General features: G+C 32.3%; 60 protein-coding genes, 1 pseudogene and 1 other annotated feature. Of the genes and pseudogenes, 52 read left to right on the top strand and 9 right to left on the bottom strand.

Annotated features, from left to right (window positions below; genetic code table 11):
* Positions 1 to 173: 173 nt before the first annotated feature.
* Entirely contained in the window at positions 174 to 1,544 is a 1,371-nt protein-coding gene (locus HMPREF3131_RS01435; protein WP_049382347.1) for a MocR-like pyridoxine biosynthesis transcription factor PdxR, read from the bottom strand.
* Positions 1,545 to 1,639: 95 nt separating this feature from the next.
* Between HMPREF3131_RS01435 and pdxS the strand changes: the two genes are divergently transcribed.
* Together pdxS and pdxT are read left to right on the top strand one after the other, a co-directional pair.
* On the top strand, positions 1,640 to 2,527 hold the full coding sequence (gene pdxS, locus HMPREF3131_RS01440) for a pyridoxal 5'-phosphate synthase lyase subunit PdxS (RefSeq protein WP_070436373.1): 888 nt from the start codon (positions 1,640 to 1,642) through the stop codon (positions 2,525 to 2,527).
* 3 nt (positions 2,528 to 2,530) lie between these two features.
* Positions 2,531 to 3,085, top strand: a complete 555-nt coding sequence (gene pdxT / locus HMPREF3131_RS01445) for a pyridoxal 5'-phosphate synthase glutaminase subunit PdxT (RefSeq protein WP_017175299.1) — start codon at positions 2,531 to 2,533, stop codon at positions 3,083 to 3,085.
* A 37-nt stretch (positions 3,086 to 3,122) separates the two neighbouring features.
* Here pdxT and HMPREF3131_RS01450 read toward each other — a convergent pair whose 3' ends face one another.
* Positions 3,123 to 4,337: a NupC/NupG family nucleoside CNT transporter gene (locus tag HMPREF3131_RS01450; RefSeq protein WP_049419862.1), complete on the bottom strand. Its 1,215-nt coding sequence runs from the start codon at positions 4,335 to 4,337 to the stop codon at positions 3,123 to 3,125.
* Positions 4,338 to 4,490: 153 nt separating this feature from the next.
* Between HMPREF3131_RS01450 and HMPREF3131_RS01455 the strand changes: the two genes are divergently transcribed.
* The 28 genes from HMPREF3131_RS01455 (at position 4,491) to tuf (ending at position 35,233) form a co-directional block, all read left to right on the top strand.
* The gene (locus tag HMPREF3131_RS01455; protein WP_002449017.1) at positions 4,491 to 4,952 is read left to right on the top strand and encodes a CtsR family transcriptional regulator; all 462 of its coding nucleotides are present in this window, start codon (positions 4,491 to 4,493) and stop codon (positions 4,950 to 4,952) included.
* A gap of 31 nt (positions 4,953 to 4,983) precedes the next feature.
* The gene (locus HMPREF3131_RS01460; RefSeq protein WP_017175301.1) at positions 4,984 to 5,547 is read left to right on the top strand and encodes a UvrB/UvrC motif-containing protein; all 564 of its coding nucleotides are present in this window, start codon (positions 4,984 to 4,986) and stop codon (positions 5,545 to 5,547) included.
* A complete protein-coding gene (locus HMPREF3131_RS01465) occupies positions 5,540 to 6,547 on the top strand; it encodes a protein arginine kinase (protein WP_049382357.1) in 1,008 nt (335 codons plus the stop codon). Before HMPREF3131_RS01460 ends, HMPREF3131_RS01465 begins: the two co-directional genes overlap by 8 nt.
* 15 nt (positions 6,548 to 6,562) lie before the next feature.
* A complete protein-coding gene (locus HMPREF3131_RS01470; protein WP_017175303.1) occupies positions 6,563 to 9,034 on the top strand; it encodes an ATP-dependent Clp protease ATP-binding subunit in 2,472 nt (823 codons plus the stop codon).
* A gap of 133 nt (positions 9,035 to 9,167) precedes the next feature.
* Positions 9,168 to 10,541 (top strand): DNA repair protein RadA, encoded by a 1,374-nt coding sequence (gene radA, locus HMPREF3131_RS01475; RefSeq protein WP_070436374.1) that lies wholly within the window; start codon positions 9,168 to 9,170, stop codon positions 10,539 to 10,541.
* Positions 10,542 to 10,563: 22 nt separating this feature from the next.
* Positions 10,564 to 11,637 (top strand): PIN/TRAM domain-containing protein, encoded by a 1,074-nt coding sequence (locus HMPREF3131_RS01480; protein WP_070436375.1) that lies wholly within the window; start codon positions 10,564 to 10,566, stop codon positions 11,635 to 11,637.
* A gap of 277 nt (positions 11,638 to 11,914) precedes the next feature.
* Positions 11,915 to 13,369 carry a glutamate--tRNA ligase gene (gene gltX / locus HMPREF3131_RS01485; RefSeq protein WP_049382349.1) on the top strand — a complete coding sequence of 485 codons (1,455 nt, stop codon included), beginning with the start codon at positions 11,915 to 11,917 and terminating at the stop codon, positions 13,367 to 13,369.
* A 386-nt stretch (positions 13,370 to 13,755) separates the two neighbouring features.
* Entirely contained in the window at positions 13,756 to 14,385 is a 630-nt protein-coding gene (gene cysE, locus HMPREF3131_RS01490; protein WP_170999993.1) for a serine O-acetyltransferase, read from the top strand.
* Entirely contained in the window at positions 14,369 to 15,769 is a 1,401-nt protein-coding gene (cysS, locus tag HMPREF3131_RS01495; RefSeq protein ID WP_070436376.1) for a cysteine--tRNA ligase, read from the top strand. Before cysE ends, cysS begins: the two co-directional genes overlap by 17 nt.
* Position 15,770: 1 nt before the next feature.
* On the top strand, positions 15,771 to 16,157 hold the full coding sequence (locus tag HMPREF3131_RS01500; RefSeq protein ID WP_061544332.1) for a Mini-ribonuclease 3: 387 nt from the start codon (positions 15,771 to 15,773) through the stop codon (positions 16,155 to 16,157).
* 8 nt (positions 16,158 to 16,165) lie between these two features.
* Complete coding sequence (gene rlmB / locus HMPREF3131_RS01505) at positions 16,166 to 16,915, top strand: 23S rRNA (guanosine(2251)-2'-O)-methyltransferase RlmB (RefSeq protein WP_037541103.1); 750 nt, start codon at positions 16,166 to 16,168, stop codon at positions 16,913 to 16,915.
* Positions 16,912 to 17,442 carry an NYN domain-containing protein gene (locus HMPREF3131_RS01510; RefSeq protein WP_049415688.1) on the top strand — a complete coding sequence of 177 codons (531 nt, stop codon included), beginning with the start codon at positions 16,912 to 16,914 and terminating at the stop codon, positions 17,440 to 17,442. The genes rlmB and HMPREF3131_RS01510 overlap by 4 nt, the downstream gene beginning before the upstream one ends.
* 67 nt (positions 17,443 to 17,509) lie before the next feature.
* Positions 17,510 to 18,100, top strand: coding sequence for a sigma-70 family RNA polymerase sigma factor (locus HMPREF3131_RS01515; RefSeq protein ID WP_017175312.1), 591 nt, complete (start codon positions 17,510 to 17,512; stop codon positions 18,098 to 18,100).
* Positions 18,101 to 18,180: 80 nt separating this feature from the next.
* On the top strand, positions 18,181 to 18,324 hold the full coding sequence (gene rpmG, locus HMPREF3131_RS10910; protein ID WP_049336738.1) for a 50S ribosomal protein L33: 144 nt from the start codon (positions 18,181 to 18,183) through the stop codon (positions 18,322 to 18,324).
* Positions 18,325 to 18,367: 43 nt separating this feature from the next.
* Complete coding sequence (gene secE / locus HMPREF3131_RS01520; RefSeq protein WP_017175313.1) at positions 18,368 to 18,568, top strand: preprotein translocase subunit SecE; 201 nt, start codon at positions 18,368 to 18,370, stop codon at positions 18,566 to 18,568.
* 17 nt (positions 18,569 to 18,585) lie between these two features.
* Entirely contained in the window at positions 18,586 to 19,134 is a 549-nt protein-coding gene (gene nusG / locus HMPREF3131_RS01525; RefSeq protein ID WP_017175314.1) for a transcription termination/antitermination protein NusG, read from the top strand.
* A 186-nt stretch (positions 19,135 to 19,320) separates the two neighbouring features.
* Positions 19,321 to 19,743 (top strand): 50S ribosomal protein L11, encoded by a 423-nt coding sequence (gene rplK / locus HMPREF3131_RS01530; RefSeq protein ID WP_001832298.1) that lies wholly within the window; start codon positions 19,321 to 19,323, stop codon positions 19,741 to 19,743.
* A 206-nt stretch (positions 19,744 to 19,949) separates the two neighbouring features.
* Positions 19,950 to 20,645 (top strand): 50S ribosomal protein L1, encoded by a 696-nt coding sequence (gene rplA, locus HMPREF3131_RS01535; protein ID WP_017175315.1) that lies wholly within the window; start codon positions 19,950 to 19,952, stop codon positions 20,643 to 20,645.
* Between the two features lie 128 nt (positions 20,646 to 20,773).
* Positions 20,774 to 20,927 (top strand) — a sequence feature (ribosomal protein L10 leader region).
* Positions 20,928 to 20,957: 30 nt separating this feature from the next.
* Positions 20,958 to 21,458: a 50S ribosomal protein L10 gene (gene rplJ / locus HMPREF3131_RS01540; RefSeq protein ID WP_002449049.1), complete on the top strand. Its 501-nt coding sequence runs from the start codon at positions 20,958 to 20,960 to the stop codon at positions 21,456 to 21,458.
* 39 nt (positions 21,459 to 21,497) lie between these two features.
* Positions 21,498 to 21,866 (top strand): 50S ribosomal protein L7/L12, encoded by a 369-nt coding sequence (gene rplL, locus HMPREF3131_RS01545; RefSeq protein WP_049415686.1) that lies wholly within the window; start codon positions 21,498 to 21,500, stop codon positions 21,864 to 21,866.
* Between the two features lie 171 nt (positions 21,867 to 22,037).
* A complete protein-coding gene (locus tag HMPREF3131_RS01550; protein ID WP_017175316.1) occupies positions 22,038 to 22,646 on the top strand; it encodes a class I SAM-dependent methyltransferase in 609 nt (202 codons plus the stop codon).
* A gap of 203 nt (positions 22,647 to 22,849) precedes the next feature.
* Positions 22,850 to 26,401, top strand: a complete 3,552-nt coding sequence (rpoB, locus tag HMPREF3131_RS01555; RefSeq protein WP_070436377.1) for a DNA-directed RNA polymerase subunit beta — start codon at positions 22,850 to 22,852, stop codon at positions 26,399 to 26,401.
* A 189-nt stretch (positions 26,402 to 26,590) separates the two neighbouring features.
* Positions 26,591 to 30,184, top strand: a complete 3,594-nt coding sequence (rpoC, locus tag HMPREF3131_RS01560) for a DNA-directed RNA polymerase subunit beta' (RefSeq protein ID WP_161795359.1) — start codon at positions 26,591 to 26,593, stop codon at positions 30,182 to 30,184.
* 147 nt (positions 30,185 to 30,331) lie between these two features.
* Positions 30,332 to 30,592 carry a ribosomal L7Ae/L30e/S12e/Gadd45 family protein gene (locus HMPREF3131_RS01565; protein ID WP_017175319.1) on the top strand — a complete coding sequence of 87 codons (261 nt, stop codon included), beginning with the start codon at positions 30,332 to 30,334 and terminating at the stop codon, positions 30,590 to 30,592.
* Positions 30,593 to 30,681: 89 nt separating this feature from the next.
* Positions 30,682 to 31,095 carry a 30S ribosomal protein S12 gene (gene rpsL, locus HMPREF3131_RS01570; protein ID WP_016931318.1) on the top strand — a complete coding sequence of 138 codons (414 nt, stop codon included), beginning with the start codon at positions 30,682 to 30,684 and terminating at the stop codon, positions 31,093 to 31,095.
* A 69-nt stretch (positions 31,096 to 31,164) separates the two neighbouring features.
* The gene (gene rpsG, locus HMPREF3131_RS01575; protein ID WP_001137495.1) at positions 31,165 to 31,635 is read left to right on the top strand and encodes a 30S ribosomal protein S7; all 471 of its coding nucleotides are present in this window, start codon (positions 31,165 to 31,167) and stop codon (positions 31,633 to 31,635) included.
* Positions 31,636 to 31,756: 121 nt separating this feature from the next.
* Complete coding sequence (gene fusA / locus HMPREF3131_RS01580; protein WP_048761988.1) at positions 31,757 to 33,838, top strand: elongation factor G; 2,082 nt, start codon at positions 31,757 to 31,759, stop codon at positions 33,836 to 33,838.
* A 210-nt stretch (positions 33,839 to 34,048) separates the two neighbouring features.
* Positions 34,049 to 35,233, top strand: coding sequence for an elongation factor Tu (gene tuf, locus HMPREF3131_RS01585; protein ID WP_017175321.1), 1,185 nt, complete (start codon positions 34,049 to 34,051; stop codon positions 35,231 to 35,233).
* Positions 35,234 to 35,415: 182 nt separating this feature from the next.
* Here tuf and HMPREF3131_RS01590 read toward each other — a convergent pair whose 3' ends face one another.
* Positions 35,416 to 36,582 (bottom strand): M20 family metallopeptidase, encoded by a 1,167-nt coding sequence (locus tag HMPREF3131_RS01590; protein ID WP_070436378.1) that lies wholly within the window; start codon positions 36,580 to 36,582, stop codon positions 35,416 to 35,418.
* A gap of 134 nt (positions 36,583 to 36,716) precedes the next feature.
* Between HMPREF3131_RS01590 and HMPREF3131_RS01595 the strand changes: the two are divergent.
* The 6 genes and pseudogenes from HMPREF3131_RS01595 to HMPREF3131_RS01620 all read left to right on the top strand — a co-directional run.
* Positions 36,717 to 36,860 (top strand): annotated as a pseudogene (locus HMPREF3131_RS01595) (8-amino-7-oxononanoate synthase); the annotation flags it as partial.
* A gap of 155 nt (positions 36,861 to 37,015) precedes the next feature.
* Positions 37,016 to 37,528, top strand: a complete 513-nt coding sequence (locus HMPREF3131_RS01600) for a GNAT family N-acetyltransferase (RefSeq protein WP_070436379.1) — start codon at positions 37,016 to 37,018, stop codon at positions 37,526 to 37,528.
* A gap of 4 nt (positions 37,529 to 37,532) precedes the next feature.
* On the top strand, positions 37,533 to 37,952 hold the full coding sequence (locus HMPREF3131_RS01605; RefSeq protein WP_048761979.1) for an NUDIX hydrolase: 420 nt from the start codon (positions 37,533 to 37,535) through the stop codon (positions 37,950 to 37,952).
* A gap of 312 nt (positions 37,953 to 38,264) precedes the next feature.
* Positions 38,265 to 39,218 carry an ornithine cyclodeaminase family protein gene (locus HMPREF3131_RS01610; protein ID WP_070436380.1) on the top strand — a complete coding sequence of 318 codons (954 nt, stop codon included), beginning with the start codon at positions 38,265 to 38,267 and terminating at the stop codon, positions 39,216 to 39,218.
* Positions 39,219 to 39,606: 388 nt separating this feature from the next.
* The gene (locus HMPREF3131_RS01615) at positions 39,607 to 40,563 is read left to right on the top strand and encodes an NAD-dependent epimerase/dehydratase family protein (protein WP_070436381.1); all 957 of its coding nucleotides are present in this window, start codon (positions 39,607 to 39,609) and stop codon (positions 40,561 to 40,563) included.
* Between the two features lie 174 nt (positions 40,564 to 40,737).
* Positions 40,738 to 41,817 carry a branched-chain amino acid aminotransferase gene (locus HMPREF3131_RS01620; protein ID WP_070436382.1) on the top strand — a complete coding sequence of 360 codons (1,080 nt, stop codon included), beginning with the start codon at positions 40,738 to 40,740 and terminating at the stop codon, positions 41,815 to 41,817.
* 96 nt (positions 41,818 to 41,913) lie between these two features.
* Here the strand turns inward: HMPREF3131_RS01620 and HMPREF3131_RS01625 are convergent, their stop codons facing one another.
* The 5 genes from HMPREF3131_RS01625 to HMPREF3131_RS01645 all read right to left on the bottom strand — a co-directional run bounded on the left by HMPREF3131_RS01625 (position 41,914) and on the right by HMPREF3131_RS01645 (position 45,421).
* Positions 41,914 to 43,050 carry a site-specific integrase gene (locus HMPREF3131_RS01625; RefSeq protein ID WP_048761970.1) on the bottom strand — a complete coding sequence of 379 codons (1,137 nt, stop codon included), beginning with the start codon at positions 43,048 to 43,050 and terminating at the stop codon, positions 41,914 to 41,916.
* A 140-nt stretch (positions 43,051 to 43,190) separates the two neighbouring features.
* Positions 43,191 to 43,982 (bottom strand): DUF1828 domain-containing protein, encoded by a 792-nt coding sequence (locus HMPREF3131_RS01630; protein WP_048761968.1) that lies wholly within the window; start codon positions 43,980 to 43,982, stop codon positions 43,191 to 43,193.
* A 4-nt stretch (positions 43,983 to 43,986) separates the two neighbouring features.
* Entirely contained in the window at positions 43,987 to 44,460 is a 474-nt protein-coding gene (locus tag HMPREF3131_RS01635; protein WP_048761965.1) for a DUF6978 family protein, read from the bottom strand.
* 21 nt (positions 44,461 to 44,481) lie between these two features.
* Complete coding sequence (locus HMPREF3131_RS01640; RefSeq protein ID WP_002468636.1) at positions 44,482 to 44,715, bottom strand: hypothetical protein; 234 nt, start codon at positions 44,713 to 44,715, stop codon at positions 44,482 to 44,484.
* Positions 44,716 to 44,815: 100 nt separating this feature from the next.
* A complete protein-coding gene (locus HMPREF3131_RS01645; RefSeq protein ID WP_070436383.1) occupies positions 44,816 to 45,421 on the bottom strand; it encodes a helix-turn-helix domain-containing protein in 606 nt (201 codons plus the stop codon).
* A gap of 124 nt (positions 45,422 to 45,545) precedes the next feature.
* Between HMPREF3131_RS01645 and HMPREF3131_RS01650 the strand changes: the two genes are divergently transcribed.
* From HMPREF3131_RS01650 to HMPREF3131_RS01705, 13 genes are all read left to right on the top strand, one after another.
* Complete coding sequence (locus HMPREF3131_RS01650; RefSeq protein ID WP_048761958.1) at positions 45,546 to 45,746, top strand: helix-turn-helix transcriptional regulator; 201 nt, start codon at positions 45,546 to 45,548, stop codon at positions 45,744 to 45,746.
* Between the two features lie 368 nt (positions 45,747 to 46,114).
* A complete protein-coding gene (locus tag HMPREF3131_RS01655) occupies positions 46,115 to 46,324 on the top strand; it encodes a hypothetical protein (RefSeq protein WP_227969240.1) in 210 nt (69 codons plus the stop codon).
* Between the two features lie 59 nt (positions 46,325 to 46,383).
* A complete protein-coding gene (locus HMPREF3131_RS01660; RefSeq protein WP_070436385.1) occupies positions 46,384 to 46,635 on the top strand; it encodes a hypothetical protein in 252 nt (83 codons plus the stop codon).
* Positions 46,636 to 46,688: 53 nt separating this feature from the next.
* Entirely contained in the window at positions 46,689 to 46,913 is a 225-nt protein-coding gene (locus tag HMPREF3131_RS01665; protein WP_048762058.1) for a hypothetical protein, read from the top strand.
* A gap of 35 nt (positions 46,914 to 46,948) precedes the next feature.
* Positions 46,949 to 47,800: a DnaD domain protein gene (locus HMPREF3131_RS01670; protein ID WP_070436386.1), complete on the top strand. Its 852-nt coding sequence runs from the start codon at positions 46,949 to 46,951 to the stop codon at positions 47,798 to 47,800.
* A 21-nt stretch (positions 47,801 to 47,821) separates the two neighbouring features.
* Positions 47,822 to 48,613 (top strand): ATP-binding protein, encoded by a 792-nt coding sequence (locus HMPREF3131_RS01675; RefSeq protein ID WP_083277825.1) that lies wholly within the window; start codon positions 47,822 to 47,824, stop codon positions 48,611 to 48,613.
* A gap of 59 nt (positions 48,614 to 48,672) precedes the next feature.
* Positions 48,673 to 49,518, top strand: a complete 846-nt coding sequence (locus HMPREF3131_RS01680) for a pathogenicity island protein (RefSeq protein WP_070436387.1) — start codon at positions 48,673 to 48,675, stop codon at positions 49,516 to 49,518.
* Positions 49,505 to 50,095, top strand: coding sequence for a coiled-coil domain-containing protein (locus HMPREF3131_RS01685; protein WP_070436388.1), 591 nt, complete (start codon positions 49,505 to 49,507; stop codon positions 50,093 to 50,095). Before HMPREF3131_RS01680 ends, HMPREF3131_RS01685 begins: the two co-directional genes overlap by 14 nt.
* Entirely contained in the window at positions 50,095 to 50,307 is a 213-nt protein-coding gene (locus HMPREF3131_RS01690; protein WP_070436389.1) for a hypothetical protein, read from the top strand. Before HMPREF3131_RS01685 ends, HMPREF3131_RS01690 begins: the two co-directional genes overlap by 1 nt.
* A gap of 57 nt (positions 50,308 to 50,364) precedes the next feature.
* Entirely contained in the window at positions 50,365 to 50,604 is a 240-nt protein-coding gene (locus tag HMPREF3131_RS01695) for a terminase small subunit (RefSeq protein WP_070436390.1), read from the top strand.
* Positions 50,605 to 50,629: 25 nt separating this feature from the next.
* The gene (locus HMPREF3131_RS01700) at positions 50,630 to 51,058 is read left to right on the top strand and encodes a terminase small subunit (RefSeq protein WP_070436391.1); all 429 of its coding nucleotides are present in this window, start codon (positions 50,630 to 50,632) and stop codon (positions 51,056 to 51,058) included.
* 511 nt (positions 51,059 to 51,569) lie between these two features.
* Complete coding sequence (locus HMPREF3131_RS11260) at positions 51,570 to 51,731, top strand: hypothetical protein (protein ID WP_170076407.1); 162 nt, start codon at positions 51,570 to 51,572, stop codon at positions 51,729 to 51,731.
* Between the two features lie 222 nt (positions 51,732 to 51,953).
* The gene (locus HMPREF3131_RS01705; protein ID WP_070436392.1) at positions 51,954 to 52,517 is read left to right on the top strand and encodes a hypothetical protein; all 564 of its coding nucleotides are present in this window, start codon (positions 51,954 to 51,956) and stop codon (positions 52,515 to 52,517) included.
* A gap of 793 nt (positions 52,518 to 53,310) precedes the next feature.
* Here the strand turns inward: HMPREF3131_RS01705 and HMPREF3131_RS11265 are convergent.
* The gene (locus tag HMPREF3131_RS11265) at positions 53,311 to 53,487 is read right to left on the bottom strand and encodes a hypothetical protein (RefSeq protein ID WP_160300589.1); all 177 of its coding nucleotides are present in this window, start codon (positions 53,485 to 53,487) and stop codon (positions 53,311 to 53,313) included.
* A gap of 176 nt (positions 53,488 to 53,663) precedes the next feature.
* Here HMPREF3131_RS11265 and HMPREF3131_RS01710 point away from each other — a divergent pair, with 176 nt between their 5' ends.
* The 3 genes from HMPREF3131_RS01710 to HMPREF3131_RS01720 all read left to right on the top strand — a co-directional run bounded on the left by HMPREF3131_RS01710 (position 53,664) and on the right by HMPREF3131_RS01720 (position 55,733).
* Positions 53,664 to 53,918, top strand: a complete 255-nt coding sequence (locus tag HMPREF3131_RS01710; RefSeq protein WP_070436393.1) for a hypothetical protein — start codon at positions 53,664 to 53,666, stop codon at positions 53,916 to 53,918.
* Between the two features lie 678 nt (positions 53,919 to 54,596).
* Positions 54,597 to 55,373, top strand: coding sequence for a hypothetical protein (locus HMPREF3131_RS01715; protein ID WP_070436394.1), 777 nt, complete (start codon positions 54,597 to 54,599; stop codon positions 55,371 to 55,373).
* Positions 55,374 to 55,409: 36 nt separating this feature from the next.
* Positions 55,410 to 55,733, top strand: a complete 324-nt coding sequence (locus HMPREF3131_RS01720; protein WP_070436395.1) for a hypothetical protein — start codon at positions 55,410 to 55,412, stop codon at positions 55,731 to 55,733.
* The last annotated feature ends 1,938 nt before the right edge of the window (positions 55,734 to 57,671 follow it).

Here is a 57,671-nt window from a genome sequence, read left to right on the forward strand (position 1 = left end):
TGATATTGAGACCGTGAGGTCTCTTTTTTTATTTTAAAATATATATCTATATATAACTAATTAAAAGATGACTAAATGAATATACACTAAGGATTGCTAGCATAGTGACTTCTTAAAAAAGTTCACGTTCAATGACTACCAATCCAAAATGAGTCAGAACTTATTTCTTCTATTTAAACAGTAAGTGCTTTAATAAGCGCATTAACATGCTTCTCTAATTTTTCTTCTGGGATACCTCCAAAGCCAATTAAGAAGGTAGGAGGTTGTGCTTTTTTGTTGCTATAAGGATAAGGCGTTAATTTAAGATTGCATTTTTTCGTTCTTTTTATGCATTCATTTAATGTTAAATTATTTTTAACTACAAGTGTGAAGTGCATTCCTGTTAGTGCGCCTTCAATTTTCAATTGTCCTTTATATGGTGTTAGTTTTTCTAAAATAAAAGTTAATTTATTTTTATATATTCTTCTCATTTTATTAAGATGACGTTCAAAGCTACCAGTTGCCATAAATTGTGCTACCATATGTTGTAGATGTACAGGCACAGTATTGCTTTCAACATATTTCATCTCTCGGAATAATTTTAGCAGTTTATTTGGTAAGACAATGTATGCCATACGACAACTTGGATAAAGCGATTTCGAAAATGTACTAATATATATTACTTTTTGTTTTTTATCTAAATTCTGTAATGCTGGAATAGGTTTTCCGAAATATCTAAATTCTGAATCATAATCATCTTCAATAATATATCGTTCTTTCTTTTGTTGTGCCCATTTTATAAGTTGTGTGCGCTTCTTTAAACTCATCACATATCCTGTTGGAAATTGATGAGATGGTGTGATATATAAAATATCATTATTTTTTTGAAAGACTTCATCGATATTAATTCCATCTTTTTCTACTCTAGCTTGTGTATAACTTATTCTATGCTTATCCAGTACATGTTTAATTGGTGGATAACTAGGTTGTTCTATAATAAATGATGAATCTTTTAATAAATCAGTGACCATATTTAATAATTGTTCAGTTGAAGAGCCAATTATGATTTGATCTGGATGACAAGATACTCCTCTACTATTAAATAAATAATGAGAAATTTGCTGTCTTAAGTTAAATTCTCCCTGAACGCTTCCTTTACTCAAAAGGGCAAGTTGATCTTCTTCAAATACTTCTTTAGCATACCTTTTAAATAAATGGCTAGGAAAATGTTCAGCATCAATTTCAGCTAAATTGAATTGATACTGATACGTATTTTTCTGTGTAGTCTTATCAGTTTCTAATATATCACTTATTTCAGGATAACTATTTGTTACTGGTAATGATTGAATTTCTGAAACATAATAACCTGAACGTGGTTTTGAGTATATAAATCCTTCATCTAAAAGTAACTGATAGGCATGCTCAATTGTAGTATGACTAAGTGATAAATGTTGACTCAACTGTCTTTTAGATGGAAATTTATCGTTTGATTCATATACACCTTCAATAATTTGTTTTTTTAGCTTTTCATATAAAGAAATATATAATGATTTTTTCTTCGTCATAAATCTGACCCCTAATTTTTTATTAAAATTGTACCTTTTTAAACATCAGTTTATATTTTAAAATGGATTTAATCAATTGAAAAGGGGTTTTATAAATGTCTAAAATTGTAGGATCTGAAAGAGTTAAACGCGGTATGGCTGAAATGCAAAAAGGCGGCGTCATTATGGATGTTGTGAATGCTGAACAAGCTAGAATCGCAGAGGAAGCTGGAGCAGTAGCAGTTATGGCCTTAGAACGCGTACCATCTGATATTAGAGCAGCTGGTGGTGTAGCACGTAGTGCCAATCCTAAAATTGTTGAAGAAGTAATGAATGCTGTTTCAATTCCAGTAATGGCTAAAGCACGTATTGGTCATATTACAGAAGCACGTGTATTAGAAGCTATGGGTGTAGACTATATTGATGAATCTGAAGTTCTTACTCCTGCAGATGAAGAATTTCATTTAAGAAAAGATCAATTTACTGTACCATTTGTTTGTGGTTGCCGTAATTTAGGTGAAGCAGCACGACGTATTGGCGAAGGTGCAGCGATGTTACGTACTAAAGGAGAACCTGGAACAGGTAATATTGTAGAAGCTGTACGTCACATGAGAAAAGTTAATTCTGAGGTTAGTTGTCTAACTGTAATGAATGACGATGAAATTATGACTTATGCCAAAGAATTAGGTGCACCATATAATGTATTAAAACAAATTAAAGAAGAAGGTCGTTTACCAGTAGTAAACTTTGCAGCGGGTGGTGTAGCAACACCTCAAGATGCTGCCTTAATGATGGAATTAGGTGCTGATGGGGTATTTGTGGGTTCAGGTATTTTTAAATCTGAAGCTCCAGAAAAATTTGCAAAAGCTATTGTTCAAGCTACAACTCATTATCAAGATTATGAATTAATTGGAAAATTAGCAGCTGAATTAGGAACTGCAATGAAAGGTTTAGATATAAATAAAATCTCATTAGAAGAACGTATGCAAGAGCGTGGTTGGTAATTTATGAAGATTGGTGTATTAGCGTTACAAGGTGCAGTACGTGAACATATTCGTCACATTGAATTAAGTGGTCACGAAGGTATAGCAGTTAAGAAAGTTGAACAATTAGATGAAATTGATGGTCTTATTCTCCCTGGTGGTGAATCTACAACTTTAAGAAGACTTATGGATTTATATGGCTTTAAAGAAAAATTACAACAATCTGATTTACCAATGTTTGGAACTTGCGCAGGTCTTATTGTGCTTGCAAAAGATGTAGAAGGTGAGACAGGATATCTAAAAAAATTAGATATTACTGTTGCGCGTAATTCCTTTGGTAGACAAGTAGATAGTTTTGAAGCTGAGTTAGATGTTAAAGGTATTGCAAAAGATATAGAAGGTGTCTTTATAAGAGCACCACATATTGTTAGTGTAGAAAATAATGTAGAAATATTAAGTTCTATTAGTGATAAAATAGTAGCTGTTAAGCAAGGGAAATACCTAGGTGTGTCTTTCCATCCAGAATTAACAGATGATTATCGTATAACTCAGTATTTTATTGAACATATAGTTAAATAAAAAAAAGCTTGAGATTAAAGTCTCAAGCTTTTTCTTATTAAATGAAGAATCCAGCGATAGCAGCTGAAATAAATGATACAAGTGTTGCACCGAATAATAACTTAATACCAAAACGTGCTACGACATCACCTTTTTCAGAGTTAAGTGATTTAATCGCACCAGAAATGATACCAATAGAACTAAAGTTAGCAAATGAAACTAGAAATACAGACGTAATACCTTTTGCATGTTCAGAAATATCCTTCAAGCTTCCAAGTGATTGCATAGCAACAAATTCATTAGATAATAATTTTGTTGCCATCACAGAACCTGATTTAACTGCATCCTGCCAAGGAACACCTGCTAAGAAAGCAAATGGCGCAAACACAAAACCAATTAACGTTTGGAAATCCCATTTGATTGCTCCGCCAGAAATTAAACTAAAAATACCACTTACAAGGCCATTTAATAAAGCAATGATTGCAATGTAGCCAATTAACATTGCACCAACGATAACTGCTACTTTGAAACCATCTAAAATATATTCACCTAACATTTCAAAAAATGATTGTTTTTTAGTTTCTGATTCATCCACTAGCAATTTATCATCTTCTTCATTAACTGTATAAGGGTTAATAATAGAAGCAATAATGAAGCCACCAAATAAGTTTAATACAACCGCTGTAACAACGTATTTAGGTTCAATCAATGTAAAATATGCACCGATAATAGATGCAGATACAGTAGACATTGCAGAAGCAGTTAAAGTATATAAACGTTGTTTAGGTATATATGGTAATTGTTGTTTTAATGAAATAAATACTTCAGATTGGCCAAGAATCGCAGCTGCTACTGCATTATATGATTCTAAACGCCCCATACCATTAATTTTAGAGATTAAGAACCCTAACACATTAATAATCCATGGAAGAATTCTAGTATATTGTAAAATACCAATTAATGCCGAAATAAATACGATTGGTAATAAGACACTAAAGAAGAATGGTGGATTTTTTGGATCTACAAATTTAAATCCTCCAAAAACAAAATTAACCCCTTCAGCAGCTTTTTGTAACAAATAGTTAAATCCATTTGAAATACCACCAATAATTGTAATACCAGCAGTCGTTTTCAAAAGAATAAATGCGAATATAAGTTGAATAATTAATAATAATCCAACATAATGCCAACGAACATTCTTTTTATCTGAACTAAATAAAAATGCCAGCGCTAAAAAGACAATAATCCCAATGATCCCAATAAGAATATGCATAATTCTACTCCTTTAAAATTCTCTTTATCTTATATAATACAATAAAATAATAGAAGTAACATTAATATTTTTAAATAAAAAAACAAATTGGTTGAAAAAGGTCAAAGTTGGTCATATAATATAGTCAAAGAAGGTCAAAAGGGGTGGTAAATCATGCACAACATGTCTGACATCATTGAACAATACATTAAACAATTATTTGAAGAAAGTAATGAAGATATGGTAGAAATTCAAAGAGCTAATATTGCTCAACGTTTCGATTGTGTGCCTTCTCAACTCAACTATGTTATTAAAACGAGATTTACAAATGAACATGGTTATGAAATAGAAAGTAAACGTGGTGGAGGAGGATATATCCGAATCACAAAAATTGAAAATAAAGATGCAACGGGTTATATTAATCATCTATTGCAATTAATTGGTCCTTCTATATCTCAACAGCAAGCATATTATATAATTGATGGTTTGTTAGATAAAGGATTAATTAGTGATAGAGAAGCAAGAATGATTCAAGTGATTATTGATCGTGAAACACTATCAATGGATGTTGTTTCTAGAGATATTATTAGAGCAAATATTCTCAAACGATTATTACCTATCATTAATTACTATTAATAAATAATAAAGAAATGCGAGGTGTCTATGTGTGCTTTGCGAAAATTGTCATTTAAATGAAGCAGAGGTTAAACTCACAGTAAAAAGTAAAGATGGTACCTCTGAAAAGTGGGTGTGTTCAGAATGTGCGCAAGGAGAGCAACCTTGGAATCAACAAGAACATGCTGCGTCACATTCAGAGTTTCAAGATGATATTGAAGAAGCCTTTGTAGTCAAACAAATCTTACAACATTTAGCAACTAAACACGGATTAAATTTTCATGAAGTAGCATTTCAAGAAGAAAAACGATGTCCTACATGTAATATGACATTGAAAGATATAGCTCATGTAGGTAAATTTGGATGTGCAAATTGCTATGCAGTATTTAAAGAGGATATTGTTGATATTGTAAGACGAGTACAAGGTGGACAATTTGAACATGTAGGCAAGATGCCTCGTTCTTCACATCATAAACTGGCAATAAAAAAACAAATTGAAGAAAAAACGAATTACTTAAATATATTAATTGAAAAGCAAAAATTTGAAGAAGCAGCTGTCATTAGAGATGAAATTAAAGCCTTGAAACATGAAAGCGAGATGGAGCATGATGAATGATATGGGTGCACATATTAGTGAATGGATGAAAGAAACAGATGAATCTCCCATTGTAATGTCTTCGCGTATTCGTTTAGCACGTAATTTAGAAAATCATGTTCATCCTTTAATGTTTCCATCTGAACAAGCAGGTTTTAGAGTAATCAATGAAGTGCAAGATGCACTACCTAATTTATCTTTAATGCGTTTAGATACCATGGACCAACAAAGTAAGATGAAGTTAGTGGCTAAACATCTTATTAGTAAAGAATTGATTAAACAACCTGCTTCAGCGGTGTTATTAAATGACGATGAATCTTTGAGTATTATGATTAATGAAGAAGATCATGTACGAATTCAAGCAATGGGTAATGATTTATCTCTGACAGATTTATATCAAAAAGCTTCAGAAATTGATGATATTCTTGATGAACAATTAGAAATTAGTTTCGATGAAGATTTAGGTTATTTAACTACTTGTCCTACAAATATTGGGACTGGAATGCGAGCAAGTGTGATGCTTCATTTACCTGGATTATCTATAATGAAACGTATGAATCGTATTGCACAAACAATTAATCGTTTTGGATTTACGATTCGAGGTATATATGGAGAGGGTTCACAAGTTTATGGTCATATTTATCAAATTTCAAATCAACTTACATTAGGTAAGACAGAAGAAGATATTATTGACCAGCTGACAGAAGTAGTTCAACAAATTATTAATGAAGAAATGCAAATTCGTGAACGTTTGACACAATATAGTGAATTAGAAACGCTTGACCGTATTTATCGTTCGTTAGGAATATTACAAAATAGCCGTATGATATCAATGGAAGAAGCGTCATATAGATTAAGTGAAATTAAGTTAGGCATAGATTTAGGATATTTAAATTTAAGTAACTTTAAGTTTAATGAATTAATGGTAAGTATCCAATCTGCGTTTTTATATAATGATGAAGATGAAAACGTATCTGTAAATGAAAAACGGGCAAATATATTAAGAAAACATACAAATTAGGAGGTTGTAAACGATATGTTATTTGGTAGATTAACTGAACGCGCACAACGTGTATTAGCACATGCACAAGAAGAAGCAATTCGTTTAAATCATTCGAACATTGGTACTGAGCACTTACTACTTGGATTAATGAAAGAACCAGAAGGTATTGCTGCTAAAGTACTTGAAAGTTTTAATATTACTGAAGATAAAGTTATTGAAGAAGTTGAAAAATTAATCGGTCATGGTCAAGAACATTCTGGTACGTTGCACTATACACCAAGAGCTAAAAAAGTCATTGAACTATCAATGGATGAGGCAAGAAAATTGCATCATAATTTTGTAGGTACAGAACATATTTTATTAGGTTTAATTCGTGAAAATGAAGGAGTAGCAGCACGTGTATTTGCTAACTTAGATTTGAATATTACAAAAGCACGTGCACAAGTAGTGAAAGCATTAGGTAGTCCTGAAATGAATACTAAAAATGCAACTGCAAATAAATCAAACAACACTCCTACATTGGATGGACTAGCACGAGACTTAACAGTTATTGCTAAAGACGGTACGTTAGATCCAGTTGTGGGTAGAGATAAAGAAATTACACGTGTTATTGAAGTATTAAGTCGTAGAACTAAAAATAACCCTGTACTTATTGGTGAACCAGGTGTAGGTAAAACAGCCATTGCTGAAGGTCTTGCACAAGCTATTGTAAATAATGAAGTGCCAGAAACGCTAAAAAATAAACGTGTAATGTCACTAGATATGGGAACAGTCGTGGCAGGTACTAAATATCGTGGTGAATTCGAAGAACGTTTGAAAAAAGTCATGGATGAAATCCATCATGCAGGTAATGTCATTTTATTCATTGATGAATTGCATACACTAGTTGGTGCTGGTGGCGCAGAAGGTGCAATTGATGCATCTAATATTTTAAAACCAGCGTTAGCGCGTGGTGAATTACAATGCATTGGTGCAACAACATTAGATGAATATCGTAAAAACATCGAAAAAGATGCTGCATTAGAACGTCGTTTCCAACCTATTCAAGTTGATGAACCTTCTGTAGAAGATACTGTTGCTATTCTAAAAGGTTTACGTGATCGCTACGAAGCTCATCATCGTATTAATATTTCTGATGAAGCACTGGAAGCGGCTGCTAAATTAAGTAACCGTTATGTATCTGATCGTTTCCTACCAGATAAAGCAATTGATTTGATTGATGAAGCAAGTTCAAAAGTGAGACTAAAAAGTCACACAACTCCAAATAATTTAAAAGAGATTGAACAAGAAATTGAAAAAGTTAAAAATGAAAAAGATGCTGCCGTCCATGCACAAGAATTTGAAAATGCAGCTAACTTAAGAGATAAACAATCAAAACTTGAAAAACAATATGAAGATGCTAAAAATGAATGGAAGACATCTCAAGGCGGACAATCAACATCATTATCTAAAGAAGATATTGCTGAAGTTATTGCAGGATGGACAGGGATTCCATTAACTAGAATTAATGAAACAGAGTCAGATCGTTTGCTTAATTTAGAAGAAACATTACATGATCGAGTAATTGGACAAAACGATGCTGTAACTTCTATTAGTAAAGCAGTTCGTCGTGCACGTGCAGGCCTAAAAGATCCTAAACGTCCAATCGGTAGTTTCATTTTCTTAGGACCAACTGGTGTAGGTAAAACAGAACTTGCACGTGCATTAGCTGAATCAATGTTTGGTGAAGAAGACGCAATGATACGTGTTGATATGAGTGAATTTATGGAGAAACATGCTGTGAGTCGTTTAGTTGGAGCGCCTCCAGGTTATGTAGGCCATGATGATGGTGGTCAATTAACTGAAAAAGTTAGACGTAAGCCATATTCTGTTATCCTATTTGATGAAATTGAAAAAGCGCATCCAGATGTGTTTAATATCTTATTACAAGTACTTGATGATGGACATCTAACTGATACAAAAGGGCGTCAAGTTGATTTCCGTAATACTGTTATTATTATGACATCAAATGTAGGAGCACAAGAACTACAAGATCAACGTTTCGCTGGATTCGGTGGTGCATCTGAAGGACAAGATTATGAAACAATTCGTAGAACTATGATGAAAGAACTTAAAAATTCATTCCGTCCTGAGTTCTTAAACCGTGTAGATGATATTATTGTTTTCCATAAATTAACAAAAGATGAACTTAAAGAAATTGTGACTATGATGGTAAATAAATTAACAAAACGTTTATCAGAACAAGATATTAATATTGTAGTTACTGATAAAGCTAAAGAAAAAATTGCCGAAGAAGGATATGATCCAGAATACGGTGCTCGTCCATTAATTAGAGCAATTCAAAAAACAGTTGAAGATAATTTAAGTGAATTGATACTTGATGGTAATCAAATTGAAGGAAAAGAAGTCACAATTGATCATGATGGTAATGAATTCAAATATGATATCCATGATAAACAAGAAAATAATATAGAAGATACAAAAGAACCAGCAACAGAAGAATAAAAAGAGCTTAAATTCAGAGTCTAGGAGTCATTAAATCCTAGACTCTTCTTTTCATTTATATATATATTTAAATTTGTCATTATAACTGGATACATATAAAATAGATATGTTCAAAAAAATCGGAGGTGCAGTTTTGGCCAAGAAAAAAGTAATTTTCGAATGTATGGCTTGTGGATATCAGTCTCCTAAATGGATGGGAAAATGTCCGAATTGTGGTGCTTGGAATCAAATGGAGGAAATTATTGAAAAGACTTCCAATCCAAAGCATGGCGTAAAAGCAAAAGAGACACAAGCAAAAGTACAGAAATTAAATAGTATTAAGCATGAGACAACACCGAGAGTTCAAACGGACTCTAAAGAATTTAATCGTGTACTTGGTGGTGGAATTGTTAGTGGATCACTCGTACTGATTGGCGGCGACCCGGGTATTGGGAAATCTACATTATTATTACAGATTTGTGCATCGTTATCACAGAAACTTAATGTACTTTATATCACGGGTGAAGAATCACTAAATCAAACGAAATTGCGTGCAGATCGTCTAGAGGAAGACTCTAGTAATTTAAATGTACTAGCTGAAACAGATTTAGAAGTTATTCATCAAACCGTGGAACAAGAGCGCCCAGACATACTTGTTGTCGATTCAATTCAAACGATTTATCATCCTGAGATTAGTTCAGCACCTGGCTCAGTATCACAAGTTCGAGAAAGTACACAAAGTTTAATGAATATTGCAAAACAAATGAATATCGCAACTTTTATAGTAGGTCACGTAACAAAAGAAGGGCAAATTGCTGGTCCAAGACTATTAGAACATATGGTAGATACAGTTTTATACTTCGAAGGTGATGAACACCATGCTTATCGAATTCTAAGAGCAGTTAAAAATCGTTTTGGTTCAACAAATGAAATGGGTATTTTTGAAATGAAACAAAGTGGTTTGAAAGGGGTACAAAACCCTTCAGAAATGTTTTTAGAAGAACGCTCTACAAATGTTCCAGGATCAACAATTGTGGCTACTATGGAAGGCACACGACCACTATTGATTGAGGTGCAATCTCTAGTAACACCTACTACATTTAATAATCCAAGACGAATGGCCACAGGCATCGACCACAATCGACTTAGCTTACTTATGGCTGTTTTAGAGAAAAAAGAAAATTATCTTTTACAACAACAAGATGCTTACATTAAAGTAGCGGGTGGAGTGAGACTTACTGAACCGGCTGTAGATTTAAGTATTATTGTAGCGACTGCTTCAAGTTTTAAAGATAAAGCCGTAGATGGTTTGGATTGTTATATTGGTGAAGTGGGATTAACTGGTGAGGTAAGACGAGTATCGCGTATCGAGCAACGTGTACAAGAAGCGGCAAAACTAGGATTTAAGAGAGTGATTATTCCCCAAACGAATATAGGTGGATGGACATTCCCAGAAGGTGTTCAGGTCGTTGGTGTGACAACGGTACATGATGCCTTAACATATGCGTTTAGTAATCGCTCATCATAGGCATTTAAAGGGGTGATAACGTATGAAGGTATTAAAAGGAATTATTATTATAATCTACATCATTCTTGGTGCATCATTTGGAATCATGTTAATTCCAGAAATTTTAAATGATTTAGGTATTAACAACCATCCCATTTATACTAATCATTATGTTGATGGTTTAATAGGGATGATTGTATTCTTTCTAATATTTGGGTTATTTATTAATAAAGTAACACGATTACTTAAAGAAGCTGAAATGTGGATTATGCAACGTAGTGCAGTTGAAATTTTGTTTGCTACACTAGGATTAGTCGTTGGTTTATTTATTTCAGTAATGGTTTCATTTATTTTAGAAATGATAGGAAATTCTATATTAAATCACCTTGTGCCTATTATTATTACATTATTATTATGTTATTTAGGATTCCAGTTTGGTTTGAAAAAGCGTGATGAAATGCTTATGTTTTTGCCAGAAAATATAGCACGTTCAATGTCTAAAAATAATATCAGCGCCATACCTAAACTGTTAGATACAAGTGCAATTATTGATGGAAGAATTTTAGATATTATTAAATGCGGATTTATAGATGGAGAAATTCTTATTCCTCAAGGAGTTATAAATGAATTACAAGTAGTTGCAGATGCTAATGATAGTATCAAACGTGAAAAAGGACAACGTGGATTAGATATTTTAAATCAACTTTATGATTTAGACTATCCAACTCGTGTGATTCATCCTCAAAAATCTCATAGTGATATTGACAAACTGTTAGTTGAATTAGCTCAAGTTTATCATGCTCATGTCATTACAACCGATTTCAACTTGAATAAGGTATGTCATGTTCAAGGGATTACTGCATTAAATGTTAATGATTTGTCAGAAGCAATTAAACCCAATGTTCATCAAGGTGACCGACTTAATATTTTATTAACTAAAATGGGTAAAGAACCTGGCCAAGGGGTAGGATATCTAGATGATGGAACAATGGTAGTTGTAGATCATGCCAAATCTCTTATAGGTAAACAGGTTGAATTAGAAGTCATTAGTTTATTACAAACATCATCTGGTCGTATTATATTTGCTAAGACTATAGAGGAGTCCTTAAGTGAATAGAGAAAAGGGTTTCATGTGAAACGTATTCATTTATAAATTATTGTATAACATTTTTCGCTATGAGATATTGATGAGTAACGTAACAACAACAGCAATAGACTTATCAAACCAGCCAATTAATGCTACAATAATAAGGAAATGCGAAGTTGATCTAAGTATAGATTAGAAGTTAAAGTTATTCAAAAACGATTCTTTAAAGATTGTTTGGGATAACTTTTTTCTAATGAAAGAAATCATTCGCTATAAAGAATGAATAACAAAATTAGGAGTGAAACGAATGAGTGAACGCGTAAGAGTAAGATATGCGCCAAGTCCAACTGGATATTTACACATCGGAAATGCAAGAACTGCATTATTTAATTATTTATTTGCTAAACATTATGATGGAGATTTTGTAGTACGTATTGAAGATACAGATAGTAAAAGAAATCTTGAAGATGGAGAATCTTCACAATTTGATAACTTAAAATGGTTAGGCTTAGATTGGGATGAATCTATCGATAAAGACAAAGGTCATGGTCCTTATCGTCAGTCTGAACGTGCAGACATCTATAATCCACTTATTCAACAATTATTAGATGAAGATAAAGCATACAAATGTTACATGACTGAAGAAGAATTAGAAGAAGAACGTGAAGCTCAAATTGCTCGTGGAGAAATGCCACGATATGGCGGTAAACATGCACATCTAACTGAAGAACAACGTCAACAATTTGAAGTTGAAGGACGCAAACCCGCTATTCGTTTCCGTGTTCCAAAAGATAAAACATATACATTTGATGATATGGTTAAAGGAGAAATTTCTTTTGACTCTAATAATATTGGAGATTGGGTTATCGTGAAAAAAGATGGCGTCCCTACGTATAATTTCGCGGTAGCAGTAGATGATCACTATATGGAAATTTCTGATGTTATTCGTGGAGATGATCATGTATCAAATACACCTAAGCAATTAATGATTTATGAAGCATTTGGTTGGGAATCACCACGTTTTGCGCATATGTCATTAATTGTAAATGAACAACGTAAAAAATTAAGTAAACGAGATGGCCAAATTTTACAATTTATCGAGCAATATCGTGATTTAGGTTATTTACCTGAAGCGTTATTCAATTTTATTGCTTTACTCGGTTGGTCTCCTGAAGGTGAAGATGAGATCTTTTCTAAAGAAGAATTTATTAAGATTTTTGATGAACAACGTCTTTCTAAATCTCCAGCAATGTTTGATAGACAAAAATTAGCTTGGGTTAACAACCAATATATGAAAACAAAAGATACAGAAACAGTATTTGAGCTTGCTTTACCACACTTGATCAAAGCAAATTTAATTCCTGAAAATCCAAGTGAAGAAGATAAAGAATGGGGACGCAAATTAATTGGTCTTTATCAAAAAGAAATGAGTTATGCAGGAGAAATTGTTCCGTTATCAGAAATGTTCTTCCATGATATGCCTGAATTAGGTGAAGAAGAACAAGAGGTATTAAATGGCGAACAAGTTCCTGAATTAATGTCTCATTTATATGGTAAATTAGAAGCGCTTGAACCATTTGAAGCTGCTGAAATTAAAAAAACGATTAAAGAAGTACAAAAAGAAACGGGTATTAAAGGTAAACAATTATTTATGCCTATTCGTGTAGCAGTGACTGGTCAAATGCATGGTCCTGAATTACCGAATACAATTGAAGTATTAGGAAAAGAAAAAGTACTATCGCGTTTAAAAAAATATGTTTAAAACAATGTTAATATAATAAGTCAGACACACATGTTTAAACTTGAAATTTTATAAAAAACTTCTTATGATAAAATTAAACATATGTTAGTTAAAGGATTAGTAAATATACGATAATGTTGTTAGAGAGTATGCGGTTGCTGTGAGCATATCATTATCTATATCGAATGCACCTTTGAATGTTCAATTAAATATAGAAATGAGTATGATAAGGTAGACTAGTATGTTCATCAACTTACTTTATCTAAAATGAAGAGTGGAACCGTGCAATAGCGCCTCTAGCAGTTAATGTTAGGGGCGCTTTTTTTAAATATTTGAATTATTATACATGGACTGTAAGATATTCATAATATATAGAAAATGGGGAGGCGAGCGTCTTGATAAAAAGAATGAAAGATGATGTAAAAATGGTATTTGAACAAGACCCTGCAGCACGTACAACATTTGAAGTAATCACAACTTATGCAGGCTTGCATGCGGTATGGAGTCACTTAATTGCACATAAATTATATAATAAAAAACACTACGTTTTGGCGAGAATGATTTCACAAGTATCTCGCTTTTTTACAGGAATTGAAATTCATCCTGGAGCAAAAATCGGAAAACGTCTATTTATTGATCATGGTATGGGTGTAGTCATTGGTGAAACATGTACGATTGGAGATAACGTAACTATTTATCAAGGCGTGACACTTGGTGGTACAGGTAAACAAAAAGGAAAGCGTCATCCAGATATTGGAGATAATGTTTTAATTGCAGCAGGATCAAAAGTTTTAGGAAATATCCAAATTAATTCTAATGTTAATATTGGTGCGAATTCAGTAGTCTTACAATCTGTGCCAAGTTATACAACAGTTGTAGGCATTCCAGGTCATATTGTTAAACAAGAAGGAAAACGAATTGGGAAAACATTTGATCATCGTAATTTGCCTGACCCTTTATTTGAACAAATTAAGCAACTAGAACGACAATTGGAAAAAGCTAAGAATGGAGAGATTAAAGATGATTACATTATATAATACTTTAACACGTCAAAAAGAGGTGTTTAAGCCTATTGAGCCTGGTAAGGTAAAAATGTATGTATGTGGACCTACAGTGTATAATTACATTCATATTGGTAATGCCCGTCCAGCAATTAATTATGACGTGGTACGTCGATATTTTGAATATAAAGGCTATACGGTTGATTACGTATCTAATTTTACTGATGTAGATGATAAACTCATTAATCGGTCTAAAGAATTAAATGAAAGTGTGCCAGAAATTGCTGATCGATATATCAAGGCATTCTATGAAGATGTAGGGGCACTTAATGTTAAAAGAGCGACATCTAATCCGCGAGTAATGAATCATATGGATAAAATCATTGACTTCATTAAACAACTTGTAGATGAAGGTTATGCATATGAAAGTAATGGAGATGTGTATTTTAGAACCCGTAAATTTGATGGATATGGTAAATTAAGTCATCAGTCTATTGATGATTTAAAAGTTGGCGCTCGTATAGAAGCAGGTGAACAAAAAGAGGATGCATTGGACTTTACGCTATGGAAAAAGGCAAAACCTGGAGAAATTAGTTGGGAGAGCCCATTTGGACAAGGACGTCCAGGATGGCATATTGAATGCTCTGTAATGGCTTATCATGAATTGGGAAAAACAATTGATATCCATGCAGGAGGATCAGATTTACAATTTCCACATCATGAAAATGAAATAGCGCAATCTGAAGCACACAATCACGCGCCTTTTGCTAATTATTGGATGCATAATGGTTTTATTAATATAGATAATGAAAAAATGAGTAAATCATTAGGTAACTTTATTTTAGTACACGATATTATTAAAGAAATTGATCCAGATGTATTACGTTTCTTCATGATCAGTGTTCATTATAGAAGTCCAATCAACTATAACGTTGAATTAGTAAATGCTGCTAAAAGTGGATTAGAGCGTATACGTAATAGTTATCAATTAATTAAAGAAAGAGAAGCAATCGCAACTGATTTAGAAACACAAACAGACTATATTGATCAAATTAATGATATTTTAAAACAATTTGAAGCTGTAATGGATGATGATTTTAATACAGCAAATGCTGTAACTGCATGGTATGATTTATCGAAATTAGCTAATAAATATGTGTTAGAAAATACAACATCTACTAAAGTAATTCAGCGCTTTAAAGAAGTATATCACATTTTTAGTGACGTATTAGGTGTGCCATTAGAAGGAAAAGAAAATGATGTATTACTTGATGAAGACATAGAAAAACTTATCGAAGAACGTAATGAAGCACGTAAAAATAAAAATTTTGCTCGAGCTGACGAAATTAGAGATATGCTAAAAGAACAAAATATTATTCTTGAAGATACGCCTCAAGGTGTAAGATTTAGAAGGGGTTAATATGGATGTAAAGCTATTAAACCCATTAACGTTAGCTTATATGGGAGATGCTGTATTAGACCAGCATGTACGTGAATATATTGTGCTTAAATTACAAAGTAAACCGAATCGCTTACACCAAGTATCGAAACAATATGTGTCTGCAAAAAGCCAAGCACAAACGCTCGAGGTATTAATAACAAAAGAATGGTTTACTGAAGAAGAACTAGATATTGTTAGAAGAGGCCGTAACGCTAAAAGTTATACGAAAGCTAAAAATACAGATGTACAAACGTATCGTAAAAGTTCAGGTTTAGAAGCTGTTATAGGATTTCTTTATTTAGACCATCGAAATGAACGATTAGATGCGTTACTTGATACGATTGTACAAATTGTTGATGAAAGGTAGTGAACATAGTGGAAGATATCGTTATTGTCGGTAGACACGCTGTTAAAGAAGCAATTGTGTCTGGTCATACAATAAATAAAATTTGGATACAAGAAGGAATAAGAAAGCAGCAAATTAATGATATTTTAAAAAATGCTAAAGCACAGAAATTGATTATACAAACTGTTCCAAAATCCAAATTAGATAATTTAGCAAATGCACCTCATCAAGGTGTAGCTGCACTGATTGCACCATACGAATATGCAGATTTTGATCAGTTTATTCAATCTCAAAAAGAAAAAGAAGGCCTTTCTACAATAATTATTTTAGATGGTTTAGAAGACCCACATAATCTTGGTTCGATCATTAGAACGGCAGATGCAAGTGGAGTAGATGGAGTTATTATCCCTAAGAGACGTTCTGTTGCGCTCACACAAACTGTCGCAAAAGCGTCAACAGGTGCGATTCAACATGTCCCAGTGATGCGTGTTACAAATTTATCAAAAACAATTGATGAGCTGAAAGATAATGGATATTGGGTAGCAGGAGCTGAAGCGGATAATGCTACAGATTATCGCAATATGGCTGCTGATATGCCATTGGCTATCGTAATTGGTAGTGAAGGGCAAGGTATGAGTAGATTGGTTAAAGATAAATGTGATTTCTATATTAAAATTCCTATGGTAGGCCATGTTAATAGCTTAAATGCTTCTGTAGCTGCTAGTTTAATGATGTATGAAGTCTATCGAAAACGACATCAAATTGGAGACACCCAATGAAAGATAGATATCTAATTATTGATGGTTACAATATGATTGGTCAATCAAAGGAATTGAGTAAAGTAGCAAGAGAAAGTTTAGAGGAAGCACGTGAACAACTCTTAGATGTGATTGCCAATTACAATGCAGTTGTCGCTGATGAGATTGTATGTGTATTTGATGCATATGAACAATCTGGTATAGAAAGAGAATACATGTATCATGGTGTTAAAACAGTTTTTACGAAAGAAAAAGAAACTGCAGATAGCTATATTGAGCGTTATGTATATAATTTATACAATAAACATACGACACATATTACAGTAGTGACTAGCGATATGAGCGAGCAACATGCTATTTTTGGAGCAGGTGCATATCGTGTTTCATCTAGAGAAATGTGGCGAGATTTAAAAGAGAATGCAATGACGGTTAGTAAATCAGTAGATGATTTTAATGAACGTAAGCCAAGAACTCGAATTTCGTTATCAAAAGATGTACTTGCAGAATTTGAAAAAATACGACGAGGATATGGTAAAAAACATAAATAATACAGTCTTGATATTTAAAAGATGCGTCTTATACAATGTGCCTAACTTATAAAGAAAGGTTTTGTATATGACTTATCATTTTCGACAACTAGAAGATATATTTAAAGCTTTTCAATATAGCCAAAATACATTGGAGAAAGAACAGTTATTCGCAAATATAATGAATGTGATACGTCCTAAACTTATGATGAAGTTTAGAATGCTAGGTATAGATCATCAAGAACTGGAAGATTTAATTCAAGATACCTCGTTAAAGATATATTTAGCTTTACACACATTTAATTTTAATACGAATGTTCCATTCGAACATTATTTAAATCGTTTAGTTTATTCTGTAAAAAAAGATTTTTGGAGAAAACGTTATGCGTTTAATCAACGTCAACAATTGTTAATCAATGAATGTGTAGTAGAATATCGTTTGAATCAAATGATAAAAAGGACGGAAGAACTATATTTAACTAGATTAAGTAAAGAAGACTTGATAGATAGTTTTAAGAAGTTAAGTATGTTTGAAAGAGAAGTTGCAAATTTACTTCTACTTGATTATTCCCCATCAGAAATAGCGAAAAGACTAAATGTAAAAGATAAAGTAGTTTACAATAGTATTCAACGTTGTAAAATAAAAATGAAACAATATTTATTAAAATACAAATGTTAAGTATTTTAGTACGAGTTTGACAGTTTATTATAAGTTTATGTATAGTATACTGGTATTAATATGAGCAAAGGTGAATTGATGTGAGAAAAGTACCTTTAGTTTGTGAAATGTGTGGTAGCAGAAATTATAATGTACCTAAAAAAGAAACATCAGCTAAGAGATTACAACTGAAGAAATATTGTTCCAGATGTAATGAACACACGATGCATAAAGAATCAAAGTAATGAGTTTATAAGTATATACTTTGAAGAGCATGGAGGTAAGGTTATGGCTAAAGATAAAGACGCAAGTAAGAATAAAGAAAGTTTCTTCCAAGGCGTTAAAAGCGAAATGGAAAAAACAAGTTGGCCTACGAAAGAAGAACTTTTTAAATATACTGTCATTGTAGTAGCTACAGTAATTTTCTTTATGGTCTTTTTCTGGGTATTAGACGTAGGTATTGGTAATTTAATTGAATTATTTAGATAAGAGTAAGGAGTGACAACATGTCTGAAGAAGTTGGGACTAAGCGTTGGTACGCAGTGCATACGTATTCTGGATATGAAAATAAAGTTAAAAAGAATTTAGAAAAAAGAGTAGAATCAATGAATATGACAGAGCAAATTTTTAGAGTTGTCATACCTGAAGAGGAAGAAACACAAGTTAAAGATGGGAAAGCAAAAAAACAAGTTAAAAAGACATTTCCTGGGTATGTTTTAGTAGAACTTATTATGACAGATGAATCATGGTATGTTGTACGTAATACACCAGGTGTCACAGGATTTGTTGGTTCAGCAGGTGCAGGTTCAAAACCTAATCCATTACTTCCTGAAGAAATGAGATTTATCTTAAAACAAATGGGACTTAAAGAAAAAACAATTGATGTAGAATTAGATGTAGGTGAACAAGTCCGCATCAAATCAGGACCATTTGCAAATCAAGTTGGTGAAGTTCAAGAAATCGAAGCAGATAAATTTAAATTAACTGTATTAGTCGATATGTTTGGTAGAGAAACACCAGTTGAAGTAGAATTCGATCAAATAGAAAAATTATAATCATTTTAAATTATAAAGTATGATTTGCTTAAAAAGATGAAATTTTACTATTGATTTTTAATTAAGTTTAATGTTAAAATAATGTGGTCGCGTTTTTAGAACGCTCATTTCGTCACGAAATGTTTATGAGTGGGAGGGCAAAACTGAGCCCTGTGACCACATCACGATATCAAGGAGGTGCACATCGTGGCTAAAAAAGTAGAAAAAGTAGTTAAATTACAAATTCCTGCAGGTAAAGCGAACCCAGCACCACCAGTTGGTCCAGCATTAGGTCAAGCAGGTGTGAACATCATGGGATTCTGTAAAGAATTCAATGCACGTACACAAGAACAAGCAGGTTTAATCATTCCGGTAGAAATCAGTGTATATGAAGATCGTTCATTTACATTCATTACTAAAACTCCACCGGCTCCAGTACTACTTAAAAAAGCAGCTGGCGTTGAAAAAGGTTCTGGTGAACCAAACAAAACTAAAGTTGCTACAGTAACTAAAGATCAAGTACGTGAAATTGCTCAAACAAAAATGCAAGACTTAAACGCTGCAGACGAAGAAGCAGCTATGCGTATTATCGAAGGTACTGCACGTAGTATGGGTATCACTGTACAATAATTATTAAATGAAAATTAGTTTGAATTTGAAATAAACTGATAGACGATAGCAGGTAACAGAAACGACAACATATATTGTCTATGATTAGTCTTTAGTAAATTAATATTTATTATTGACATCATCTGTTATCTGCTCTTAACTTGTGTAAATCACACAAGTAAGCGTGGGAGGAAATTCCGCTAAAACCACTAAAGGAGGAACAATAAATGGCTAAAAAAGGTAAAAAGTATCAAGAAGCAGCTAATAAAGTTGACCGTACTAAATACTATAGTGTTGAAGAAGCAATTAAATTAGCTAAAGAAACTAGTATCGCTAACTTTGATGCATCAGTTGAAGTAGCATTCCGTTTAGGTATTGATACACGTAAAAATGACCAACAAATCCGTGGTGCAGTAGTGCTACCAAACGGTACTGGTAAATCACAACGTGTATTAGTTTTCGCTAAAGGTGATAAAATTACAGAAGCAGAAGAAGCAGGCGCAGATTACGTAGGTGAATCTGAATATGCTCAAAAAATCCAACAAGGTTGGTTCGACTTTGACGTAGTAGTAGCTACACCTGACATGATGGGTGAAGTTGGTAAATTAGGTCGTGTATTAGGACCTAAAGGTTTAATGCCAAACCCTAAAACTGGTACAGTAACTATGGACGTTAAAAAAGCTGTAGAAGAAATTAAAGCTGGTAAAGTTGAATATCGTGCTGAAAAAGCAGGTATCGTACATGCTACGATTGGTAAAGTATCTTTCGACGAAGAAAAATTAGTTGAAAACTTTAATGCTTTACAAGATGTTTTAGCTAAAGCTAAACCAGCATCTGCTAAAGGTACTTACTTCAAATCTGTTGCTGTAACTACAACAATGGGTCCTGGAGTTAAAGTAGATACTTCAGCATTTAAACTTTAATTTTAAATATATTAATAGATTATAGACTGGTAGATAATAATTGCTTATTTTGAAAAAGATAAGATACATTTTCTTCCAGTCTTTTTTCAAAAAAACAATTGACATATTACAATAAACAAGTTATATTATTTATTGTGATTATTTTACCTAAGACAGTAGGAGTTAATTTTTAACTTAAAACAATATCCTACCGAGGCTAAAATTGACTTGAACGTGATGATTATTATAATGATCTTTCAAGCACTTTTTGCCGTGGGTAGAAAGTGCTTTTTTTATTAAAAAAGCACCAAAAATAAAAATGGAGGTGTCTGAATGTCTGCTATTATTGAAGCTAAAAAACAACAAGTTGACGTTATCGCTGAACAACTTAAAAATTCAGTTTCAACTGTTATTGTGGACTACCGTGGTTTAACTGTTGCGGAAGTAACTGATTTACGTGCTCAATTACGTGAAGCTGGTGTTGAGTATAAAGTATACAAAAACACATTAGTTCGTCGTGCAGCTGAAAAAGCAGGTATCGAAGGCTTAGATGAATTCTTAACTGGTCCTACAGCTATCGCTACAACTACTGATGATGTAGTTGCTCCAGCGAAAGTGATCTCAGGATTTGCTAAAGAACATGAAGCTTTAGAAATTAAAACAGGCGTTATGGAAGGTAACGTTATCTCAGCAGAAGAAGTTAAAACTGTTGGTTCATTACCTTCACACGATGGTCTTGTATCTATGCTTTTATCAGTATTACAAGCTCCAGTACGCAACTTCGCTTATGCGGTTAAAGCTGTTGGAGAACAAAAAGAAGAAAGCGCTGAATAATTGCGCATAAAATTTTAAAATAAATGGAGGAATAATAAAATGGCTAATCAAGAACAAATCATTGAAGCAATTAAAGAAATGTCAGTATTAGAATTAAACGATTTAGTAAAAGCAATTGAAGAAGAATTTGGTGTAACAGCAGCAGCTCCTGTAGCAGCAGCTGGTGCAGCTGCTGGCGGAGACGCTGGCGCAGAAAAAACTGAATTTGACGTTGAATTAACTTCAGCTGGATCTTCAAAAATCAAAGTTGTTAAAGCAGTTAAAGAAGCAACTGGCTTAGGCTTAAAAGACGCTAAAGAATTAGTAGACAACGCTCCTAAAGTAATCAAAGAAGCTGTTGCTAAAGAAGATGCTGAAAAACTTAAAGAACAATTAGAAGAAGTTGGAGCTACTGTAGAATTAAAATAATTCTAGTATCTTAACTTAATATATAAGTAAATCATTTTAACTTAGTCACTTTAGAATGAAAGCGTTAATGATTACTTGCATTCTTTGAGAAATTAAAACCCCGTTATTGTTGATAACGGGGTTTTAATTCATTTTCTAATCAAATAGATGAACAAATAAAGAGGTGAAATCATGAGTCACTACTATGATGAAAATCCTGAAGTACAAAGTGATGAAAAAACAATTCAATACTTTTATCATAAATCTCAGTTAAAACTAACGACAGATGCGGGCGTTTTTTCAAAAGGAAAAGTAGATTTTGGGTCTGATTTATTAGTACGAACGTTTTTAAATGAACATCCACCAGGTCCAAGTAAACGTATCATTGATGTTGGCTGTGGTTATGGTCCTATTGGTTTAATGATTGCTAAAGTGTCACCACACCATCAAATGACTATGGTGGATGTGAATCATCGAGCTTTACATTTAGCTGAAAAGAACAAAAAGCAAAATCAAATTGATAATGTCATCATTACAGAAAGTGATGGTCTGTCACAAGTTGAGAATGAATACTTTGACTTTGTATTAACAAATCCACCAATTAGAGCTGGGAAAAATGTTGTTCATCGAATCTTTGAAGAAGCATATCAAAAGCTAAAAAATCAAGGTGAACTCTATGTTGTCATTCAGAAAAAGCAAGGTATGCCTTCTGCTAAAAAGAAAATGGAAGAAATATTTAATAATGTAGAAACTGTGAACAAAAGTAAAGGGTACTATATATTGAAGAGCCAAAAAGGTTGATTTCAAAATGGTATTCTGATATAGTTATAAAATGTAAAAATTTATGTTCAACAAGTGTGTACTTTTACGCAAATTGAGCACGATAAACAAGAATAAGAGAAGAATCGAAAATGGTGTCATCAATTGTGTTGCCGTTTTCTTTTTGTCTTGTTATGTGAAATTTTGTGTATAAGTTCAACACAATATTTGAGGGGTGAATCTGTTTGGCAGGTCAAGTTGTCCAATATGGAAGACATCGTAAACGTAGAAATTATGCGAGAATTTCAGAAGTATTAGAATTACCTAACTTAATAGAAATTCAAACTAAATCTTATGACTGGTTCTTAAAAGAAGGTTTATTAGAAATGTTCCGTGATATTTCACCAATTGAAGATTTCACTGGAAACCTATCTTTAGAATTTGTGGATTATAGATTAGGTGAACCAAAATATGATTTAGAAGAATCAAAAAACCGTGACGCTACTTATCCTGCACCTCTTCGTGTTAAAGTACGTCTCATTATCAAAGAAACTGGTGAAGTTAAAGAACAAGAAGTTTTCATGGGTGACTTCCCATTGATGACGGATACTGGTACGTTCGTAATTAATGGTGCAGAACGTGTTATCGTTTCACAATTAGTACGTTCACCATCAGTATATTTTAATGAAAAAATAGATAAAAATGGACGTGAAAATTACGACGCAACGATTATTCCAAACCGTGGCGCGTGGTTAGAATATGAAACAGATGCTAAAGACATCGTTTACGTTCGAATTGATAGAACACGTAAATTACCTTTAACAGTATTATTACGTGCTTTAGGATTCTCTAGTGATCAAGAAATTATCGATTTATTAGGAGATAGTGAATACTTACGTAATACGCTTGAAAAAGATAGTACTGAAAATACTGAACAAGCTTTATTAGAAATCTATGAACGTTTACGTCCTGGTGAACCACCAACAGTTGAAAACGCAAAAAGCTTATTATATTCACGTTTCTTCGACCCTAAACGCTATGATTTAGCAAGTGTTGGTCGCTATAAAACAAATAAAAAGTTACACCTAAAACATCGTTTATTTAACCAAAAATTAGCTGAACCAATCGTTGACAGCGAAACAGGTGAAATTGTTGCTGAAGAAGGAACAGTTTTAGATCGTCGTAAATTAGACGAAATTATGAATGTTTTAGAGTCAAATGCAAACAGTGAAGTGTTCGAGTTAGAAGGTAGCGTTATTGATGAACCTGTAGAAATTCAATCAATTAAAGTGTATGTTCCAAATGATGAAGAAGAACGCACTACAACAGTGATTGGTAATGCATTACCTGATTCAGAAGTGAAATGTATTACACCAGCAGATATTATTGCCTCAATGAGTTATTTCTTTAACTTATTGAATGGTATTGGTTATACAGATGATATTGACCATTTAGGTAATCGTCGTTTACGTTCAGTAGGTGAACTGTTACAAAACCAATTCCGAATTGGTTTATCTAGAATGGAACGTGTCGTTCGCGAAAGAATGTCTATTCAAGATACTGATTCAATTACACCACAACAATTAATTAATATTAGACCTGTAATTGCTTCAATTAAAGAATTCTTTGGTAGTTCTCAATTGTCTCAATTCATGGACCAAGCTAACCCATTAGCAGAGTTAACACATAAACGTCGTCTTTCTGCTTTAGGACCTGGTGGTTTAACACGTGAACGTGCACAAATGGAAGTTCGTGACGTACACTATTCTCACTATGGTCGTATGTGTCCAATTGAGACACCAGAGGGACCAAACATTGGTTTAATTAACTCATTATCTAGTTATGCACGTGTAAATGAATTTGGTTTTATCGAAACACCATATCGTAAAGTAGATATTGATACAAATTCAATTACTGATCAAATTGATTATTTAACTGCTGATGAAGAAGATAGCTATGTAGTTGCACAAGCCAATTCTCGTTTAGATGAAAATGGTCGTTTCCTAGATGATGAAGTGGTATGTCGTTTCCGTGGTAACAATACTGTTATGGCAAAAGAAAAAATGGACTACATGGATGTATCACCTAAACAAGTAGTATCAGCAGCGACAGCTTGTATCCCATTCCTTGAAAACGATGACTCTAACCGTGCGTTAATGGGTGCGAACATGCAACGTCAAGCAGTACCATTGATGAATCCTGAAGCTCCATTTGTGGGTACAGGTATGGAACATGTGGCAGCTCGTGACTCTGGTGCAGCAATTACTGCAAAACATAGAGGTCGTGTTGAACATGTTGAGTCTAATGAAATCCTAGTTCGTCGTTTAGTTGAGGAAAATGGAACTGAACATGAAGGCGAATTAGACCGTTACCCATTAGCTAAATTTAAACGTTCAAACTCTGGTACTTGTTATAACCAACGTCCAATCGTTTCTGTAGGTGACGTTGTAGAATACAATGAAATTTTAGCTGATGGTCCTTCAATGGAATTAGGAGAAATGGCATTAGGTCGTAACGTCGTTGTAGGTTTCATGACTTGGGACGGATATAACTATGAGGATGCCGTTATCATGAGTGAACGATTAGTTAAAGACGATGTATATACTTCAATTCATATTGAAGAATACGAATCTGAAGCACGTGATACTAAATTAGGACCTGAAGAAATTACACGTGATATTCCTAACGTTTCTGAAAATGCACTTAAAAACTTAGACGATCGTGGGATTATATACGTCGGTGCAGAAGTTAAAGATGGAGATATCTTAGTTGGTAAAGTAACGCCAAAAGGTGTCACAGAATTAACTGCAGAAGAACGATTATTACACGCCATCTTTGGTGAAAAAGCAAGAGAAGTTCGCGATACTTCATTACGTGTGCCACATGGTGCAGGTGGTATCGTTCTAGACGTTAAAGTATTTAATCGTGAAGAAGGCGATGATACTTTATCACCAGGTGTGAACCAACTTGTTCGTGTATATATCGTTCAAAAACGTAAAATCCATGTTGGGGACAAAATGTGTGGTCGTCATGGTAACAAAGGGGTTATCTCTAAGATTGTTCCTGAAGAAGATATGCCTTACTTACCAGATGGACGTCCAATCGATATCATGTTAAACCCACTAGGGGTACCATCACGTATGAACATTGGACAAGTTTTAGAGTTACATTTAGGTATGGCTGCTAAAAACTTAGGTATTCATGTTGCTTCTCCAGTATTCGATGGTGCAAACGACGATGATGTATGGTCTACAATCGAAGAGGCTGGTATGGCACGTGATGGTAAAACAGTATTATATGATGGACGTACTGGTGAACCATTCGATAATCGTATTTCTGTTGGAGTAATGTATATGCTTAAACTTGCTCACATGGTTGACGATAAATTGCATGCGCGTTCAACTGGACCTTACTCACTTGTTACACAACAACCACTTGGTGGTAAAGCACAATTCGGTGGACAACGTTTCGGTGAGATGGAGGTATGGGCACTTGAAGCTTATGGTGCAGCATACACATTACAAGAAATCTTAACTTATAAATCTGACGATACTGTAGGTCGTGTTAAAACATACGAATCTATCGTTAAAGGTGAAAACATTTCAAGACCAAGTGTTCCTGAATCATTCCGAGTATTGATGAAAGAATTACAAAGTTTAGGTTTAGATGTAAAAGTTATGGATGAACATGATAATGAAATCGAAATGGCCGATGTTGATGATGAAGATGCAACTGAGCGCAAAGTAGATTTACAACAAAAAGATGTTCCAGAAACTCAAAAAGAAACTAACGAATAATAAAATTATAAATTTAAGATGAATAAACATGAGTTGCGTAATTTTAATCTCATCAAGATTTAGATTGCGCACTGATGTGCATCTTATGTATGTGATGTCAGTTTCAGTAAATGTAAATCAATCAAATAGCACAGCTAATCTAAATTGAAGGAGGTAGGCTCCTTGATTGATGTAAATAATTTCCATTATATGAAAATCGGTTTAGCCTCACCTGAAAAAATCCGTTCTTGGTCATATGGTGAAGTGAAAAAACCAGAAACAATTAACTATCGTACTTTGAAACCTGAGAAAGATGGTCTTTTCTGTGAAAGAATTTTTGGACCTACAAAAGACTGGGAGTGTAGTTGTGGTAAGTACAAACGTGTACGCTACAAAGGCATGGTTTGTGACCGTTGTGGTGTAGAAGTCACAAAATCTAAAGTTCGTCGTGAAAGAATGGGTCATATTGAATTAGCAGCACCTGTTTCTCACATTTGGTACTTTAAAGGTATCCCAAGTCGTATGGGTCTTTTATTAGATATGTCTCCAAGATCATTAGAAGAAGTTATTTATTTTGCTTCTTATGTGGTTGTAGATCCAGGTCCAACTGGATTAGAGAAAAAATCATTATTATCTGAAGCTGAATTCAGAGAATATTATGATAAATACCCAGGTCAATTTGTAGCAAAAATGGGTGCAGAAGGTATTAAAGACCTATTAGAAGAAATTGACTTAGATGAAGAATTAAAAGCATTACGTGATGAATTAGAATCAGCAACTGGACAAAGATTAACACGTGCAATTAAACGTTTAGAAGTTGTGGAATCATTTAGAAATTCTGGAAATAATCCTTCATGGATGATTTTAGATGTACTACCAATTATTCCACCAGAAATTCGTCCTATGGTTCAATTAGATGGTGGACGTTTTGCAACAAGTGATTTAAATGATTTATATCGTCGTGTTATTAACCGTAATAATCGTTTGAAACGTTTATTAGATCTTGGTGCTCCTGGTATCATCGTTCAAAACGAAAAACGTATGTTACAAGAAGCAGTAGATGCACTAATCGATAATGGTCGTCGTGGTCGTCCAGTAACTGGTCCAGGTAATAGACCATTGAAATCTTTATCACATATGTTAAAAGGTAAACAAGGTCGTTTCCGTCAAAACTTACTTGGTAAACGTGTTGACTACTCAGGTCGTTCAGTTATCGCGGTAGGACCAAACTTAAAAATGTATCAATGTGGTCTTCCAAAAGAAATGGCACTTGAATTATTTAAACCTTTCGTCATGAAAGAATTAGTTCAACGTGAAATCGCAACAAACATTAAAAATGCGAAAAGTAAAATTGAACGCATGGATGATGAAGTATGGGATGTATTAGAAGATGTCATTAAAGAACACCCAGTATTACTTAACCGTGCGCCAACGCTTCACAGATTAGGTATTCAAGCTTTCGAACCTACTTTAGTAGAAGGGCGTGCAATCCGTTTACATCCACTTGTAACAACAGCTTATAACGCTGACTTTGATGGTGACCAAATGGCGGTACACGTACCATTATCTAAAGAAGCACAAGCTGAAGCACGTATGTTAATGTTAGCGGCACAAAATATCTTGAACCCTAAAGATGGTAAACCAGTTGTTACACCATCACAAGATATGGTATTAGGTAACTATTACTTAACTTTAGAACGTAAAGATGCTGTAAATACTGGTATAATCTTTAATGATACAAATGAAGTACTTAAAGCATATGCAAATGGTTATGTTCATCTACACACTCGTATAGGTTTACATGCGCGTTCACTTAATAACCCTACATTTACAGAAGAACAAAATAATAAAATTTTAGCTACTTCTGTAGGTAAAGTGATCTTTAATGAAATCATTCCAGATTCATTTGCATATATTAATGAGCCTACTCAAGAAAACTTAGAAGATAAAACACCTGATAAATATTTTGTTGATCCAACACAATTAGGTGAAGGTGGTCTTAAAGCTTACTTCGAAGAGCAAGAACTTACTGCACCTTTCAACAAAAAATTCTTAGGTAATATTATTGCTGAAGTATTTAATAGATTTAGCATCACAGATACATCAATGATGCTTGACCGCATGAAAGACTTAGGATTCAAGTTCTCATCTAAAGCTGGTATTACAGTTGGTGTATCTGATATCGTAGTACTTCCAGATAAACAACAAATTTTAGATGAACACGAAAAATTAGTAGAACGTGTATCTAAACAATTTAATCGTGGTTTAATCACTGAAGATGAACGTTACAATGCAGTTGTTGAAATTTGGACAGATGCTAAAGATCAAATTCAAGGCGAATTAATGCAATCACTTGAAAAAACAAACCCAATCTTTATGATGAGTGACTCAGGTGCCCGTGGTAACGCATCTAACTTCACACAATTAGCTGGTATGCGTGGATTAATGGCTGCGCCATCAGGTAAAATTATTGAGTTACCAATTACTTCATCATTCCGTGAAGGTTTAACAGTATTAGAATACTTCATCTCAACTCATGGTGCGCGTAAAGGTCTTGCCGATACAGCACTTAAAACAGCCGATTCAGGTTATCTTACTCGTCGTCTTGTTGATGTTGCACAAGATGTTATCGTTCGTGAAGAAGATTGTGGTACGGACCGTGGTTTATTAGTTTCTGATATTAAAGAAGGTACAGAAATGATTGAACCATTTATCGAACGTATTGAAGGCCGTTATTCTAAAGAAACAATTCGTCATCCTGAAACGGATGAAATCATTATTCGTCCTGATGAATTAATCACACCTGAAATTGCTAAGAAAATTACAGATGCAGGTATTGAAAAAATGTATATCCGTTCAGCATTTACATGTAATACTCGTCATGGTGTATGTGAAAAATGTTACGGTAAAAACCTTGCTACAGGTGAAAAAGTTGAAGTAGGTGAAGCAGTTGGTACTATTGCCGCTCAATCAATTGGTGAGCCTGGTACCCAACTTACAATGCGTACCTTCCATACAGGTGGGGTAGCAGGAAGCGATATCACTCAAGGTCTTCCTCGTATCCAAGAGATCTTTGAAGCACGTAACCCTAAAGGTCAAGCGGTAATTACTGAAATCGAAGGTGTCGTTGAAGATATTAAATTAGCAAAAGATCGCCAACAAGAAATTGTAATTAAAGGCGCTAATGAAACACGATCTTATCTTGCTTCAGGTACTTCAAGAATTAAAGTAGAAATTGGCCAATCAGTAGAACGTGGAGAAGTATTAACTGAAGGTTCTATTGAACCTAAGAACTTCTTAGCTGTTGCTGGTTTAAACGCGACTGAAAGCTACTTACTTAAAGAAGTACAAAAAGTTTATCGTATGCAAGGTGTAGAAATTGATGATAAACACGTTGAAGTAATGGTTAGACAAATGTTACGTAAAGTAAGAATTATTGAAGCTGGTGACACTAAACTTCTACCAGGTTCATTAGTAGATATTCATAACTTTACTGATGCAAATAGAGAAGCGTTTAAAGAACGTAAACGCCCAGCTACTGCAAAACCAGTATTACTTGGTATTACTAAAGCATCTCTTGAAACAGAAAGCTTCTTATCTGCGGCTTCATTCCAAGAAACTACTCGTGTACTTACTGATGCTGCTATTAAAGGTAAACGCGATGACTTACTTGGACTTAAAGAGAATGTTATTATCGGTAAACTTATCCCAGCTGGTACAGGTATGAGACGTTATAGTGACGTTAAATACGATAAAGTGGGTACTCCAGTTGCTGAAGCTGACGAAGCAGAAGTGACTGAGTAATTAATGTGAAAGTAACTTGGAACTTTAATTTGTTCCAAGTTCTTTTCTTTTAATATTTACAGAAAATGATAAAAAATGTTGACTAATTATTATATAAAGTGTTATTATTGTAAAGGTTGATGCAAGCAGAACTTTGGAGGATATTTAATGTCTAATGAAAAAGTTGCACGCTTTAACAAACAACATTTTGTAGTTGGTCTTAAACAAACGTTAAAAGCGTTGAAAAAAGATCAAGTTGCATCATTGATTATTGCTAAAGATGTTGAGATATACTTATTAGCTCAAGTATTTAGCCAAATCAATCATAAAAGCATACCGATTACTTATTTCGAAAGCAAATCGGCTTTAGGAAAAGCAGTAGGTATTAATGTTAATGCGACAATTGTTGCGTTATTGAATGAGAATTAGTAAGTTTTTACACTTACTAAATTTTATTTAACCTAAAAATGAACCACCTGGATGTGTGGAATTAAAAAATGAAGAGAGGAGGACATTCAATGCCAACTATTAATCAATTAGTACGTAAACCTAGACAAAGTAAATCTAAAAAATCAGATTCACCAGCGTTAAACAGAGGTTTCAATAGTAAAAAGAAACAATTTACTAACTTAAACTCACCTCAAAAACGTGGTGTTTGTACTCGTGTAGGTACAATGACACCTAAAAAACCTAACTCAGCGTTACGTAAATACGCTCGTGTGCGTTTATCAAACAACATTGAAATCAACGCATACATTCCTGGTATCGGCCATAACTTACAAGAACACAGTGTTGTACTTGTACGTGGTGGACGTGTAAAAGACTTACCTGGTGTGCGTTACCATATTGTACGTGGTGCACTTGATACTTCAGGTGTAGATGGACGTAGACAAGGACGTTCATTATACGGAACTAAAAAACCTAAAAATTAAGTTTAAGATTGTGTAAATTTTACTATCAATTTTTAAGAATATATTATAATAGGAAGGGAGGACTTTATAATGCCTCGTAAAGGATCAGTACCTAAAAGAGACGTATTACCAGATCCAATTCATAACTCTAAGTTAGTTACAAAATTAATTAACAAAATTATGTTAGATGGTAAACGCGGAACAGCACAAAGAATTCTTTATTCTGCATTTGACCTTGTAGAACAACGCAGTGGTCGTGATGCTTTAGAAGTATTCGAAGAAGCTATTAACAACATTATGCCAGTATTAGAAGTAAAAGCGCGTCGTGTAGGTGGTTCAAACTACCAAGTACCTGTTGAGGTGCGCCCAGAACGTCGTACAACTTTAGGATTACGTTGGTTAGTAAACTACGCTCGTCTTCGTGGTGAAAAAACTATGGAAGATCGTTTAGCTAACGAAATCTTAGATGCTGCTAATAATACAGGTGGTGCAGTCAAAAAACGTGAGGACACTCACAAAATGGCTGAAGCGAACAAAGCATTCGCTCACTATCGTTGGTAAGATTGAAGCTTTAACCCTGAGTGTGTTCCGTCATATTGGTTTACCAAGTAAAATGGTTCATGCTTAGGGCATCGCCATATTCTATAGTACTTATTCAGTAATAACTGGAAGGAGAAAAACAATGGCTAGAGACTTTTCTTTGAAAAACACTCGTAATATCGGTATCATGGCTCACATCGATGCTGGTAAAACTACAACGACTGAACGTATTCTTTATTATACAGGTCGTATCCACAAAATTGGTGAAACACATGAAGGTGCTTCACAAATGGACTGGATGGAACAAGAACAAGATCGTGGTATTACAATCACATCAGCTGCAACAACAGCTTCTTGGAAAGACCACCGTGTTAACATTATCGATACACCAGGACACGTAGACTTCACTGTAGAAGTTGAACGTTCATTACGTGTACTTGATGGTGCGGTTACTGTACTTGATGCTCAATCAGGTGTAGAACCTCAAACTGAAACTGTTTGGCGTCAAGCTACTACTTATGGTGTTCCTCGTATTGTATTCGTTAACAAAATGGATAAACTTGGTGCAAACTTTGAGTATTCAGTAAGTACATTACATGATCGCTTACAAGCAAATGCAGCACCTATCCAATTACCAATTGGTGCCGAAGATGAATTTGAAGCAATCATTGACTTAGTTGAAATGAAATGTTTCAAATATACAAATGACTTAGGTACAGAAATTGAAGAAATTGAAATTCCTGAAGATCACAAAGAAAGAGCTGAAGAAGCTCGTTCTAACTTAATCGAAGCAGTTGCAGAAACTAGCGACGAATTAATGGAAAAATATCTTGGTGACGAAGAAATTTCAGTAGCTGAATTAAAAAATGCTATCCGTCAAGCAACTACTGACGTAGAATTCTACCCAGTACTTTGTGGTACAGCATTCAAAAACAAAGGTGTTCAATTAATGCTTAATGCAGTAATTGATTACTTACCATCACCATTAGATGTTAAACCTATCGTAGGTCATCGTGCTGAAAATCCTGATGAAGAAGTCATTGCAAAAGCTGACGATAATGCTGAATTCGCAGCGTTAGCTTTCAAAGTTATGACTGACCCTTATGTTGGTAAATTAACTTTCTTCCGTGTATATTCAGGTACGTTAACATCTGGTTCATACGTTAAAAACTCAACAAAAGATAAACGTGAACGTGTAGGTCGTTTATTACAAATGCATGCGAACTCTCGTCAAGAAATTGACACTGTTTACTCAGGAGATATCGCTGCAGCTGTAGGTCTTAAAGAAACAGGTACTGGTGACACTTTATGTGGTGAGAAAAATGACATTATCTTGGAATCAATGGAATTCCCAGAACCAGTTATTCACTTATCAGTAGAACCTAAGTCTAAAGCTGACCAAGATAAAATGACTCAAGCTTTAGTTAAATTACAAGAAGAAGACCCTACTTTCCATGCACATACTGATGAAGAAACTGGACAAGTTATCATCGGTGGTATGGGTGAGTTACACTTAGATATCTTAGTAGACCGTATGAAAAAAGAATTCAACGTTGAATGTAACGTAGGTGCACCAATGGTTTCATATCGTGAAACATTTAAACAATCTGCTCAAGTTCAAGGTAAATTCTCTCGTCAATCAGGTGGTCGTGGACAATATGGTGATGTTCATATTGAATTCACTCCAAATGAAACTGGCGCAGGTTTCGAATTCGAAAACGCTATCGTTGGTGGTGTAGTTCCTCGTGAATACATTCCATCAGTTGAAGCTGGTCTTAAAGATGCTATGGAAAACGGTGTATTAGCTGGTTATCCATTAATTGATGTTAAAGCTAAATTATTTGATGGTTCATACCATGATGTCGATTCATCAGAAATGGCCTTCAAAATTGCTGCATCATTAGCACTTAAAGAAGCTGCTAAAAAATGTGATCCAGTTATCTTAGAACCAATGATGAAAGTTACAATCGAAATGCCTGAAGAATACATGGGCGATATCATGGGTGACGTAACAGCTCGTCGTGGACGTGTTGATGGTATGGAACCACGTGGTAATGCACAAGTTGTTAACGCTTATGTACCACTTTCAGAAATGTTTGGTTATGCAACTTCATTACGTTCTAACACTCAAGGTCGCGGTACTTACACTATGTACTTTGACCATTATGCAGAAGTTCCAAAATCAATTGCTGAAGAAATCATCAAAAAAAATAAAGGTGAATAATATAACTTGTTTTAACTAGTAAATCTAGGTAAAATACAGCTTGAGCTTATTAATTAAGCATTCATCTTTATGAATTGATTTTTTATCCAAAATGCATTATAAAAGAACTATGAATTCTTTTTAGAACAATCATTATGTCTCATGATAGTGAGTAACTATCATGAGAGATAATATTGAAATAACTTTAACTAGAATAGGAGAGATTTAATAATGGCAAAAGAAAAATTTGATCGCTCAAAAGAACATGCCAATATTGGTACTATCGGTCACGTTGACCATGGTAAAACTACTTTAACAGCTGCTATCGCAACTGTATTAGCTAAAAATGGTGACACTGTAGCACAATCATATGATATGATTGACAACGCTCCAGAAGAAAAAGAACGTGGTATTACAATCAATACTGCACACATCGAATATCAAACTGACAAACGTCACTATGCTCATGTTGACTGCCCAGGACACGCTGACTATGTTAAAAACATGATCACTGGTGCTGCTCAAATGGACGGTGGTATCTTAGTAGTATCTGCTGCTGACGGTCCAATGCCACAAACTCGTGAACACATTCTTTTATCACGTAACGTTGGTGTACCAGCATTAGTAGTATTCTTAAACAAAGTTGACATGGTTGACGATGAAGAATTATTAGAATTAGTTGAAATGGAAGTACGTGACTTATTATCTGAATACGACTTCCCAGGTGACGACGTACCTGTAATCGCTGGTTCAGCTTTAAAAGCTTTAGAAGGCGATGCTCAATACGAAGAAAAAATCTTAGAATTAATGCAAGCAGTTGATGATTACATTCCAACTCCAGAACGTGACTCTGATAAACCATTCATGATGCCAGTTGAGGACGTATTCTCAATCACTGGTCGTGGTACTGTTGCTACAGGCCGTGTTGAACGTGGTCAAATCAAAGTTGGTGAAGAAGTTGAAATTATTGGTATCAAAGAAACTTCTAAAACAACTGTTACTGGTGTAGAAATGTTCCGTAAATTATTAGACTACGCTGAAGCTGGTGACAACATCGGTGCTTTATTACGTGGTGTTGCTCGTGAAGATGTACAACGTGGTCAAGTATTAGCTGCTCCAGGTTCAATTACACCTCACACAAAATTCAAAGCAGACGTATACGTTTTATCAAAAGATGAAGGTGGACGTCATACTCCATTCTTCACTAACTATCGTCCACAATTCTATTTCCGTACTACTGACGTAACTGGTGTTGTTAACTTACCAGAAGGTACTGAAATGGTAATGCCTGGCGATAACGTTGAAATGACAGTAGAATTAATCGCTCCTATCGCAATTGAAGACGGTACTCGTTTCTCAATCCGTGAAGGTGGACGTACTGTAGGATCAGGCGTTGTAACTGAAATCTTCGAATAATTTATTATTTGATATAGAAGACTCCCTTATTGGGAGTCTTTTTTTATTTGAAAATAAGACTTAAGTTCACTGTGCTTTTATTTAGTAAAAAATATTAATAAAACAGCCCATAGATAAATACTATCTATGAGCTGTTTCAATCGTTTATATTCTAAGATTTACGATACATATTTAACAAAGAATTAAAAAACTCTTTCAAGTTCTAAGATTTTAAGAAATTCACTTGCAGCATATTTAAATGCTGCTTCATCAATATCAAAATGCGGATTGTGATGTGGGGCTGTAATACCCTTATCAGCATTGCCACATCCAGTTAAGAAAAATGCGCCAGGTCGGACTTTTAGATAGTGTGAAAAGTCTTCACCAATCATCATCAATTCTGATTTATTAAAACGTAAATGTAAATCATTTGCCGCTTGTTTAACTGTTTCATAAGCTGCTTCATGATTATGAACTGGTAAATACCCTCTAATATACTCCATGTCATAAGTGACATCATTCGCTAATGCAAGACCTTGTAATAACTTATCCATTTTCTCTTGAATATGAGCTTGTAGTTCTGTATCAAAGGTACGTACCGTCCCTTTGCAAAATGCCGAATCTGGAATAACACTATCAGAAGAACCTGCTTGTACCATACCAAAGGTTAATACTGCTTCTTTTACAGGATCAATGGTACGAGAAATGATTTTTTGAGCACTTAGTATAAACTCAGCCATAATTACAATCGGATCAATTGTTTCATGAGGTTTAGCGCCATGTCCTCCTTTACCTTTAATGGTAATCGAGAATTCATCTGGAGAAGCCATGATTGCACCTGGTCTTGAATAAATTGTACCAGCGGGATAACCACTCCAAAGATGAGTACCATAAATTTTATCAACATCGTTTAAACAGCCATCGTCAATCATTTCTTGAGAGCCACCTGGCATAATCTCTTCACCATATTGAAAAATAAATACAACATTTCCTTTTAATAAGTGGCGATGTTCATGAACAATTTCAGCAACACCTAATAAAATAGCAGTATGACCATCGTGACCACATGCATGCATAAAACCATCGTTTTTAGATTTATATGGAACGTCGTTTAATTCTTGGACTGGTAATGCATCGAAGTCTGCACGAAATGCAATAGTTGGACCATTTTCTTTCCCTTTAAAAGTTGCCTTGATACCATTTCGTCCTACAGGTGACACAATCTCACAGTCTAAATGACTTAACTGATTGAGAATGTAGTTATGTGTCCACGTTTCTTCAAAAGAAGGCTCTGGATATTGATGCATATAACGACGCATTTGAATCATTCTATTTTCTTTTTCACTGGCTAATTGAAACCAATCAAACACATTGACCACTTCTTCCTAATTATTATGAACTTTAGTATAACAAATTCTACTAAAACTCAGTAGTCACTCATTGTAATTTTAATAAAAGACACACTATCAAATATTATATGATGAATCAATAACAAAAGAGAAATGATGAGGCACATGGTTCAGTTGTGATAGATAAAGGCGCAGAAATAGTAAAACATTTAGGCTTACAAGACAAAATTGATTTCCAAAGCGGTACATTATTTAAAGCTATCGATGTCGTAGGTGATGATGTCGCACGCACTAAAAAATGTTAGATCAAGCATTTAAAGTATTAAAAGTTAGAAAAGGGTTAAATATTATTAAATAAACATTTAATTAATTTGAGTAATCTATTAGTTTTAATGTATAAATGGATTGTTTTTCATTTTTAGTGGTACACTAATTGTAAAAAAGAGGTGTATACATGCTTGAATTAAGAAAACTAGAGTATAAAGATAAAGAAAATTTAATTCGATATTTACAATATTGGTATGATAACAATGAGAAAATTATTCCATCTAATATTGATGTCGCACATTATCAATCTTTTGAACAAATGGTCGAACAATTGCATAATCCACCCGTAAATATGAATAACGTTCCTTCTACAACATTATTTTATTTTAAAAATGATGATATTGTTGGTGCAGTAAATATTCGTCATGAACTTAATGATAAATTAAAAAATATCGGAGGACATGTAGGCTATGGCGTCGCCAAACCATACAGAGGAAATGGTTATGCTTCAAGCATGTTAGAAGAAGCACTAAATAGACTAAATAAAATGGGGATACATAAAGTATTAATGACATGTAATCCTTATAATGATGCTTCACAAAAAGTAATAAAAAAACATGGAGGATATGAAATTAATTCGTATATTAAAAAAAACGGTCAGCCAGTAAGTCGATTTGAAATTCTAAATGATGGAAGGTGAAACTGTGAAAGATTTAAAAGTCGTATATGCACTCATACAAAATCAAGAAAGAAAAGTATTACTTGTTAATAATACAGATGGCGGGGGGTGGTCATTACCAGGAGGAAAGGTAGAAAAGGGAGAAACACTAGTTGAAGCTTTGAAACGTGAAGTAATGGAAGAAACAGGTCTTAATGCTAAGATTGGAGATATTGTAAGTATTAATGAAGGTAAATCCACTCAAATGAATGTACATACATTATTTATTATGTTTAAAGCTACAATTCAAAATGAAGTCATAGATATACAAATGAAAGATGAAATTTCAGAAACAAAATGGATGACCATCGAAGAAGCAGACCAAAAACTTACATATTATAATCACAGTTTAAAAGTATTTTTAGATAATAAAGCTACCTATTATAATGAAGGTGTTATAGATTGAAAAACAGGTATTACAACAATCATTTATAGTAAGATATAAAAAAATCACTTTTCTCATAAGAAAAGTGATGGGTGTCAAAAGTTTATAAATAGTTTCATAGTGTTATGAAATCGCAAGGCACTTTACTATGTAAACTGTACCTTTCATTTATAATATAAAGATATCATCAATTGTATATCATCACAATAATAAGTTAATAAAAACTATAAAAAATATTAATATTCAATTGATTAGAATATATAATGATTAAATTGGATGATTGCTACTTCTAATCTATTGTTTAACAATATCCAAACAGTGGAGGTCTATGAAATGCTCGTTTTAAATGAACAGGATCAACAAAACTTATTAGATATGAAAGAAGTGATTGAAGAAGTCGGTCACGCGTTACAGGTGTTTTCAGAAGGAAAAACTGAAACGCCATTACGTTATGTATTACCTTTTAATAAAGAAAATAGATATTTAGTGATGCCAGCTTTATCAGACGAATTAAATATTATCGGTATTAAAACAGTCACTTTCGCCCCTAATAATCCTAAACTAGATAAAAAAACAATTACAGGATCCGTATTGCTGAGTGATTATGATACAGGAGAAACCCTTGCTGTACTTGATGGTAGTTATTTAACTAAGATTCGTACTGGCGCCATTTCAGGTGTAGCTACAAAATATTTAGCACGTGAAGATGCAAAAATATTGTGTGTGATTGGTGCTGGAGATCAAGCTGAGGGGCTCATTGCAGCGATATTAGCAGTGAGAGATATTGAAATGCTTCATATCTCGAGTCGTACAAGATCCAAAGCTGAAAAATTGGCTGAATTTGTGAAACAAACGTATCACGTGTCAACAAAAGTCTTCGATGAAGCAGATCAAGCCATGGAAAACGCAGATATTGTTGTGACAGCTACAAATTCAAATAAACCGGTGTATTCTCATTCATTACATCCCGGCGTTCATTTAAATGCAGTAGGTTCATTTAAACCTGAAATGCAAGAACTACCTTCAGAAACGATGTTGATTGCTAATAAAATAGTTGTTGAATCTACAGAAGCAGCAATGGAAGAAACAGGTGATTTAAAAGTACCATTAGAAGAAGGTATCATTACTGAGCAATCACTACATGGTGAATTAGGAGATATTGTAAGTGGAAAAATATCTGGACGTGATGATGAAGAAGAAGTGACAGTATTTAAATCAGTAGGTTTAGCTATTGTAGATATAGTGGTGGCACAATACTTTTATAAAAAAGCTCAACAAACTAATTAACCATATACTGTATAAAAAAATAGATACCGTATCAGTGATAACATAAACATGGCTGATACGGTATTTTTATTGTATAAAGAAAATCAATAAGAGTGATACAAAGTATTTCTTCATATTCGCCTTCTTTTAAAAATAATTTACAAGTTTATAGTAGCCTATAGGCATTGAGATATAAGAAGGAAAAAAATAATTTACGATAATTTTAAAAATGATTAACAAACAAAACGTAAATTAAATCAAATAAGTAATTTATTAGAAGAATAAAATTATTACTTTAACGTACAATCTAATGATATATGTAAATAGTTTTATAATATAGTGGATCTAAGAATATGGGGAGTTCTAAAAAGTCGCTACTAGGATAGATAAGATAAAGGGAGAAATAATAATGAAGAGAATTGTAATTACAGGAGCACTAGGACAAATAGGAACTGAATTGGTACTAAAATGTAGAAAATTATATGGGAAAAATAATGTATTAGCCACTGATATTAAAGAGCTAGAACCACATTCATTGATTAATGATGGTCCATTTGAATTACTTGATGTAACAGATCGTGACGCAATGATGGCTGTAGTAGAAGACTTTAGAGCAGATACACTTATGCATATGGCTGCGTTACTTTCTGCAACAGCTGAAAAAAATCCTTTGCAGGCTTGGGATTTAAATATGGGTGGGTTAATGAATGCTTTAGAAACTGCAAGAATGTATGGCTTACGTTTCTTTATGCCAAGTTCAATTGGGGCATTTGGTGCGTCTACACCTAAGAAAAACACACCTCAAAATACGATTCAACAACCGACAACAATGTACGGAATAAATAAAGTTACAGGTGAATTATTATGCCAATATTACTTTAAAAAATTTGGTGTCGACACACGTAGTGTAAGATTTCCAGGACTCATTTCACATGCCAAAGAGCCAGGTGGAGGTACTACAGATTACGCAGTAGAAATATATTTCGAAGCGGTTAGACATGGTCACTACACGAGCTATATTGCTAAAAATACGTATATGGATATAATGTATATGGACGATGCCATTGATGCGATTATTCAACTTATGGAAGCGGATAGTAAGACACTTGTAACACGCAATGGTTATAATTTAAGCGCAATGAGTTTTGAACCTGAGATGATTAAGAAAGAAATTCAGAAACATATTCCAGAATTTACATTAGATTATAATGTCGATCCAGTAAGACAAGCGATTGCAGATACGTGGCCAGATAATATTGATACCAGTTATTCTCGAAAAGAATGGGGCTTTAATCCAAAGTATCATTTGGCTAAAATGACAGAAACAATGATACGAACGATTAAAGAAAATGAAGAAAAGACATAAGTTCATAATTAAAAAGGTGGTTTGGAATTTGACTCTCTTTTAAAGAGTATAAAAAAGAAAAGGGTTTCATTTTTTATTTTATTTGAATTTTTAGAAAATTTATTGAATAGACTATATGAGATTGCTATAATTTATATTAAATCTTATTCATGAAATATATTAGGAGGCTTCAACATGTCAGAAAAAGTTAAATTTGAGCAACGTGGCACACTTAAAGAAAAACCAGAAGGAAATCTTGGGTTTGGGCAATATTTCACTGACTATATGTTAAGTGTAGATTATGATGAAGAAAAAGGCGGTTGGCAAGAATTAAAAATTGTTCCTTATGCACCGTTTGAAATTTCTCCAGCAGCACAAAGTTTACACTATGGTCAAGCTGTATTTGAAGGTTTAAAAGCATATAAACATAATGGTGAGGTCGTATTATTCCGTCCAGATCAAAACTTCAAACGTATCAATGATTCATTAGCGCGTTTAGAAATGCCTAAAGTAGATGAAGAATTATTATTAGATGGTTTGAAACAACTTGTCGATATCGAACGTGATTGGGTACCAGAAGGCGAAGGTCAATCTTTATATATTCGTCCATTCGTATTCGCTACAGAAGGTATTTTAGGTGTTCGTGCTTCTAAAAAATATAAATTATTAATTATCTTATCTCCATCAGGTGCTTACTACGGCGGTGATACATTAAAATCAACAAAAATTTATGTTGAAGATGAATATGTACGTGCAGTTCGTGGGGGGGTAGGTTTTGCTAAAGTAGCAGGTAACTATGCAGCAAGTTTATTAGCACAAACGAATGCGAATAACTTAGGATATGATCAGGTATTATGGTTGGACGGCGTTGAACAAAAATATGTTGAAGAAGTAGGTAGTATGAACATTTTCTTCGTTGAAAATGGCAAATTAGTAACACCTGCGTTAAATGGTAGTATTTTACCTGGTATTACACGTAAATCAATTATCGAATTAGCAAAAGAATTAGGCTATGAAGTCGAAGAACGTAAAGTATCTATTGATGAATTATTCGAAGCTTACGATAAAGGTGAATTAACAGAAGTATTTGGTTCTGGTACGGCAGCAGTCATCTCTCCAGTAGGTACATTAAAATATGAAGATAGAGAAATTGTGATTAATAATAACGAACCTGGAGAAATCACTAAAAAATTATATGACACATACACTGGCATCCAAAGTGGTAAATTAGAAGATAAACATGGCTGGAGAGTCATTGTGCCGGAATATAAATAACTTATAAAAACAAGCTGGAAACGTTATAACTACGCGGTTTCTAGCTTGTTGTTTTTTTAGTAATTATAAATTGAATACGTTTTGAATACGTTATTGTTAAAAACTAATATAATTAGCAAACTTCTCAGCAACTTTTTCACGTTGTTTTTCGGTAATATGAGCATAAACATCCATTGTTGTATTAATATCACCATGTCCGAGTCTATCTTGCACTTCTTGAATAGATAAGCCCGCTTCAAATAGTAATGAACAATGAGTATGTCTAAAACCATGAATTTTAATTTTTTTAAAGTTATATTTTTTACATATTTTATCCATTGCTTTATTGGGGTGCTGCACTTGTAGACGTTTATTTGTTCGTAAATTTGTAAATAAGCATTGTGATTTATTACTTGTGTTATGTCCATGCATTAAACAAAGTTTACGTTGTTCTACACGCCAATTTTTTAATATTGAAAGCGTACGATCATCAATGCTTATAACTCTTATAGATGAATGAGTTTTAGGAGGTTGTATAATCTCTTTACTGTTAAGTCCAATAGTAACAGTTTTATCTATACTGATTGTTTTATTTTTAAAGTTTATATCTTCCCAAGTTAAAGCCATTAATTCCCCTCTACGCATACCAGTAAATCCTAAAAGTCGAAACATAGCATAATACATTAAATCGTCTTTAATAAGTTCTAGAAATTGTTTTAATTCATCACTAGAATAATAGGTTAAATGCTCATTGCTTTTATTTCTTGTTCTTTTCGGTAATTTAGTATATTTAAATGGATTCTCATGTATTATTTTTAACATAACAGCATATTCAAATACATTCGCAGCGTATACCTTAATATTTCTAAAATCCTTATAATTTTCTATCCAGTAGTTTATAACTTTTTGACAATAAGGTGTAGTGATACTTTGAATAGGCATATTATCAAATTCTTTAAGTATTTTTATTTTAAACATATTACTAACTCTAACAAATGTACTTTCTCTAACGGTGCATTTATATTGCTCTATCCATAACTCATATACTTGCTTAAAAGTCGTGATATCAGTATTTAGAAATCCCTTACTTTGTATTTCTGTTTGCAGCTTAGCTTCTGCAATTTTGGCCTCTCTTTCAGTTTTAAAGCCACGTCTTGTTGTTCGCTTCTGCTTACGAGTAATTGGATCAACACCGAGATATGCAACAAACATATACGCCGTTGAGCCGTCTTTCTTTTTATATTTCTTAATCATTGTAAATCAATCCTTTCTACTTGCCCGCATGCGTTTGATTGGATTGAACACACCTTTGAGAGTGGTTACTCATTGGTGCGGTAATAGTATTAATATTACTATAAGTGAATTTGTAGTAGGGTAGGCGAGCTACCCTGAAATTAAAGATTGCTAAATTTTCTTTTTATTTTTCTTTTATCGTCAAACGGTAATACTTCAACATTATACCGTGATAGCATAGTTGCTACTGAATCACTTATTTCATCTTCATTTTCCGTAATAATGTTTAATCTTGCATTAGAATCGTACATTTTACTTCTATATTCTTCAACATCTTCCCAATCGAAAAGGAGATTTTTTGCACTATTTTTATTAATCTGTTTAATGGTTTTTACATATTCTGTGGTTTTACCTGGAAAAACTGCCTCAAAGTTATGAGTGAGCTTTGATTTACCTTCAACTTTAAACTCAATGAAGACGTTTGGATAAGTCTCACGATTTTTTAAAAAATATTGTATCACTTCATCTCTGAATAGAGATTTTATATTATCTTTCTTTAAAATAGCTAAATTGCTTATCTCCGAAATAGCTAAAACATAATCATGTATGGCTTGAGGTAGTTTTTTTCTGTCAATATATTGTTGTATTTTTTTATTTTCCAGAACTAAATTGTTACTTTCGATTATATTTTTAAGGAACTGATACTTTTTTTGTTTTTTATGACTAGTTAAATCTATGCCTAATTGCTCCAAATTCCATAATGTCTCACCATAATCTGTCAATAGATAATTATCAATGTTATTAGAGATGTTAACTGAAATCGAATCACCAAAATAATCTACAATTGGTGAATAGAATTCAATACTTTCATTTTCTAAAGGTACGAATTTAGATTCTTTTTTTAAATAGTTAAAGTAATCTTCGCTAATAGATTTAATTTCATTGTCATTCATAGTATCACCACCCTAATTGAAATTTAGTTTCGATATAAATTTTATCATTATGATTAGTATTAGTATATCGTAAAACGGAGAATAATTGTTTTACGAAATCTGAACTATCTTCAAAAATTTTATAAGGTAATGGGTAGGCTACCATATGTGTTGATAAGTCATTTTTATTTTTATATTCTTTTTCAGAAAAAATATTAATTCTATTTCCTCTGACTATATCGTTGTTTGAATTTTTGTGAAAACCATCATTTAAATTGATCCTTAACAAACATGTATTATATTGAGTTTCTCTAAAATTCAAAGTAGCTTTCCCTGGTCTTATAAAATAATTTAAAATAAATTTTGTAGGTACTTTTGGAGAAGTAATATTTATTTCGCCTTTGCAGTTTTCTTCTAATTTTATATTGTATCGTTCCAATATTTCTTTACTTAAAAATAATAAATCATTTGCCTCTTTATCTGTTAATTTTAACTCCATCTCTCAACCTCCTTTAATTAATTACTCATCATCTTCTAATAAATTTGTTACATTAACCGTTATTTCTTTTGTAGTAGGGTTAATGCTTACATCCTCTCCATATCCTAATGATTTTACTTGAATAGTATCGTTTACTAATTTTAATGCTATTTCAACATGTTGATAATCTTGCAAAATTAACAAAGTATCTTCATTTGTCACAACATCATGTGATCCTTTTCCGTTAATAGTAACTTTCCAATCATTGAAGTACATTCTATCTTTCTCCTTTAATTAAATTTAAATATAAACGACTATGTAATGCTATATTAATGTGTAAATAGTATGTATGAACTCGTAAGCAGGAGTGGAAAGATTATCTTAATTTGTCGATATTATCGATAGCATTGTACAATTCATTTTCTATTTTAGCTACTAAATCATGGTTAGCATTTTTAGAAATTAACAATTTAATATTTTTAGAAGTAAAATTCCTTAATTCAGTATCTATGAAACTAAAGACTTCGTTATCATTTTCAAAATTGTAACCAATGGTGATATTTTCATCTATAATCAAGTCATTTAATGTATTCAAAATATCTTGTTTAGTTGAAAAATTAAGTAAACCATTATAATTTTCTTGTTGTTTATCAGTAATTAAAGTGGCTTTTTCAATAATTTCATTTTTAACTTTAGGAGAGTATAAAATTTTGTAATTATCGTTTTCGTTCACTCTTTTTTCAAGAGAATTTACAATCTCTGTCACTCTTTCTTTAGTTGAATATTTAAAAATGTCTAATGGAACATTAAAAATATTACTTATATTAATTAGATAATCATCTTTAGGATAATTTCTACCATTTTCCCAATTACTTAAAGCTGATACAGTGGTTTCTATTTTTTTACTAAAGTCTTTTTGACTAAGTTTTTTACCAATTCTAATAAGTTTAATAGTTTGGCCTACTTCTTTTGCACTTTTCATTTCAATAAATTCTCCTTTCATAAAAATATTATAAACTAATTACAGAAATTACACAAAAAAACTTGCATTTTATAAAAGTATTTTGTATTATTGAATTACAGCAATTACAGAAAGGAGTGTTTAAATGGAAAACAAAGTAAAAGGATATCGTTGCAGCTTAGGACTAACTCAAAAGAAAATGGCTGACATTCTTGGTATGTCAACTAATTCCTATGCTTCTAAGGAAAATGGCAAATCGGACTTTAAAGTGAAAGAGATAAATAAGTTTATTAATTTTATGAAAAAAAATAATATTATTGTTGATAAGGAAATTTTTTTACAGTAAAAGTACAGAAATTACAGTTTAGGAGGCTTAAACATGGCAGAATAGCAACCGATACTAAGTGAATCCGCTTCTTTAGAATTAGCAAATGGTATCTTAAAACTTGCTGAACAGATAGCGCAGCGAAAGATAGAGCAACAACAGAAGAGATGGGCTACACAAACAGAATTAAGAAAGTTATACAGATGTACACATAGTGATATTACTGAGTGGGAACGTTTAGGACTTACTAAACGAAAGCAAGGGCGCAGTTATTATTATGATCTCAAAGAAGTTGAAGAATTTTTACTATCACAGAAAAAATAAATTATCTAAGTCCCGCATGTTAGTAATTTGTGATTGAACGATAGTATTAATTCAATTTTAAGGTGGTGTTTAAATTGATTAGATTTCTGAATGAACTCGCTTATATCTGTGTAATTACTATATTCCTAAATATGTATTCTGAATTACATTATGCGTTAGTGTTTTTCTTATTTGGAAGTATGATTGCAGCACTTAAATTTGATATGAGAGATGAAGAACATTCATATCTCTATAAAGCGTATAGACAACATTTAAGAAACAGAAAAGAGATTTAAGTAGAAAGTATTCAAAATAATAAATCGCTTCAATATGGAGCAATAGGAGGAACAAAACAATGAAATTATTTAAAAAGAAATACGATCATAAAAAAGTAAACAAAGTGAAAGATATGATTTTATATACTTCATATTCATTTGAAGCTAAAGCATATGAGGAAGCTATTGAATTATTGAAAGATAACAATAAACAAAAAGCTATTGAACTTATGTATGAAAGGTTGATAGAAGCACAAAGAAAAGAATATGAAATGAAGTTAGAAATAGAAAAAGCGTCATCTGTTCACGCCAGCCAAAGCAGAAACAGATAACGCCAACAAAAAGTATTTAATAAACAAATAAACTACTGAAAGGATAGCATTTTATGACTAATAAAATCAAGTGTTCTAAAGGTTATGGCGTCATTACGCAAAGTGTTATGTCTAGCAAAGATATAAGTATCGAAGCTAAAGCATTGTATTGCTATTACATGGCTCATGTAGGCGACAATATTATTCCTAGCGCTACACAAACATGTAATGATTTGATGATAAGTTACAAGCGTTTTAAAACACTACGGACACAATTATTTGAAAGAGGCTTTTTATAGATTAATAAAAATTAGCAGCAAAGGAGGGCAGATGATTGGCAACGTATAGAGTCAAAAAAGAGAGTGGTAATTTTGTAACCATTCATAAAGGTTTTATTCATGACAATAATCTAAGTTGGAAAGCTAAAGGATTACTACTTTATCTATTAAGTCGTCCAGATGATTGGAAGATTTATGAAACAGAATTAGTAAAACATACAAGCGATAAGCTGAGTAGTTTAAAAAGTGGAATTAAAGAGCTTGAAAAAGCTGGATATATTGAGCGAAAAAGAAAGCGTGACGATAAAGGAAGATTACAGGGCTATGATTATGAAGTCTATGAACAGCCTAACCACATTAGAAAATCAAATGTAGATGAAGATTATTCTATCCACATGCGAAAAACCAACGTTGGAAAAACCAACAATGGAAAATCCAACAACGGAAAAACCAACGACGGAAAATCGCACACTACTAATATTAATAATACCTATAAGGATTTAACTAATAATTATGATACAGAAATTAACAGTAGTAGTAGTGCAAGCACTACTAAACAACAACCACCGTCACATTCTTATAGTAATGTATTCAACTTTTACCAAGAAAATGGATTTGGAATATTACAACCATTCGTTATTGATCAAATTAATGCATGGATAGATGACTTCAACGGTAATGAGAATATCGTTATAGAAGCATTAAAAGAAGCAGCAACAAATAACGTATGTAAGTGGAGCTATGCTAACAGTATTCTTAAAAGTTGGTATCAAGACGGTATTAAGTCTATTGACGACATAGAAGCACGTAGAAAACAACGTGAAGTAAGTAAGAATAAGGTACAGCAATCTACAAAAGATACTGATGATGATTGGTTAAACTCACCAGAACGACAACAATATTTATAAGTTAAGTAAGGAGGAACGATTTTGAAAAGTCTTGAAACATTGATGAATAACAATAAAAAGCGTGGCAAGATTTTAAAGGTTGAAGAAAATCTATTTTGTGAAGGTTGTAAAAATCGTTATGACTATTACGAAATTGAAAAGTCAGACGGAACAATACAAGAAATTAAAAGTGGTTGTGATTGTGAAGCAAAGCAAATGGCTGAACAAAAAGTAAAAGAATATAAAGCTAAGATAAAACGAAGTGAAATTGATCGTATGTTTAATAAATCGAAAGTGAATGACGATTTACAGAGCTCAACCTTCGATAATTATATCCCTAGAAATGAAAGCCAACAAAAAGCAAAAGACACCATGCAGCGTTACGCACAGAACTTTAATTTAGATAATAAGCAATCAATTATGTTAAGAGGCTCATTCGGTTTAGGTAAATCAGCACTTGCAATGGCTACAATCAAAGAAATTAAAGAAAAGGGCTACACAGTATTATTTTATGATATTACCGAACTTATCGATTTATTTAGAGATACTATGAGTAAAACAGCTAAATATACTGAAACAGAGCTGATTAATCGTATTAAGGCGTGTGATGTGCTTGTCATTGATGATATAACGCCGAATTTAACAGATTTTGAAAAAGGTAAGTTATTCAGTGTAATTAATGCAAGAGTAAATAAGCACAATATCATCACAACCAACAACACTAACAAAGAGCTAACATCTGACAAAATGCTAACAAAGATTTATTCAAGAATGATGATGAATACAACGGTGATCGAAGTTGAAGGAACAGACTACCGATTAACTAAAAAATAATCATAAGTGGTAACGGGTTAAATACCCGTTCCGCTTCCAAGAAAGGAGTAACACACAGTATGGCAAGTCTAAAACAAGCGTATCAACAAGACACAGACGCCGAAGAAATCGAAATGATTAGTGATGATACGTTATTCACAGTTTATAATCCTAAATTTATTGAAGATAAAAAACAGATGATAGAGGACTATATCGAAACATTATATGAACGCAATACACCAAACATGGTATGTGATCCAGTAACTCAAATGGTTTACTATCAATCGCAAAATTTAGAAAGCTTAGTCATGTACATCATTGAAGAGAAAAAGAAGTTGAATGCGTTCATCAGAAAAAGCAATAGAAACCTATATCATTTATACGCTGTTTTAGAGAGCTATACAAAGCAAGAACAAATATTTATAAAGAATTACATCAGAAATACAAAGGTGCGTGATAATGAGCTTGTGAGACGCTTTAAAATTGATTTATATAACTATGTCCAAGCTGAAAGAGAGAAAAGACAAGAAGAACATAACAAAACATCACAAAATATGTACTTAGTGGACAAAGACGAAGTAAGAAAAAGACACCAAAAGAAAAAGATTAATAATGGTTATGGCTTAACACTCAATCAAGAGAAAGAGCTGCGACTGATTAAAGAACATGAAGCAGAACGCAATACAGATATGGGAGTATTCATTGACTTAATTCAACAGATGAACAATGATGAACTCTTATCTTATGTGTTAGATCGTCATGAGTTTAATATTGATAGTTACAATCTCAAAATATTAACTGACGCAGCACTTTATCGCTTGCCATTGAAACAAAGAAAACAAGCCTATAATCATTTAAAAGCAATAGCGAGAACATTAATAAATAATCCAATCGAAAAGAGGTTGAAACGATATGAAAACTGCTAAATATTTTGATGAATACAACGAATATGTCATAGGTCAAAGAGAGAGTATCGATAAACTTGAAAAGGAACGTCAGGAACTTATACAACGAATTAAAGAAGATAAAGCTAAATATAAAGAACTAATCGCTAACTTACAAGATAATGAAGCTGATGAACTCTATACTACATTTGATAGTAATGAGAAGAAATTAAAAGCATTAGAGAAACGCTTATCAACAAAAAAAGAAGTATTTGATGAAGCTAGACGTAAAAAGGCGATTGAACTCATTAAGCACCAAAAAGAAGTACCAAAATTATATAAAAAAGATAAAGAGAAATTATTAGCTAAATTCTATCCAATCATGGAAGAATATAATAAAGTTTTAAAAGAAATTGACGAATTAAACGTTAAGTATGAAAAGGAATATTTACGTTACGCTAATCCATATTATAATGAAAACTTCAACGAAGATGATGAAGTAAAAAGAGAATTGCGAAATCACTTTAGAGATATTTTATACAGTCCATTTATTTCAAAAATGGATCTACCAATCATAGATATATTCAATAATAAACTTAAATTTAGAGGTGCTAAATAATGGCTAGAAAACACAATTTAGATAAGGTATCAAATCATATTATGTTAGAAACAAATTTATCAGAGAAAGATCGTGATAAATTATTAGATGTCGTAGAGGCTCAAATAAATCAAAACAATGATGAGCAACGCAGAAATGAAGCAAAACAACAATCCAAAAGTTCAAAATCGCTTCTACAAATGGCTAGAGAAAATCGCATTATTAAAGGTTAATATCATACACGCCTATCCTTAGTGATAGGCTTATTTTATAGCTTAGTGAGGTATTACATGAAAAAATTAACAACTAAACAAAGACGCTTTGCAGATGAGTATATAGAAACGGGTAATCCTTATTATTCAGCTATAAAAGTGGGATATAGTGAAGTATACGCAAGAGATAATGCTTTAAAATTATTGGAAAATATTAGTGTGAAATCCTATATACATGAGCGTTTAGAAGAAATAAAGAACGATAATATGACTGAAAAATACGGAGTTATGTGTTATTTAACAAGATTAATAGAGTAGGTAATAATTTGTTAGGAGGGATAAAATGAAGTCATTAACGTTAAAACAAAAACAATTCGCAGATGAGTACATTCGAACTGGAAACGCCTATCAATCAGCTATTAATGTAGGTTATAGCGAAAAGTATGCAAAGGCTAGAAGCCATAAGATGTTGGAAAATGTCGGAATAAATCAATATATAGATGATAACTTAGAAATTATTCAAAAAGAAAGCATAGCAGAAACTGATGAGATCATGCGTTATTTAACACGAGTGCTTAGAGCTGAAGAAAAAGAAGAAATATTGGTATATGTGGGCGACGGTATACAAGAAATCCAAACAATACGACCTAGTGCAAAAGACAGAATAAAAGCAGCAGAATTATTAGGCAAACGTTATAGAATGTGGACGGATAAGCATGAGGTAGAAATCACTACACCAATATTCATTGATGATGTGCCAGAAGAGGATTAAGGAGAAAGTGATGAGCAAACAAAGATTAGGTTTATAAAAAGTTTAATTTAAAAGTAATATCTGGTATATTTAATATAACAATTCGCGGTGAAATCCCGCTTTCTACTTTAATAAGTAGCTCGTTCCCGGTGAGATCCCGGTGACCAGATGTTAATTCATCTGGTCTTTTTTTGTGTAATATTACGAGTAGTCCGCCTACTCTTTTGAGTAGCAGTTTATTTGATTAAACTTTTTTGTGTGACCAAAACTATTACTTAAAAAAGCATAAGAATATTTTCATTAATAATTAAGGTATCGGTATTTTACAGTACCCTTTATTCTGTATTTAATATTAAATAAGAGTTTAATTTGGTAGTATATAAAGTAAAGGTTTGTTTTTCTAATTTTTTAAATTCAGCTTTTATTTGCGTTCTCAGAGCCATTAAATAAAAATATATATGAAATTCTCTAAATGCTCTAAAAAGTATCTTAAAATTGCAAATAAGGGTATTTAAAAGGAGAGATTTAAATTATGAAAATAAGTCAGTGGATAATAAGTTTAGTAGTTGGAATTTTGATATTTTTAGTTGTTTTTTTTATAGGTGATAACTCATTCTCTGTGGCTTTATTCTGTGGAATTATTGGTTTTATTGGTAATGCGTTAATTGGTTGGAATGCTAGACGAAAAATGTAATTCATGCATTTATGCCGAGAAAATTTATTGATGTTGAGAAGAACCCTTAATTAAACTTGCAGACGAATGTCGGCATAGCGTGAGCTATTAAACCGACCATTCGACAAGTTTTGGGATTGTTAAGGATTCAGAGGCTCAACATCAATAAAGCAATTGGAATAAAGCATTTTTAGTAATTATATTCTAAATCTGGAGTAAGCTTTTTAGTAAAATGATTTCGAGGTGGTTATTATTAATTCAAAATTTAAGAATTTTTTATATGATTTAGCTAGTTCATTTTTAGTTACGGCAATTACTAATTTTTTAGTATATATTTTGAATTTTAAAACAATAAGTTTTGATTTTTTGATTAAATATAAATTTTATTTTTATTGGTTTTTGCTACTTTTGTTTATTCTGTTAATTCGTTTTGTCATAAGAAAGCGCATAGATAAATTACAAGATAATCCAATTGGTTTTTTTGTAATGCAAAATTATAAAGGGATTGCAGAAGTGGATTATTTTGGTTTCAAATGGAAAGTTCTTTTTAATTATCTTTCAGAACCCTGGATGAGTAATGATTTGAAAAATGTTAAATTTGAAGATTTAAAAGAAGTTGAAATAGGTGAAGTTAAGGGTCCTTATTGTCCTAATGATATGAGAGAGATGAAACTTACTCGAACTTATTGGGGATTTTATAAATATAAATGTCCTAGTCCTAAGTGTAAATACAAAAAAACTTTACTTAAAAATCTTACTACTTTAGAAAATGAAACTCTTGATGAAATGCGTTCTAAATTTAGATAATTTTTTGTTGTTTTAGGAACGAGTGAAACGAGTTTCTTCTTGTCTTGATACTATATAGAAATAATACAGAGTTGAAAAAGAAATGTAAATATGATGTATTAAATTTTATAATATAAAAGTAAGCGTTTTCTATTTACGTTTAGAGGCTTTTATAAGATAATAAATGCAGCTACTAAACTTACTACTCAAAATTGAGTATCCTTTAATAAACTGACTGTATCCTTTGGGTGCAGCCTTTTTATTTATAACCTGTCCAAACCTTACATTTCATACAATAACAAACGGACTTAAAAGTCCGCTTGTAAGCAGTACCTTAAAATAGGGAAGTGGTTTAACCAGCTCAAAAGTGAGTCGGTTAAATATGTCCATAATTGAACTTATTACTATTTTTTAATATCCCCAAATTTGAGGATATTAATTTATTGTTCAATCTAAATGTACTGAGTAAATATATTTTCTCAGCTCAAAAGTGAGCTCAGTAATATAAGTACATTTACTGAAACCAAATTTGGGCTAAGTGAATATATTGAAAGTTGTATTCCGCTTCTAAAAGCTGATACGTTAAGTTACCGTATCAGAAATTTAAATATAAGCTTATTAATCAATTCAATAGCTGTAGTGCATTAGAAAACCGAAATGTCGGTTCTCTAAATTAAGACGAATACAGCCGAAATGTCGGCGCTTTAGAATATAAATAGAAAACAAACATGTTGGTTATCTAATCTGAAGTACCAGTTTAGTACCTCAGAAAAGTCGTTTACAGCTTCTCTGCGTAGTCAAAATGGCAACGCAGCTATTTACTATCTAAACGACGACCTATGTATCCTAAAATAGCACCAACAACAAACAAAAATACAACGTAAACTAAGTTAATTAATTGGTTATCTGTATTAAGCATAGGTTGAATATAAAAAGTAGCAATGAGAACGATTATAGCGAATATTACGACTGCAATTAATCTATACTTCATTTTATACACCTCAATGTTTAATAGTATCTATCACTTTATAATAATACATTATCTAATATGATCTCATGGCGCAAATGTGCGCAGTGAATCTCATAGTCCAAATCTGGACAGTGAAACTATTAAAATACAAATAATACAATGATATGCTAATGTAAAGTTAAAAAGGAGTATTAGCAATGGCAAAAGCTTTAATGTTAATCATAACTATTGTTTGTATAGCTTATAGTGTGTATAACTTCATTAAAGATAAACCAATCATTAATATTTTCTTTGCTTTAATAATACAATCAACTTTATTATTTCTAATCCGCTTCTTTTGGATAAAGCAATCTTTTAGTAAATCACTTTTATCGTCTTTTGACTTATTTACGATTATAGTTGTAGTTATTTATTTGATATATAAATTAAGTAAGAAAAGAAAAAGAGGATAAATAATTACTGATAGCTGCGTATTCAACTTGAGTACGCAGCAACATAATGATCTAGTAGCGAATTTCATTCCTAAAATATTGGGAATGAGATTGTAAATATTTTACAGATACTGTAAACGTTGTAGACAAATATATAAATAATGAGACAATAGCGAAAGAGGTTTGATGACCTCTAAAGTCTTTATGTTACATATAGAGTTTTTACTCTACCTCTACTACATAGGAGCTAGCCTTAATTGGTTAGCTTCTTTTTTATTTATAAGGTGCCGTAACCATTCGTGACGGTAGCTGCATGAACAATTCGTTCAGTCACGTATAAAAGGGAGTAGGGAAATACGACGCCCTTTGTTAGTTGATCTAAGTAAGGACTGAACGAAACGTTATCCCCTTATTCATGAGGTCGTGAAACGCTACCCCATAGATGAGTGAACAAAACGTTACCCCATGTGTCGCAACTTGCGACGTTAGGTAAGTGAATACAACAACCGCTTCGATACGTAGACATATTCCCAATTTAGACAAATGTTAATATATGGGTGTAGTCCTAATTTAGGATTACACATATTAAAGCAAAATAGGTTTAAGTTATAAATGAGAAAATATTTGTTGCATACTATCTTATATAATGCATATAATTAATTTAGTGATATTAATAAAATAAATTATATGGAGATAGAAATGAATAATGACAAAGGTAAAAGTAAAGCAAAAACATTATTAACAACTAAAATTATATGTGTCTTATTAGTGATTTTAGTATTAGCAATACTTATGTTTTTCTTAGAAAATAATGAAGTAGTTCAAATCTTTTTTACAGGTAGTTGTACTATTGGAGCAGCATTAATTGCTGTTTGGGGAGTTAGTAATACTATTAATAGTAATAAAGAATTAAAAAATGAAGAATTATTAAAAAATCAAGAATTAAAAAACCGAGAATTATTAAATGAATTAGATCAAAAATCAGAATGGCGTAAAGAATTGATGAATATAGCTTCTAAGCCAATTTTACGTTTTGAAGATGTATATAGAATACTAGCTTCATTAAGATTTGTTCCAAAAACTAAAGAAGAAATTGAAGAATCGAATCATCAACAATTTGATGAAATATCTAATTACATATACTGTAGATTATTAAATATAATTGTTAAACGTTTTAAAGGTTTAGAAATAAATAGCATTTTAATAGAGAAAGATTTAAACCAAACACTCAAATTGAAAGAAATAGAAGAAGTTAGACAATACACTAAATTTTTACTTAAACACCATTGGGAATACAATAAAAGTGATTATGCTCAAGAAAAATTTAAAAAAATTGAAGTCAAAGAGTTTATTAAAGTGACTAAAATGATTGAGAATTTTAATGATCAAAATTTTATAAATGAAGATAGTTTTGACAAGAAATATTCTAAAAAAATTTCTGAATTGAAAGAGCAATATGATAATACAACAAAATAATGAATAAAATATAAGGTTTAAGAAGGGAAAAAGATTATGTTAAAAATAGCTTATAATAATTCAGTTGTAAATGATTATAACATTAATGACCTATACATAGTTGAAGAAAATAAAAAAATTATACTACAATTTGAAAACGCAACGTTATTAGAATTAGTAAAGTTACTTGAAAATGAAAAAATTAATATTACGCTTTTAGAAATAGACGAAGAAAATATATTAGATAGATATTTTGATAATAAACCAATAATATTTAGATCGCTAAAATCAGTGTATGATGAAAGTATCTCAAAAAAATATTATTCAGTGGAAATGCAAAAAAGTAACAATAAGTTTATTAAAAAGTTTAAAAGAAGTTAATTTAAGAATACATACTTCTTAGGAGATTTTCAAAATCTGATTTTCCTATTAAATTAAGTATTATCTAATAGAAATGAAAAAATTTAAAGCAAGAATTAAAAATATTACATAAAGATGAGCAATAATAATGAAAGATTATTATTTAAAAGCAATTTTATGTTATCAAATTTATTGCAGAATAATTCTTCAAAGAAGATAGCTTAAAATTAGCAGGAGATATTATTGATGAGTACAAAAAGTGTGTGCATATGAAATACAGTTAATAATTAAATAATTTACATACGGACAAGTTAAATAAACTATTCTTTGAACGTCACTTACGAAGTGGCGTTTTTTGTATTTTAAGACGCTGAGAGAAGCTCTCTGTTGCGTTGAGATAAGCAATCATCAATGATACAGTGGAATAAACTCGTAAAAAAGTATTGAGGTGAAATGTATTGAATATATATGTTGCTATTCTATTAGGCATATTATTTGTACTCATATACTCTGTGATTAATACACTTTTATATAATATGAATTATAGAAGAATGAACCACAATGAAAACATGAATATAAAAATGATACTGATTAATTTAATATTACACGGAGTTATTGCATTGATAATGGTTAGTGTAGCCATATATTTATCTTATTTTAAATAAGTTTGAAAAAAGTATATGTATGGAATAAAGGTAAAAGTATTAAAGAGTTAGCACACGGACAAGTTAAATATCTCATTTCAAACGTCACTTGTAAGTGACGTTTTTATTTTGAATACGTTTTGAATACGTTATTTAAAAATATATAGTAAATATGAGTAAAAGTAATGATATAAAAAGCTAAAATAACAATGTTTATAAATAGTCATAAATACATATAAAATATATTTATTGTTGGAGAGTCATTGTGCCGGAATATAAATAACTTGTAACAACAAGCTAGAAACGTTATAACTACGTGATTTCTAGCTTGTTGTTTTTTATTTTAGAACAACTTTTTGGGGGGACATCAAAAAGTGGGTTGGCTTCTTTTTTGCATAAAAAAATCACTCTTAACATAGCTTATGTCGAACTAAGTAAGAGTGGTGATGTAAAATAAATAAGGAGCAAAATATTATAACGAAATATTCTGCTAATTAAATTATACCCTTTACAAATAAAGATAAACAATTTTTTATCATTTTAATAATTAATTAGATTTAAATATAAAAAATATTATTTTTTTATTTCAATAGTATAGATAATTAAATTTTATTATGTAATAATAAGTAATGAGATTACCTAAATGACAACCCTTGACTTAGTGTTTTTCTTCTATTACAAATACCATATACCTAATACCATTATTACTTAGGTAATCTCAGCATATGAAATTCATTTAAATGATATAGATCTTTAGGGGCATAAAGCCCCTTTTTGTATGTGAAAAAAGCCTCGCTAGTACACGACTAGTAAGACTAAGTTTCAATGAAAGTAATGCTAATTATGATTTTGATCTGTTTGATTATCTGGCTCCAATTAATACACACATAGGTTATCATATATAACTACAAATATTCATAATGGTAGCTGCATGAATAATTCGTTCAGTCATGTATAAAAGAGAGCAGGAAAACACAACGTTCTTTGTTAGTTGTTCTAAATAAGGAGTTAACGAAACATTTTCTCAAGTGTCGCAACTTGCGACGTTAAGTAAGTAAATACAGCAACTGCTTAGATACATAGCTACATTCCCAATGTAGCTATGTGGGTGTCCTCCTAATTTAGTATTACAAGTATTAAGCAGATTGTCGATTTAGCAATGTGGGTGTAATGGATATGTGCTTTGAGGATACCTTAAAACATAAGCAGATTGTCATTTTAGTAAATACGGGGGAGCAAATATTTAAATAGTAACAAAAAACTTTAATAGAAAGAGGCATTTTAATTTAAATACAATATTAAAATTAAAAAATAA

The organism is Staphylococcus sp. HMSC14C01, from assembly GCF_001808085.1.
Taxonomy (GTDB): domain Bacteria; phylum Bacillota; class Bacilli; order Staphylococcales; family Staphylococcaceae; genus Staphylococcus; species Staphylococcus hominis.

Bases quoted from the DNA above. Each gene is read 5' to 3' on its own strand.
- HMPREF3131_RS01435 (WP_049382347.1), bottom strand. From the start codon at position 1,544: ATGACGAAGAAAAAATCATTATATATTTCTTTATATGAAAAGCTAAAA.
- HMPREF3131_RS01650 (WP_048761958.1), top strand. From the start codon at position 45,546: ATGGAAAACAAAGTAAAAGGATATCGTTGCAGCTTAGGACTAACTCAA.
- HMPREF3131_RS01480 (WP_070436375.1), top strand. From the start codon at position 10,564: ATGAAGGTATTAAAAGGAATTATTATTATAATCTACATCATTCTTGGT.
- HMPREF3131_RS01465 (WP_049382357.1), top strand. From the start codon at position 5,540: ATGAATGATATGGGTGCACATATTAGTGAATGGATGAAAGAAACAGAT.
- HMPREF3131_RS01690 (WP_070436389.1), top strand. From the start codon at position 50,095: ATGGCTAGAAAACACAATTTAGATAAGGTATCAAATCATATTATGTTA.
- HMPREF3131_RS11265 (WP_160300589.1), bottom strand. From the start codon at position 53,487: ATGAAGTATAGATTAATTGCAGTCGTAATATTCGCTATAATCGTTCTC.
- HMPREF3131_RS01665 (WP_048762058.1), top strand. From the start codon at position 46,689: ATGACTAATAAAATCAAGTGTTCTAAAGGTTATGGCGTCATTACGCAA.
- fusA (WP_048761988.1), top strand. From the start codon at position 31,757: ATGGCTAGAGACTTTTCTTTGAAAAACACTCGTAATATCGGTATCATG.
- rpsL (WP_016931318.1), top strand. From the start codon at position 30,682: ATGCCAACTATTAATCAATTAGTACGTAAACCTAGACAAAGTAAATCT.
- HMPREF3131_RS11260 (WP_170076407.1), top strand. From the start codon at position 51,570: ATGAAAATAAGTCAGTGGATAATAAGTTTAGTAGTTGGAATTTTGATA.
- HMPREF3131_RS01715 (WP_070436394.1), top strand. From the start codon at position 54,597: ATGAATAATGACAAAGGTAAAAGTAAAGCAAAAACATTATTAACAACT.
- HMPREF3131_RS01550 (WP_017175316.1), top strand. From the start codon at position 22,038: ATGAGTCACTACTATGATGAAAATCCTGAAGTACAAAGTGATGAAAAA.
- secE (WP_017175313.1), top strand. From the start codon at position 18,368: ATGGCTAAAGATAAAGACGCAAGTAAGAATAAAGAAAGTTTCTTCCAA.
- HMPREF3131_RS01470 (WP_017175303.1), top strand. From the start codon at position 6,563: ATGTTATTTGGTAGATTAACTGAACGCGCACAACGTGTATTAGCACAT.
- HMPREF3131_RS01600 (WP_070436379.1), top strand. From the start codon at position 37,016: ATGCTTGAATTAAGAAAACTAGAGTATAAAGATAAAGAAAATTTAATT.
- HMPREF3131_RS01680 (WP_070436387.1), top strand. From the start codon at position 48,673: ATGGCAAGTCTAAAACAAGCGTATCAACAAGACACAGACGCCGAAGAA.
- HMPREF3131_RS01625 (WP_048761970.1), bottom strand. From the start codon at position 43,050: ATGATTAAGAAATATAAAAAGAAAGACGGCTCAACGGCGTATATGTTT.
- HMPREF3131_RS01630 (WP_048761968.1), bottom strand. From the start codon at position 43,982: ATGAATGACAATGAAATTAAATCTATTAGCGAAGATTACTTTAACTAT.
- HMPREF3131_RS01635 (WP_048761965.1), bottom strand. From the start codon at position 44,460: ATGGAGTTAAAATTAACAGATAAAGAGGCAAATGATTTATTATTTTTA.
- pdxS (WP_070436373.1), top strand. From the start codon at position 1,640: ATGTCTAAAATTGTAGGATCTGAAAGAGTTAAACGCGGTATGGCTGAA.
- rplJ (WP_002449049.1), top strand. From the start codon at position 20,958: ATGTCTGCTATTATTGAAGCTAAAAAACAACAAGTTGACGTTATCGCT.
- HMPREF3131_RS01640 (WP_002468636.1), bottom strand. From the start codon at position 44,715: ATGTACTTCAATGATTGGAAAGTTACTATTAACGGAAAAGGATCACAT.
- cysS (WP_070436376.1), top strand. From the start codon at position 14,369: ATGATTACATTATATAATACTTTAACACGTCAAAAAGAGGTGTTTAAG.
- HMPREF3131_RS01515 (WP_017175312.1), top strand. From the start codon at position 17,510: ATGACTTATCATTTTCGACAACTAGAAGATATATTTAAAGCTTTTCAA.
- HMPREF3131_RS01700 (WP_070436391.1), top strand. From the start codon at position 50,630: ATGAAGTCATTAACGTTAAAACAAAAACAATTCGCAGATGAGTACATT.
- pdxT (WP_017175299.1), top strand. From the start codon at position 2,531: ATGAAGATTGGTGTATTAGCGTTACAAGGTGCAGTACGTGAACATATT.
- tuf (WP_017175321.1), top strand. From the start codon at position 34,049: ATGGCAAAAGAAAAATTTGATCGCTCAAAAGAACATGCCAATATTGGT.
- HMPREF3131_RS01695 (WP_070436390.1), top strand. From the start codon at position 50,365: ATGAAAAAATTAACAACTAAACAAAGACGCTTTGCAGATGAGTATATA.
- HMPREF3131_RS01685 (WP_070436388.1), top strand. From the start codon at position 49,505: ATGAAAACTGCTAAATATTTTGATGAATACAACGAATATGTCATAGGT.
- HMPREF3131_RS01660 (WP_070436385.1), top strand. From the start codon at position 46,384: ATGAAATTATTTAAAAAGAAATACGATCATAAAAAAGTAAACAAAGTG.
- HMPREF3131_RS01720 (WP_070436395.1), top strand. From the start codon at position 55,410: ATGTTAAAAATAGCTTATAATAATTCAGTTGTAAATGATTATAACATT.
- HMPREF3131_RS01500 (WP_061544332.1), top strand. From the start codon at position 15,771: ATGGATGTAAAGCTATTAAACCCATTAACGTTAGCTTATATGGGAGAT.
- HMPREF3131_RS01450 (WP_049419862.1), bottom strand. From the start codon at position 4,337: ATGCATATTCTTATTGGGATCATTGGGATTATTGTCTTTTTAGCGCTG.
- HMPREF3131_RS01510 (WP_049415688.1), top strand. From the start codon at position 16,912: ATGAAAGATAGATATCTAATTATTGATGGTTACAATATGATTGGTCAA.
- HMPREF3131_RS01455 (WP_002449017.1), top strand. From the start codon at position 4,491: ATGCACAACATGTCTGACATCATTGAACAATACATTAAACAATTATTT.
- HMPREF3131_RS01645 (WP_070436383.1), bottom strand. From the start codon at position 45,421: ATGAAAAGTGCAAAAGAAGTAGGCCAAACTATTAAACTTATTAGAATT.
- HMPREF3131_RS01610 (WP_070436380.1), top strand. From the start codon at position 38,265: ATGCTCGTTTTAAATGAACAGGATCAACAAAACTTATTAGATATGAAA.
- cysE (WP_170999993.1), top strand. From the start codon at position 13,756: ATGAAAGATGATGTAAAAATGGTATTTGAACAAGACCCTGCAGCACGT.
- rplL (WP_049415686.1), top strand. From the start codon at position 21,498: ATGGCTAATCAAGAACAAATCATTGAAGCAATTAAAGAAATGTCAGTA.
- rplA (WP_017175315.1), top strand. From the start codon at position 19,950: ATGGCTAAAAAAGGTAAAAAGTATCAAGAAGCAGCTAATAAAGTTGAC.
- rpsG (WP_001137495.1), top strand. From the start codon at position 31,165: ATGCCTCGTAAAGGATCAGTACCTAAAAGAGACGTATTACCAGATCCA.
- HMPREF3131_RS01710 (WP_070436393.1), top strand. From the start codon at position 53,664: ATGGCAAAAGCTTTAATGTTAATCATAACTATTGTTTGTATAGCTTAT.
- gltX (WP_049382349.1), top strand. From the start codon at position 11,915: ATGAGTGAACGCGTAAGAGTAAGATATGCGCCAAGTCCAACTGGATAT.
- nusG (WP_017175314.1), top strand. From the start codon at position 18,586: ATGTCTGAAGAAGTTGGGACTAAGCGTTGGTACGCAGTGCATACGTAT.
- HMPREF3131_RS01615 (WP_070436381.1), top strand. From the start codon at position 39,607: ATGAAGAGAATTGTAATTACAGGAGCACTAGGACAAATAGGAACTGAA.
- rpoC (WP_161795359.1), top strand. From the start codon at position 26,591: ATGAAAATCGGTTTAGCCTCACCTGAAAAAATCCGTTCTTGGTCATAT.
- HMPREF3131_RS01620 (WP_070436382.1), top strand. From the start codon at position 40,738: ATGTCAGAAAAAGTTAAATTTGAGCAACGTGGCACACTTAAAGAAAAA.
- HMPREF3131_RS01565 (WP_017175319.1), top strand. From the start codon at position 30,332: ATGTCTAATGAAAAAGTTGCACGCTTTAACAAACAACATTTTGTAGTT.